The sequence below is a fragment of the Streptomyces sp. NPDC087901 genome, from assembly GCF_044742205.1.
Classification (GTDB): Bacteria; Actinomycetota; Actinomycetes; order Streptomycetales; family Streptomycetaceae; genus Streptomyces.
Map to the genome: position 1 here is coordinate 169,839 of NZ_JBIUUC010000016.1, position 44,678 is coordinate 214,516.

Consider the following 44,678-nt stretch of genomic DNA (forward strand, 5'->3'; position numbering starts at 1 on the left):
AAGGCAGGAAACAACCTATGCGACAGGTCACGCGTAAAGGCCTGATCACCATGGCGGCTGCGGGCGGCGTGCTCGCGCTCAGTGGCGGTTACGCGCACGCCGACGCGGGAGCGGCCGGCGGCGCATCGAATTCCCCGGGGGTGCTTTCAGGGAATTCGGTACAGATTCCGGTCGAGGTGCCGGTCAACGTCTGCGGCAACTCCGTGAGCGTCGTGGGACTGCTCAACCCGACGGCGGGCAACGCCTGCGGAAACGGTTCGGACGGTGCGGCCGCCGGCCATCACGGTTCGGCCGCCGGAACCTCGGGCAGCCACGCCTCGGACAACAGCCGGGCGTCGGACAGCCGCGGCCACGGGGTGCGGGCGGGTACCGGGAAGCACCGGGCCGTCAGCAGCGGCAACGGGGGCGGGGCCACCGCGGAGGGGATCGCGAAGGGCTCACCCGGTCTGCTCTCGGGCAACCAGATCCAGGTGCCCATCGACATCCCCGTCAACGCCTGCGGGAACAGCGTCACCATCGGTGGCCTGCTGAACCCCGCAACCGGCAACACGTGCGAGAACGACAGCACGCCGCCGGTCGTTCCGGTCACACCGGTCACCCACGAGGCACCGCCGGCGCCCGGACCGCGCACCATCCCGAACGCGCCCGAACCGCAGACCCTGCCGGCGAGCACGCCGCAGCTCGCGCACACCGGAGCGGGCGGGCTCGACCTGCTCATTCCGGCGAGCGCGGGTCTGCTGCTCGCAGGTGCGGGCACGGTGCTGTACCGACGTGCCAAGGCCGCTGCCTGACAGGCAGCAGGCAGCACGACGAAGGGAACGGGCCCCGCGGCAGCGGGGCCCGTTCCACGTTTCACCAGGTGGCGCGTAGCTGGCGAATGATCCGCCGCCGCAGCCGCACCCGGCGGCTGCCGTCCAGGCGCAGCGTCAGTCGGTCCAACTCCCAGTGCCCGTACTCGGCATGGTCGGTCAACAGGCGGGTCGTCTCCTTCCGGGACACCCCGCGCGGCACGTACACGTCGACAAATTCGTATTCCGGCATCGCATCTATTGTGCGGGCAGAGCCTGTGTACGGATAGCGTCTGCCCTATGTCTGATGCTGCGCAGCCCACCGCTGCCGAGGTACGCGCCGCCGCCGATGCGGTCAAAGCCGCGATCGACCACCACCTCGCGGCGGTCGAACGCCGGTCCGGGGACGACGACCCCGCTGTCTACGACGCGTTCAACGCACTGGCCGCTGCGGCCGAGGTCTATGACGAACTCCTCTACGACCGCCATGACGAGGTCACCCCGTTCGAGATTCCGGGGGTGGAGGACTCCCTGCCGCCGTACAGCGGCGCGGAGGAGCCGAACGCACTCAGCGTGCTGATCCGCCGCGACTACGCGGTGGTGGAGCCGCAGCGGCTGCTCGCACAGGCGCAGCGCGTCGCCGATGTGGACCCGGACGACCGCGACAGCGAGGCTGCGGCCGTGGTCGGCAGCAGCGTCCACGCGGCGCTGGGGGTGCTGTTCGGGGAGTACGAGGCGGACGAGATCGCCTCCCGGCACACGGAGTTCGGTCTGGAGGAGGGCGACTCCACGCTCTGGGTCGCGGCCGTGGACGAGCTGCCGGAGCCGGGGGAGTGGCTCGGCGCCCCGTTCGACGACGCGGATCCGCAGCTGGTGGTCTGCCGCTTCGACGTCAGCGCGGTCTTCGACGAGGACGACCTGGACGAGGAACTCGACGGTCTGACGAGGGACAGGACCTGATTCCTCCCTCCCGCCCCTGACGGAGCCGTAACGAAGGACGCCGGGCGGACGCGCGAAGCGCCCGCCCGGTCCTCAGGGGCCGTCGGGTGACCTCGGGCGGGGCGGCCACGCCCTCGCACGCACTTCGAGGCCACCCGGCAGCCCCGTCGGTCCGAGGCCACCCGGCAGCCCGTCGGTCTCAGTCGTCGGACGCCTCCAGCAGCGTGCGCAGCCGGGTGGTGCGGTCCTGGGCGGGGGACTGGGCCACGGCGCGGGGCAGGGCCTGGTCGACACCGTGCACCACGGACAGATGCCGTTCTCCCCGGCTGAAAGCGGTGTAGACCCAGGGGCGGCTCAGCCCCTGAGCCGCGTCACCCGGCAGCACGACGACGACCGCGGGCCACCGCATCCCCGCCGCCTGGTGGGCGCTCAGCGCCCAGGCGTGCCGCACGGAGGCGGCCACCCGCTCCTGCGGTACGACGACGGGGCTCCCCGCACAGTCCAGATGCAGGCCTTCGGGATCGGCCGAGACGACCACGCCGGGCACGGTCCTGCCCGGCGCGGGAACATGAGCCACCCTGTCCCCCGGATCGAAACCGCCGAAGCGGCCGGGGCCCGGGTTGAGCCGCTGCTTGAGCGCCTCGTTCAACGCGCGGGTGCCGGCCGAGCCGCCGTGGCCGACGGTGATGACCTGGGTGTCCGAGGACGGCACCCCGATGGCACGCGGCACGGAGTCGGCGACCAGCTGCACCGTGCGGTGCACGGCTTCGCCCGCGTCGCGCACGGGGACGATCACGACCTCCTTGCCCGGCGCCTCCACCTGGTTCAGCTCCCCGATGCCGATACCGGAGACCAGCTCGCCGATCGGACCGGGGTCCGGGGTGCGGGAGACGACCTGGGGGCAGGCGCGGGCGGCCAGGACATCGGCGAACACCCGCCCCGCACCGGCCGATCCCAGCACGCCCGGATCGCCGCTGAACACCAGACGGGTGCCGTCGGCGAGGGACTCCACCAGCATGGCGCCGGTCTCGACGTCCAGTTGCGGGGCGTCCAGCACGACGAGCAGGTCGAGGGCGAGCGCTCCCTCCTCGTCCCGCCCGGGGCCTTCCGTACCGGAGAGCAGACCGGCCAGCGTGACGGCCGGCGGCGACTGGCCGGGGTCGCCGACCGCCTCGGCCAGCCGCTGCCTGCCGTCCACGCTGTGCGTGGCGCCCAGGGCCCGCAGACCGAGACCGGCGGCGGCCGCGATCAGCGCCGCGGGTTCGGCCCTCGCCGCCTCGCCGCCCGTGTGCGCGACGAGGCCGTGCGCCGCGGCGGTGCGGATCAGCTCGGCGGCCGAGGGGGACGGGGCCGCGGCGGCGGCGTCCGACCAGTCGGCGTCCTTCTCGCAGGCGTTGACCAGGCGGGCGAGTCCGTCGGCGAGGCTCTCCTCCGCCAGCGCGTACCGGTCGAGGCCGAGGAGCACCTGGACCGGCTCCCGCTCGGCCGCCGGCTCCGCGCCTTCTTCGGTCCCGCCGCTCTCGTCGGTCTCCTCGTCCTCGTCGCTCTGCTCGTCCTCCGGGCCGTCCTGGAAGACCAGGACGACGCCCTCGGCGATGGCGTGCTGCACTGCCGCGTCGGGGTCGGTCACCGCCCGCCCGGCGAGCGCGGCGCGCACCTGTGCCGCGTCGAGCGCGGTGTGGCCCTGCAGTGCGGCGCGCTCCAGAAGCCAGCCGACGAGGGCGGCGGTGCGCCGCTCGTCATCCGGGCCGCAGCCGGCGCCGAGGAGCGCCCGGGCGAAGCCGTCGGCCTGTTCCGGGCCGACTCCGGGCAGGGACAGCAGCTGCCACGGGTCCTCGCGCAGGATCTCGCCTGCCTGCGCGCCCAGGGTGCCGGCTGCCGGGCCGGCCAGTGCCTCCGGAGCCCCTCCCTCGGCCAGCACGGCCGCCACGGCGGCCACGGCCTCGGGCGACGCGCCCAGGGACGCGTGGACGGGCGCGGGGGCTCGCTCGCGCACCGGTGCGGGCGCGGGGGTGCTCCGGCGGTCGGGGGAAGGGGCGGGGGAGTCGAAGAACGTGGTGCCGGGCTTCTCGCCGCTCTCCACGGCCCGTACGGCCGCAAGCAGATCGGCCGCCGGGCCGCTCAGCTTCGCACCGGCGGCGATGGGTCCGTCCTTCTCGGCCTTGCGCTTCTCGATCCGCTCCCGCAGCTCGCGCTGGGCGGCCAGCTCCGCCTCGGCCTCGGAGGGTGCCGCGGCAGCGCCGGCGTCTCCCTCGGCGGTCCCGTCCACGCCCGCGACGGTGTCATCCGAGGCGGAGGCCCCGTCCGTCCCTTCGGCAACCTCGGCCGTCTCCCCGTCATCGGCTCCGTCGTCGGCCCCCGCAGCGGCCTCCTCGGCGGGCGCGGGTGCGGGTGCGGTGGCGGGCTCGTCCGCGACGACGCTGTCGTCGTCGGCGGCCGAGGGGCCGGGGGATTCCCCCCGGGGAAGCGCAGTCACAGCGTGCTCCAGTCCTGGTCGGGATAGCGGTGCACGGGCGCCGACACATCGTCGAGCGCCTGGCAGATCTCGTCAGGAAGACTAAGCGCCTCCACTGACAATGCCTCCGTGAGCTGCTGCGCGTTGCGCGCGCCGATGATCGGGGCCACCACGCCCGGCCGGTCCCGCACCCAGGCCAGAGCCACCTGGAGCGCCGTGGTGGCCAGGCCGTCGGCCGCCGTCGCCACGGCGTGCACGATGCGGCTCGCAGGGTCGTCGAGATACGGCTCGACGAAGGGGGCCAGCAGCTCGGAGGCGCCGCGCGAGTCCGAGGGGGTGCCCGTGCGGTACTTCCCGGTCAGCACGCCACGGCCCAGCGGCGAGGACGGCAGCAGCCCCACGCCGAGGTCGAGCGCGGCGGGCAGGACTTCGCGTTCCACCCCCCGCTGCAGCAGCGAGTACTCCATCTGCGTACTCGCCAGCCGGGTCCGCACCCCGGGTGAGGCGAGCTGCCAGGTCGCGGCCTTCGCCAGCTGCCAGCCGCAGAAGTTGGACACCCCCGCGTAGCGGGCGCGTCCGCTGGAGACCGCGATGTCCAGTGCCTGGAGCGTCTCGTCCAGCGGGGTCATGGGGTCGAAGGCGTGGACCTGCCACAGATCCACGTAGTCCGTGCCGAGACGTTCCAGCGAGGCGTCCAGGGCCGCCAGCAGATGTCCGCGCGAGCCGTTGAACCTGCGGTACGGATCGGCCACGCTCCCGGCCTTGGTCGCGATGACGAGATCGCGCCGTGGCACCAGGCTTCCGGCGAGCTGTCCGAGCAGATACTCGGCCTCCCCGCCGCCGTACACATCCGCCGTGTCGACCAGGGTGCCGCCCACCTCCCAGAAGGCCTTCAGCTGCTCGGCAGCGTCGTGCTCGTCGGTGTCCCGGCCCCAGGTGAGGGTGCCGAGCCCGATCCGGGACACTCGAAGGCCGGTGCGGCCGAGATGCCTCTGCTCCATGGGCGCTGAGATTACTGGCCAGAGCTCCACGCGTCGCAGGCCTGTGGACAACCGGTGCGCGGGTCGCCCCCTGCCGTATCGCCTTCCCGCGCGCTAGAGTCCGGAGCACAGGGACGTTACTGATCAGTAAGGGGAGCGGCTATGCGGCTCGGCATCAATCTCGGTTACTGGGGCGCGGGGATGGACGGCGACAACCTCGCCGTCGCGCAGGAGGCCGACCGGCTCGGCTACGACGTCTGCTGGGCGGCCGAGGCCTACGGCTCCGACGCGCCGACCGTGCTGTCCTGGGTCGCCGCGCAGACCGAGTCCATCGACGTCGGCTCCGCGATCATGCAGATCCCGGCCCGTCAGCCCGCCATGACGGCGATGACCGCGGCCACCCTCGACTCCCTCTCCGGCGGCCGCTTCCGCCTCGGCCTCGGGGTGTCAGGGCCGCAGGTCTCCGAAGGCTGGTACGGCGTCAAGTTCGACAAGCCGCTCGCCCGCACCCGGGAGTACGTCGAGATCGTCCGCAAGGCGATGGCCCGGGAGCGGCTCTCGTACGAGGGGCAGCACTGGACGCTCCCGCTGCCCGGCGGTCCGGGCAAGCCGATCAAGCTGACCGTCCACCCGCAGCGCGAGCACATCCCGCTGTACATCGCCGCGATCGGGCCCAAGAACCTGGAGCAGACCGGCGAGATCGCCGACGGCGCCCTGCTGATCTTCCCGTCCGCGGACCACCTCGAGGACACCGCGATGCGGTACCTGCGGGCGGGGCGCGAGAAGGCCGGCAAGACCATGGACGGTTTCGACGTCTGTCCGACGCTGCCGCTCGCCGTGGGCGACGACGTCAAGGGCCTCGCCGACATGTTCCGGCCGTACACCGCGCTGTACGTCGGTGGCATGGGCAGCCCCAAGCAGAACTTCTACAACCAGCTCGCCCAGCGCATGGGGTACGAGAAGGAAGCCGCCGAGATCCAGGAGAAGTACCTGTCGGGCGACAAGGCCGGTGCGGCCGCGGCCGTGCCGCATCAGCTGATCGACCAGACCACGCTGCTGGGGTCGGTGGAGCGCATCGCCGACCGGATGCAGGCGTACGCGGCCGCGGGCGTCACGACCCTGACTCTGGCCCCCGCGGGCTTCACGCTCGACGAGCGGATCGCCGCGCTGCGGGCCGGCACTGATGCGCTGGAGCGGTCCGGGCTCGCATAGGTGGTCTGCGGCCGTGGTGGGGGCTCGGGGGGTCCTCCCCGCCACGGCCGTCACCGGGAACAACGCGGGTGGAACGGTTGGGGTTACGGGCCGTGCGGAAACGGTTCGCCAGGGGGGGTGCCCCTGAAGGGCGGGTAACCCGTTCGGCCCAGCGCGGGGGCGCTCCTGTTGCCCGTCGGGACCGGGCGCATTTGACTGTCGCTCGGCAGACGCCGGCACGGAGGTGGCAGTGATGCTCTCGGCAAAGAACCTGTTCCAGGAGATTCTCGACGACGACGAATCGTTCCGGCTGTTCTGTTCCATCGCCGCCAGCGGGGAGTCCCAGGGAGGCTGGGAGAACGGCCGCATCGCGGCACTCGTACCCGCGAGCCAGCGCGCGCTCGCCCCGAAGATCGCCCGGCACGGCGCCGACGAGGACAAGCACGGGCGGATCTTCAACGCCCTGCTGAGGAAGCGCGGTCTGACGGCGGTCCCGGTCCCGCACGAGACCGACTACACGATGCTGCTGGAGAAGCACGGCATCGGCCTCGCCCATGAGCAGCTGGGGCGCGAGGAGCGGCTCACCGAGCGCGACATCATCACGTACCTGGCCCACAGCCGGGTGACCGAACAGCGTGCGTCCGAGCAGATGCAGCTGCTGCGCAAGTACTTCACCGACCACCCCGACCTGGGCCGCGCGGTCAGGATGATCTCGAACGACGAGGACAACCACCTCGCGTACTGCCACGAGGAGCTCCTGCGTTTCGCCGCGGCCGGGCACGGCCGGACGATCCAGCACATCCTGCGCGAGTGCGCCCTCGTCGAGATCCGGGTGTACCGAGATGTCAGCCTCGCCGTGATGGACCACATGGGCCGCGTCCTCGGCTGGTCCCGGGCCAAGGCTGCGGTGCTGGCGGCGGGGATCCACGCAGTCCACGCCTACGAGCGGCTCTTCGGCTGGCGGCGCATGGTCAGCCTGACGCCTCCCGAGCGGCGCGACGCGCTGGGCGGGCCGGCCGTACCGGCACCCGAGTTCGCCTGAGCGGGGCCGTGCGGCGGCCCCGCCCGTCAGAGCCAGCCGCGGCGTTTGAACTGGCGGTACAGGCCGACGACGGCGCCCGCCATCAGCAGCACGACCGCCGGATAGGCCCAGACCCAGCGCAGCTCCGGCATGTGCTCGAAGTTCATGCCGTAGATCCCCGCGACCATCGTCGGCACGGCGGCCATCGCCGCCCACGCCGAGATCTTGCGCATGTCGTCGTTCTGCCGCACCCCCATCTGCGCGAGATGTGCGGACAGGATGTCGGAGAGCAGCCGGTCCAGCCCCTCGACCTGCTCGTTGGCGCGCGTCAGATGGTCCTGGACGTCACGGAAGAACGGCTGCGAGTGCTCGTGGACGAACGGCACCCCGGCGCTCGCCAGCCGGGCCATCGGCGCGGCCAGCGGGACCGTCGCCCGGCGGAACTCCAGCACCTGGCGCTTGAAGGTGTAGATACGGGCCGCGGTGTTCTTGGAGTCGCCGGTCCCGTTCGGCGCGAAGACCTGTGTCTCCAGCTCCTCCAGGTCGACCTGGAGCTCACCCGCGACATCGATGTAGTGGTCCACGATCGCGTCGCTGATCGCGTACAGCACCGCCGTGGGACCGTGCTTGAGCACATCGGCCTCGGCCTCCAGCCGGCGGCGGACCGCGGCCAGGGGCGCACCCTCGCCGTGCCGGACCGTCACCACGAACGAGTCACCTATGAACACCATCAACTCGTCCGCGCTGACCGTGTCGCTCTCGTGCTCGTACACGATGGGTTTGATCACCGCGAACAGCGAGTCGTCGTACACCTCCAGCTTCGGCCGCTGGTGCGCGGCCAGCGCGTCCTCCACGGCCAGCGGGTGCAGTCCGAACTCGCTGCTGACCAGTTCGAACTCCTTCTCCGTGGGCTCGTGCAGGCCGATCCACAGGAACGCGTCTCCGCTGGCCCGCGCCTCGTCGAGGGCGTCGGAGAAGTCGGCGGGGCCGTCGGTGCGGCGTCCGTCCTTGTAAATGGCGCAGTCCACGATCACGCGCGCATTCTTCCCTGCTCCGCTCCCCGGCGCACCTTTGCGGGGGCGGCGGCTCAGGGCCTCTCGTTCGGATCAGGCTGGGCTCGCGGGGCCCGGCACCGCACCTCGCCGCGTTGTCGTCGGTCGCCAGGACTCCGCCATGACTCCCTCCTCCGCCTTGCGATGCACGGCACCGGACCCCGCTCCCTGATCCAGCCTGATCCGAACGAGAGGCCCTACGCTGGCCGGTATGCCGACCCTGATCCTCGTACGCCACGGACGCTCCACCGCCAACACGGCCGGAGTGCTCGCCGGCCGCACCCCCGGTGTCGCGCTTGACGAGCGCGGCACCGAGCAGGCCGCCGCGCTCCCCGGACGGCTGGCCGCCCTGCCCCTCGTCGCCGCCGTCAGCAGCCCCCTGCAACGCTGCCGGGAGACACTCGGCCCGCTGCTCGGTGCCCGGCCGGAGCTGGCGCTGCACGCCGAGGAGCGGATCAGCGAGTGCGACTACGGCGACTGGTCGGGGCGCAAGCTCGCGGAGCTCACCGACGAGCCGCTGATGACGGTCGTGCAGCAGCACCCGTCCGCCGCGGCGTTCCCCGGCGGCGAGTCGATGCGGGCGATGCAGGCACGTGCTGTCGACGCGGTACGGGACTGGAACGCGAGGATCGAGGCGGAGCACGGCGAGAACGCCGTCTATCTGATGTGCTCCCACGGGGACATCATCAAGTCCCTTGTCGCCGACGCCCTCGGCATGCATCTGGACCTCTTCCAGCGCGTCCAGGCCGACCCGTGTTCCGTCACCGCGATCCGTTACACCAGGCTGCGCCCGTTCCTGCTGCGCCTCGGTGACACGGGCGACCTGGTGTCGCTGGCGCCCCGCGAACCGGCGCCGGACGCGAGCGCCGGGACGGGTGCGGCGGCCGGCGGCGAAGGGGAAGCGGCGGTCGGCGGCGGCGCTGGGGCGCCGTGATCGCTCCGCACAGTAGGGTGGACGCGCCGTAGGCGCCATTCCGGGAGACTCTCCCGGGCCGGCCCGGCCGACCCTCATATGCCGTCAATTTTCAAGGGAGACAGGACGTGTCCCGTCAGGTGTTCCTCTACGACCCCCCGGACCGTTTCGTGGCCGGTACGGTCGGGCTGCCTGGACGTCGTACCTTCTTCCTGCAGGCATCCTCAGGCGGACGTGTCACCAGCGTGGCCCTGGAGAAGACCCAGGTCGCCGCGCTCGCCGAGCGGGTGGACGAACTGCTCGACGAAGTGGTGCGGCGCACCGGAGGGAACTCACCCGTCCCGGCCGTGGCACCGATGGACGTCACCGACACCGCTCCGCTCGACGTCCCCGTCGAGGAGGAGTTCCGGGTCGGCACCATGGCCCTCGCCTGGGACGGCGAGGAACAGCGCATGATCGTCGAGGCGCAGGCCCTGGTCGAACTGGACGCGGAATCCGTCGAGGACCTCGCGGAGGCCGAGGAGCGGCTGCTCCAGGACGAGGAGAACGGCCCGCCGATGCTCCGGGTCCGGCTCAGCGGCGCGCAGGCCAGGGCCTTCGCCAAACGGGCCCTGGACGTCGTGAACGCCGGCCGTCCCCCGTGCCCCCTGTGCAGCCTCCCGCTCGATCCGGAAGGACACGTATGCCCGCGCCAGAACGGATACCGTCGCGGGGCCTGACCGACACCGAGCTGATCACCCTGCTCGGCAAGGGGCAGCTCACCGTCCTCGGACAGGTCCGCGGGGCCTCCAACGCGGTGCTCTACTGCTCAATCGCGTACGAGGGCGAAGAGGCGCACTGCGTCTACAAGCCGGTGTCGGGCGAGCAGCCGCTGTGGGACTTCCCCGACGGCACCCTCGCCCAGCGCGAGGTGGCCGCCTACGAGGTCTCCGAGGTGACGGGGTGGGGCCTGGTGCCTCCGACCGTGCTGCGCGACGGGCCGTACGGCCAGGGCATGTGCCAGCTCTGGATCGAGGCGGCGCCGCAGGAGGACGGCGCGCCCGGGCTGCTCGCGCTCGTCGAGGACGAGGAGCCGGGCGAGGGCTGGAAGCCCGTGGCCCTCGCCGAGGTGGGGGAGGGGAAGACGGCGCTGCTGGTGCACGCGGACGATCCCCGGCTGCGCCGGCTCGCGGTCCTCGACGCCGTGATCAACAACGGCGACCGCAAGGGCGGCCATCTGCTTCCGGCACCCGACGGCCGGCTGTACGGCATCGATCACGGTGTGACCTTCAACGCGGACGACAAACTGCGCACGCTGCTGTGGGGCTGGGCGGGCGAGCCGCTGCCGGCGGAGGCCGTCGAGGTGCTGGACCGGCTGGCCGCGGAACTGGCGCCGGGGGGCGTGCTGCTCACCCGGCTGGGGGAACTGATCACCGCCGCCGAGATCGAGGCCCTGCGGGCCCGGGTGGCGGGTCTGCGGTCCACAGGGCTGCACCGGGAGCCGAGCGGGGAATGGCCGGCCATCCCGTGGCCGCCGGTGTGATCAAGCCTGTGTGATCAGCCGGTGCGACCGCGCGGGGCCCTGGAGCCACCGGGGCAGGCACCTTCCGGGTCCGGGCGCAAGAGCGCCTCTTCGGACCGGATTCCCCCTCCGGTTCGTATCCGGAAGCTGCGTCCGGTTACGCTCGTGGCATGCATGCCTGGCCCGCTTCTGAGGTCCCCGCCCTTCCTGGCAGGGGCCGCGACCTTCGGATCCACGACACCGCGACCGGCGGACGGATCACCCTTGACCCCGGTCCCGTCGCCCGCATCTATGTCTGCGGCATCACGCCGTACGACGCGACCCATATGGGTCATGCGGCGACCTACAACGCGTTCGACCTCGTGCAGCGCGTGTGGCTCGACACCAAGCGGCAGGTTCACTATGTCCAGAACGTGACTGACGTGGACGACCCGTTGCTGGAGCGGGCCGTGCGCGACGGCAAGGACTGGACCGAGCTCGCCGAGAGCGAGACGGCCCTGTTCCGCGAGGACATGACTGCCCTGCGCATGCTCCCGCCGCAGCACTACATCGGAGCCGTCGAGGCGATACCCGGCATCGTGCCGCTCGTCGAACGGCTCCGGGACGCGGGCGCCGCCTACGAACTCAACGGCGATGTGTACTTCTCCGTCGACACCGACCCGCACTTCGGCCAGGTCTCCAATCTCGACGCCGAGGCGATGCGCCTGCTCTCCGCCGAACGCGGCGGCGACCCGGACCGCCCGGGCAAGAAGAACCCGCTCGACCCGATGCTCTGGATGGCCGCCCGTGAGGGCGAGCCGAGCTGGGACGGGGCCTCGCTCGGTGCCGGCCGGCCCGGCTGGCACATCGAGTGCGTCGCCATCGCCCTGGACCACCTCGGCATGGGCTTCGACGTCCAGGGAGGCGGCTCCGACCTCGCCTTCCCGCACCACGAGATGGGCGCCTCGCACGCCCAGGTGCTGACCGGCGAGCACCCGTTCGCCCAGGCGTACGTGCACGCGGGCATGGTCGGCCTGGACGGCGAGAAGATGTCCAAGTCCAGGGGCAACCTGGTCTTCGTCTCGGTGCTGCGCCGCGACGGCGTGGACCCGGCGGCCATCCGCCTCGCCCTGCTCTCGCACCACTACCGCTCCGACTGGGAGTGGACCGACCAGGTGCTCACCGACGCGGTGGAGCGGCTCGCGCGCTGGCGTGCCGCCGTCTCCCGGCCCGACGGGCTGTCCGCGGACGCCCTCGTCGAGGAGGTCCGCGCGGCCCTCGCCGACGACCTGGACGCCCCGGCGGCCCTGGCCGCCGTGGACCGCTGGGCCCAGCGGCAGACCGCCGAGGGCGGGACGGACGAGGGAGCGCCGGGACTCGTCTCGCGCACCGTCGATGCCCTGCTCGGTGTCGCGCTGTAACTGCCCGCTGTATTACGTCCGTTCACCGGCCCCGAACTTCTTGATGAAGTTCGGGGCCGGTTCCGTTTTGTCCATGGTCAAATGCTTGGTACTGCGCTAAAAGCGCTCTATGCAATCATCAACGCGCATCAGAGGGGCAGTAATTGCAGCGCTCCTGGGACTGCTCGCCGCGCTCTCGGGGCCGGGCAGCGCACAGGCCGCCGACCCGGCCGAACCCGCCGGCACGACGGTCGGCGATCTCACCGGCTTCACGGCCGACGGACCCGTCTACCGGCTGAGCGCGGGGGCCGCGAAGGCTCGCGTCAGCTTCGTGTCCGAGGAGACCTTCCGTATCGAACTCGCCCCGGACGGCACCTTCGAGGACCCCGCGGGCGATGCCATCGTCCTGCCGCAGGACACCCCGCCCCGCACCCGGTGGAAGGAGCGCAGCGACCGCTACGACCTCTCCACGGGCGACGTCACTCTGCGTGTCTACAAGTCGCCCCTGCGGTTCGCCCTGTACCGGGCCGACGGCAGCCAGGTCTGGTCCGAGGCGAAGGGGCTGAGCTGGGACGGCGAGAAGACCACTCAGACCCTGGCCCGCGGTGCCGACGAGCAGTTCTACGGCGCCGGCATGCAGAACGGCCGCGGCAACACCTCGCACCGGGACAAGACCGTCGAGGTCGGCGTCGACTACAACTGGGACGACGGAGGGCACCCCAACTCGGTGCCCTTCTACCTCTCGTCGGCCGGCTACGGCGTCTTCCGGAACACCTTCGCGCCGGGCACCTACGCCTTCACCGACCCGGTGACCACCACCGAGCAGGAACAGCGCTTCGACGCCTACTACTTCGCGGGCGACAGCGCCAAGGACGTCATCGGCCAGTACACGAAGCTCACCGGCAAGCCCTTCCTGCCTCCGGTGTACGGCATGGAGATCGGTGACGCCGACTGCTACCTGCACAATGCCAACCGCGGTGAACGCCGCACCCTGGACGCGCTGAAGGTCGCCGACGGCTACGTCGAGAACGACATGCCGAACGGCTGGATGCTCGTCAACGACGGCTACGGCTGCGGCTACGAGGACCTCGCCGAGACCGCCAAGGGCCTCCAGGACCGCGACATGCAGCTCGGCCTCTGGACCCAGGACGGCATCGAGAAGATCGCCGACCAGGTCAAGGCCGGCCAGCGCGTCGCCAAGCTCGACGTCGCTTGGATCGGCGAGGGCTACAAGTTCGCCCTGGACGGCTGCAAGGACGCGTACAAGGGCATCGAGGACAACAGCGACGCCCGCGGCTTCACCTACGCCCCCGAGAGCTGGTCGGGTGCGCAGCGCTGCGGTGTCCAGTGGTCCGGCGACCAGTACGGCACCTGGGACTACATCCGCTGGCAGATCCCGACCTATGCGGGCGCCACGATGTCCGGCCTCGCCTACACGACGGGCGACGTCGACGGCATCTTCGGCGGCAGCGCCAAGACGTACACCCGTGACCTCCAGTGGAAGATGTTCCTCGGGACCACGATGACCATGGACGGCTGGGCGGCCAGCGACAAGCAGCCCTTCCGCTACGGGGAGCCGTACACCTCCGTCAACCGTGACTACCTCAAGCTCAAGGAGTCGCTGCTGCCCTATCAGTACTCCTACGCGCACGAGGCCACGAAGACCGGTGTCGGCATGGTCCGCCCGCTGGTGCTGGAGTACCCGGACGACCCGAAGGCGGCGACGGACGCGGCCAAGTACGAGTTCATGTCCGGTGAGGACTTCCTCGTCGCTCCCGTCTACCAGGACAGCACCGAGCGCGACGGCATCTACCTGCCGAAGGGCACCTGGACCGACTACTGGAGCGGACGGACGTACGAGGGGCCGGTCACGCTCGACGACTACAGCGCCCCGCTCGACACCCTGCCGCTCTTCGTCAAGGGCGGTGCCAGTGTGCCGATGTGGCCGGGCATCCGCTCGTACAAGGACCGCACCGCCGGCTCCCCGCTCGCCTGGGACATCTACCCGCAGGGCAGTTCGTCGTTCACGCTGTACGAGGACGACGGCGTGACCCGGCAGCACCGTGACGGCGCGTACGCCACCCAGCAGGCCGATGTCCGGGCCCCGGCCAGGGGTGCGGGCGATGTCACCGTGAACATCGGCGCGAGCAAGGGGAAGTTCGAGGGCAAGCAGAGCAGGCGCCCGTATGAGTTCAGTGTGCACACCGGCTCAGCGCCGAGTGGCGTGAAGCTCGCCGGCAAGCTGCCGCGTCTGGACTCGGCTGCCGCCTACGCCTCGGCGAAGCAGGGCTGGTGGTACGACCGCGACGACCGCGGCGGCGTGGTGAAGATCAAGACCGCCCCGCTGTCCACGGGCAAGAAGTTCTCCGTGAAGCTGGAGAACACCAGCGCGGTCGGCGGTCGCGATGCCGCCGCGACCGCTGCCCTCTCCGCGCCGCAGGGGCAGGAGATCGGCGCAGGGGCCGCCGGCACCGTCGCCGTCGACGTCACCGCGGGCACGGCCGACGTCACGGACGCCGTGGTCTCGCTCGACGTCCCCGAGGGCTGGCAGGCCACTCCGGCCGCGGCCGTGGACCGGATCCCGGCGGGCACCACCCGGCGGGTCGAGGTGAAGGTCACCCCGGCGAAGGAGGCCAAGGCGGGCGAGGCCCGGATCACCGCGCTCACGCGCTACCGGTCGGCGGGCGAGTCCCGCACGGCCGTCCAGCGCCTCGCGACAGCCGTGATGCCGGCGCCGCCCACCGGTGAGGCATGGGCGAGCGACCTGGAGTGGCTGACCTCGTCCAACGGGTACGGACCGGCGGAGCGCGATCGCAGCAACGGCGAATCGGGCGCTGCCGACGGACACCCGCTGACCCTGGCCGGGAAGGTGTACGAGAAGGGGATCGGCACCCACGCCGACTCCGACATCGAGGTCTATCTCGGCGGGCACTGCTCGAAGTTCACCGCCGACGCCGGGATCGACGACGAGATCAACGGCTACGGCGAAGTGGCGTTCTCCGTCGAGGCGGACGGCAAGGTGCTGTGGACCTCGCCGAAGGTGACCGGGGCGTCGGCGACGGTGCCGGTCGATGTGCCGCTCGACGGTGCGCGCCATGTGCGTCTGAAGGTCACGGACACCAACGGGTCCAAGACCGGTGACCACGGGGACTGGGGCGCGGCGCGCTTCGTCTGTTCCTGAATGTCCGCAGCGACGCAGGGGAGCCGGGCGGGTACGCACCCGCCCGGCTCCACGCTGCCCGGATCAGTCCTCCGAGGCGTCGTCCGGGGAGTCCTCCGACGAATCCGGCGGGGGGCCGCTGCTCCCGGGACCGTCGGCCGGCCCGGAACCCTCCCCGGAGCCGGTCACCGGCCCGCTGCCGGACCCGCCCACCGGCCCGGGGCCGGAGGTGGCCTCCGGCTTGGGCGGCTTGGGCGGCTTGGGCGGCCTGGTCCGGCCGCTCGACGGGTCCCGCAGATACGGGCCCTCACCGCTCTCCGTCGCGTGCCCGCCCGGCGCCTGGCCGGGGCCGGGATCCCGGCGCCGCAGATAGCGCTCGAACTCCCGGGCGATGGCCTCACCGCTCGCCTCGGGCAGCTCCGCGGTGTCGCGGGCCTCCTCCAGCGTCTGTACGTACTCCGCCACCTCGCTGTCCTCGGCGGCCAGTTGGTCGACGCCGAGCTGCCAGGCGCGTGCGTCCTCGGGCAGCTCGCCCAGCGGGATGCGCAGCCCGATGAGGTCCTCCAGGCGGTTCAGCAGCGCCAGGGTGGCCTTCGGGTTGGGCGGCTGCGACACATAGTGCGGCACCGCCGCCCACAGGCTCACCGCGGGCACACCCGCGTGCGTGCACGCTTCCTGGAGGATGCCGACGATGCCGGTCGGCCCCTCGTACCTGGTCTCCTCCAGGTCCATGGTCCGCGCCAGGTCCGGGTCGGACGTGACGCCGCTGACCGGCACCGGCCGGGTGTGCGGGGTGTCGCCGAGCAGCGCACCGAGCACCACCACCATCTCGACGCCCAGCTCATGGGCGAAGCCCAGGATCTCGTTGCAGAACGAGCGCCAGCGCATCGACGGCTCGATGCCCCGGACCAGGACGAGATCGCGCGGTTTCTCGCCGCCGATACGGACCACGGAGAGCCGGGTGGTCGGCCAGGTGATCTTGCGCACCCCGCCGTCCAGCCAGACCGTCGGGCGGTTGACCTGGAAGTCGTAGTAGTCCTCGGCGTCCAGCGCCGCGAACACCTCGCCCTTCCACTCCCGGTCCAGGTGCGCCACCGCCGTGGAAGCGGCGTCACCTGCGTCGTTCCACCCCTCGAACGCGGCCACCATGACCGGGTCGATCAGCTCGGGAACTCCCTCGAGCTCGATCACCCAGGCCTCCTTCCGAAGTTCCCTTGCGTACGGAACAACCTTACGGCTTCCGGCCACTCCCTCCGCAGCCCTTGCGCACGGTGGGATGAACCCGGGCTGCCGGGCTGCGTCGCCGGCCGAGGCAGGGCGGCGATCGAGCAATACATCCGAGCTGTGTGGGGTCAGTTTCCGCTCAACTCTGGACGTTGGGGCCTTCAGGGCGCTATACATCGGATGACCAGAGCAGAGGTCCGATGTTATTTCCCCTGGGGGCGCACATGAGTCAGACCGTCACGGATTTCGAGGTCCATGACATCCGTTTTCCGACCTCGGAACAACTGGACGGCTCGGACGCCATGAACCCCGATCCCGACTACTCGGCTGCCTATGTCGTACTGCGTACCGACGCCGCGGACAGTGAGGGCGGCGATGGGGGTATCGAGGGACATGGTTTCTGTTTCACCATCGGGCGCGGCAACGAGGTGATGGCGGCCGCCATCGAGGCACTGCGGTCCTATCTGATCGGGCGCCCGGTGCCCCGTACCGCGGCCGATCTCGGCGCGCTGTACCGCGATCTCACCCACGATTCGCAACTGCGGTGGCTCGGGCCCGAGAAGGGCGTGATGCACATGGCGGCCGGCGCGGTCGTCAACGCCGCCTGGGACCTGGCCGCCAAGCACGCGGGAAGACCCGTCTGGCAGTTCCTGGCCGAGATGACGCCCGAGGAGCTCGTCTCCCTCGTCGACTTCCGCTATCTCACGGACGCCCTCACCCCCGACGAGGCGCTCGCGATCCTGCGCGCCGCCGAGCCCGGCAGGGCCGAGCGCGCGGAGCGGCTGCGCGCCGAGGGATACCCGGCCTACACCACTTCGCCCGGCTGGCTCGGTTACTCCGACGACAAGCTGGTGAGACTGGCGAAGGAGGCCGTCGCCGACGGCTTCACCCAGATCAAGCTGAAGGTCGGCGGCGACATCGGCGACGACGTCCGCAGGCTCGCTCTCGCCCGTGAGGCGGTCGGTTCCGACGTGCGGATCGCCGTCGACGCCAACCAGCGCTGGGACGTCGCCGCCGCGGTGGACTGGATGACCGCGCTCGCGCCCTACGACCCGCACTGGATCGAGGAGCCGACCAGCCCCGACGACATCCTCGGCCACGCCGCCGTGCGTGCCGGTCAGCCGGTCAAGGTCGCCACCGGCGAACACGTCGCCAACCGTGTGGTGTTCAAGCAGCTGCTCCAGGCCGGAGCCGTCGACTTCGTCCAGATCGACGCGGCTCGTGTCGCCGGCGTCAACGAGAACCTCGCGATCCTGCTGCTCGCCGCCAAGTTCGGCGTGCCGGTCTGCCCGCACGCGGGCGGCGTCGGACTGTGCGAACTGGTCCAGCACCTCTCGATGTTCGACTACGTGGCGGTCTCCGGCACCTGGGAGGACCGGGTGATCGAGTACGTCGACCACCTCCACGAACACTTCGTCGACCCCACCGTGATCGAGTCCGGGCGCTACACCGCTCCGGCCTCTCCGGGCTTCTCCGCCCGGATGCACCCCGAGTCGATCGCCGCACACCGCTATCCCGAGGGCCCTGTATGGCAGGCCCGCCGTACCGATGAGGAGGACGGCCGATGACCGGCACACACGACTTCGAGGGCATGAACGCACTGGTGACGGGGGGCGCCTCAGGCATCGGGGCCGCCGTCGCGACCATGCTGCTGGAGCGCGGGGCCCGCGTCGCCGTTCTCGACCGGGAGACCGCGGGCGCCCCCGAGGGAACCCTCGCCGTCAAGGCGGACGTCACCGACGACGCCGCCGTCCGTGAGGGCGTGGACCGCGCGGCCGCCGAACTGGGCTCCCTGCACACGCTCGTGTCCAACGCGGGCATCGGCTCCATCGGCAGCGTCGAGGACAACGACGACGACGAGTGGACCCGGGTCCTGGACATCAACGTCCTCGGCATGGTCCGCACCGCCCGGCACGCGCTGCCGCACCTGCGGCGGGCCGCGGCCGAGCGCCCCGGCGCCGTATCGATCACCCAGACCTGCTCGATCGCCGCGACCGCGGGGCTGCCCCAGCGCGCCCTGTACAGCGCGAGCAAGGGCGCCGTCCTCTCCCTGACGCTGGCCATGGCCGCCGACCACGTCCGCGAGGGCGTTCGCGTCAACTGCGTCAACCCCGGCACCGCGGACACCCCGTGGATCGGCCGGCTGCTCGGCCGGGCCGACGATCCGGCCGCCGAACGCGCGGCCCTCAACGCCCGGCAGCCGCTGGGCCGGCTGGTCTCCGCCGACGAGGTGGCCGCCGCGATCCTGTACCTCGCCAGCCCCGCCGCGGCCTCCGTGACGGGTACGGCACTGGCCGTCGACGGCGGAATGCAGGGCCTGCGCCTGCGCCCCGCCGAGAGCTGACCTGGGAGGCGCGGACCGGACCGGGACAGCCCGGACTACACCTCTCACCGCATCCGCACCACCTGCACCACGCACCTCCGTATTGCCATCAGATCCTTCAGATCCTTCAGATCCTTCAGATCCTTCAGATCCTTCGAGCCGGTACTTCACAAGGGAACGGGACACCAATGAGAGTGCGTACGACGAGTGCGGCGGCCTGCGCCGTACTGCTGGCCGTCACTGCCCTCGCGGGCTGCAACCGCGAATCATCGGACAAGGGCGAGGGCAGCGGGAAGGTCGGCATCGACCTGCCGCGTAGCGACAGCGACTTCTGGAACTCCTACCAGAACTACGTCGAGAAGGGGGTGAAGGACGGTGAGGTCAAGGCTCTGCCGCTGACCAACTCCCAGAACGACATCGGCAAGCTCGTCGCCAACGTCCAGACCTTCACCGACCAGGGCGCCAAGGCCGTGGTGATGGCCCCCCAGGACACCGGCGCGATAGCCGAGTCGCTCAACACGCTGAACGAGAAGAAGATCCCCGTCATCAGCGTCGACACCCGCCCCGACAAGGGCGACATCTACATGGTGGTGCGGGCCGACAACAAGGCGTACGGGACCAACGCCTGCAAGTACCTCGGCGAACAGCTGAAGGGCAAGGGCAAGGTCGTCGAGTTCCAGGGCGACCTGTCCTCGATCAACGGCCGCGACCGGTCCGAGGCCTTCAAGACCTGCATGGACAAGGACTTCCCGGACATCAAGGTGTTCGAGCTGGCCACCGACTGGAAGGGCGACGTCGCCTCCGCGAAGCTCCAGTCGACCCTGGCCGCGCACCCCGACATCAACGGCATCTACATGCAGGCCGGCGGCGTCTTCCTGCAGCCCACCCTGGCGCTGCTGGAGCAGAAGAAGCTGCTGAAGCCGGCCGGTTCGCCGGGCCACATCACGATCATCTCCAACGACGGCATCCCGGAGGAGTTCGACGCCATCAAGGCCGGGAAGATCGACGCGACGATCTCCCAGCCCGCCGACCTGTACGCGAAGTACGCGCTGTACTACGCCAAGGCGGCCCTGGACGGGAAGACCTTCAAGGAGGGCCCGACCGACCACGACTCCACCATCATCAAGATCCCGAACGGCTTCGAGGACCAGCTCCCCGCGCCCCTGGTGACGAAGGACAACGTCGACGACCCGAAGCTGTGGGCCAACCAGCTGGAGAAGAAGAGCTAGCCATGGACCAGGCACCACCACCTGCCGTACAGGCGGAAGGCGTCGTCAAACGCTTCGGGCCGACCGTCGCGCTCGACGGCGTGCAGCTCACCGTGCGGCCCGGCGAGTCGCACGCACTCGTCGGACGCAACGGCGCGGGCAAGTCGACGCTGGTCAGCGTGCTGACCGGACTCCACAAGGCGGACGCGGGCACGGTCACCTTCGGCGGGGAGCCCGCGCCCGCCTTCGGGGACACCACGGCCTGGCAGTCGAAGGTCGCCTGCGTCTACCAGAAGTCCATGGTCGTCCCCGACCTGACCGTCGCCGAGAACCTCTTCCTCAACCGGTTCGACGACAACGCCCGCTGGATCAGCTGGGGGCGGCTTCGCAAGCGAGCGGAGCAGCTCCTCGCCGAGTACGGCGTCCAGGTCGACCCGAACACCCGGGCACGCGATCTGGCGGTCGAACAGCGGCAGTTCGTCGAGATCGCCCGGGCGCTGTCCTTCGGCGCCCGCTTGATCATCCTCGACGAGCCGACCGCACAGCTCGACGCCCGCGGCATCGGCCGGCTCTTCGACAAGCTCCGTGAACTGCAGGACCAGGGAGTGGCGTTCCTCTTCATCTCCCACCATCTGCAGGAGGTGTACGAGCTGTGCACGGCGGTCACCGTCTACCGCGACGCCCGCCACGTGCTGACAGCCCCGGTCGCCGACGTCACGAAGACGGAACTGGTGGCGGCCATGACGGGCGAGAAGTCCGCCGGCGCCGTCGCCTGGCACGCGGCCGGCACCGCCACACCCCCCGACGCGTCGGCGGAGCCCGTCCTGCGTACCGAAGGGCTCACCCTGGAGGGCCGGTTCGAACCGCTGGACCTCCAGGTGCGCCCCGGTGAGGTGCTCGGTCTCGCCGGCTCCGCGGCCAGCGGCAACACCGCGCTGGGCGAGGTGCTGGCGGGCATGCGCAAGGCGGGCGGCGGCACGGTCCGGGTGCGCGGCCGGGCCGTCCGCTCGGGCAGCGTGCCGCACGCCCTGGCCGCCGGGATCGGCTACATCCCCGAGGACCGTCACGACCAGGGCCTCGTCCTGGAGCGCAGCGTCGCCGAGAACGCCACCCTCACGGTCACCGACCAGCTCGGCCCGTGGGGGACCGTACTGCCCTCCCGTACGCGGGAGTTCGCCCGGGGCATGATCGAATCGCTGGACATCAAGACGCAGGGACCCGAGCAGCCCGTCTCCGGTCTCTCGGGCGGCAACCAGCAGAAGGTGGTGGTCGCCCGCGCACTGGCCCGCAAGCCCAGCGTGCTGGTGGCGGTCCGGCCCACCGCGGGCGTGGACATCAAGTCCAAGGACTCGCTGCTCGGGGTGGTCCGGCGGGTCGCCGACGAGGGCAACGCCGCAGTCGTCGTCTCGGACGAGCTGGACGATCTGCGGGTCTGCGACCGCGTACTCGCCCTGTTCCACGGGCGGGTCGTCGCAACATTCGCAAGCGGGTGGTCCGACGGGGAACTCGTCGCCGCCATGGAAGGTGTGGGGGAAAGGGAATGACCGGCACGATACGGCCGTCCACGGCCGAGGACATCGACGGGGCACTGAAGGGCGGCGCGGGGGAGGGCAGCCCGCTGAGCCGGCTCAAGCTGATCCGGTGGAGCGACTTCTCCCTGGTGCCGGTGATCCTGGTGCTGATGCTGATCGGCTTCATCGTCTCGCCGGTCTTCCTCACCTCCGACAACCTGATCAGCGTCGTCCAGCAGTCCTCCGAGCTGAGCCTGCTGGTCCTGGGCCAGGCGCTGATCCTCATCTGCGGCCGGATGGACCTCTCGCTGGAGTCGACGATCGGCATCGCGCCCGTCGTCGCCATGTGGCTGGTGCTGGACTCCGAGGGCGGCCGCTTCGCAGGCCTCGGACTGTTTCCCAGCTGGTCGGCGATCCCGCTCTGTCTGCTGGTCGGGCTCGTCATCGGAGGCATCAACGGCTTCCTGATGCTGAAGCTCCGGGTCAACGGCTTCATCGCCACGCTGGGCATGCTGACGATGCTGCGCGGCCTCCACATCGGCATCACCGAGGGCAAGTCCATCACCGACGTCCCGGAGTCCTTCCGCTACCTCGGCAAGACCTCGTGGTTCGGTGCGCCGGCCGCGGTCTGGATCTGCCTGCTCCTCTTCGCGATCGGCGGGGCGGCCCTGGCATGGCTGCGCCACGGACGCTCGCTGTACGCGATCGGGGGCAACCCGGAAGCGGCACGCGCCGCCGGTATCCGCGTCGACCGGGTCACCTGGATCGTGCTCGCCATAGGCGGTCTGCTGGCCGCGTTCGCGGGCATCCTCTACACCGGCCACTACGGGGCGGTCGCCGCGACCCAGGGCAACGGCTGGATCTTCCAGGTGTTCGCCGCGGCCGTGATCGGCGGCATCAGCCTCAAGGGCGGACGCGGCACGCTGTTCGGTGCGCTGACCGGCGTACTGACACTGCAGCTGGTGGTCAACGTGATGACGCTCGGCGGCGTCCCGGCGCTGTGGAACCAGTTCCTCAACGGCGCCATCATCATCGTCGCCCTGGTCATCTCCCGCTTCGCGAGCGGCGAGAAGCAGGACTGAACCCTTCGGTCCTCGGACGCCGGACGGGCCGTTCAGGCCCGTCCGGCGTCCGAGAACCTGGGTCCGGGGCGGAGCCCCTGGGTCACAGCGTCGAGCGCAGCCACTGCTCCACGCTCGCCACATGCACCGTCGCCCACGCCCGCGCAGCCTCCGCGTCGCGGTCCCGCAGCGCCGAGACGATCGCCCGGTGCTCGTGGAGCGTGCGGCTCACCGCGTCCTCCTGGGTCAGCCCGCGCCAGACCCGCGCCCGGGTCGTCGGACCCGAAAGGCCGTCGAGCAGCGAGCAGAGCACCGAGTTGCCGGACGACTGCACGATGCCGCGGTGGAACTCCAGATCGCAGGCCACCAGCTCCTCGACCGAGGGGCGTTCGCCCAGCGCGTCCAGCTGGGCGCTCAGCACGTCCAGCTGCTCCTCACTGATCCGGCTCGCCGCCATCGCGGTCGCGGCCGGCTCCAGGATCCGGCGGACCGCCAGGAACTCCAGCACCGTGTCGTCGCGGTGGAAGTCCACGACGAAGCTCAGCGCCTCCAGCAGCAGCTGCGGGTCGAGACTGGTGACATACGTGCCGTCGCCCTGGCGCACATCGAGAATGCGGATCAGCGACAGTGCGCGTACCGCCTCCCGCAGCGAGTTGCGGGACAGGCCGAGCTCCGCGGCGAGTTCGCTCTCCTTGGGGAGACGATCGCCGGGCCGTAGCGCACCCGAGACGATCATTCCCTTGATCTTCTCGATGGCCTCGTCAGTGACAGCCATGGGCGACCTCCAGACATCCGATGTATCGCCCCATTATGCGTCCCCGGAGACGGCAGGTGCGCACTTCGGGCCGACCTGTGCGACGCCTGTACCGCAATGCCGCGCCGTTACGCCCGGATCCGTACGGCAGAGTCCGAAACGGCCCAGCGTGAACCGGCACACACGGACGGGGGCGGCGTCCCCCCGGACGCCGCCCCCGTCCTGCGTCAGTTCCTGCGGTCGCCGAGCACCGACTCGACACCGGCCCGGATCTCGTCCGTCGCCAGACCCCGGATCGTCAGCGTCGTCCGGCGCCGCAGCACGTCGTCCGCGGTCTCGGCCCACTCGTGGTCCCGCGCGTACGCGACCTGCGCCCAGATCTCCGGCGCGTCCGGGTGGATGCGCTTCGCGAGCTCCGGGTTCTCGTTGGCCAGCCGGGCGATGTCGAAGGACAGCGAACCGTAGTGCGTGGCCAGGTGCCGTGCCGTGTCGGCGGACATCCGCGGACCGGGCGTGCCGCCGTCGATCAGCAGGCGGTGGGCGACCGCGTTCGGGTTGGCGATCCCCGGCAGCGGCAGCTTCTTCGGCAGCCTGGCCATCGGCTCCATGTCCTCGGCAAGGGGGTGCCCGGGGAGCGCGGCCAGCTTGTTCATCACCGTACGGCCGATGTGGCGGAACGTCGTCCACTTGCCGCCCGCGACCGACAGCATCCCGCCGCGGCCCTCGGTCACCACCGTCTCGCGCTTGGCCTTGGAGGTGTCACCGGGCCCGCCCGGCAGCACCCGCAGCCCGGCGAAGGAGTACGTGATCAGATCCCGCGACAGCTGCTGGTCCTTGATCGAGAACGCCGCCTCGTCCAGGATCTGCGCGGTGTCCTGTTCGGTCACCGCGACGTCCGCCGGGTCGCCCTCGTACTCCTCGTCCGTCGTGCCGAGCAGCAGCATGTCCTCCCACGGCAGGGCGAACGTGATGCGGTACTTGTCGATCGGCGTGGCCAGCGCGGCCTTCCAGGGACGGGTGCGCTTGAGCACCAGGTGCGCGCCCTTGGACAGACGTATCGACGGGGCCGCGTTCGGGTCCTCCAGCTTCCGCAGGTGGTCGACCCACGGGCCCGTGGCGTTCAGCACCAGCCGGGCGGTGACGCCGAACTCGGTGCCGTCCTGACGGTCCTCCAGGTCGGCGCCCGTCACCCGGCCCCTGGTGAACCGCAGCCCGGTCACCGCCGCGTGGTTGAGGACGGTCGCCCCCGCCTCGACGGCCGCGCGGACCGTCATCAGCGCCATCCGCGCGTCGTTCATCTGGTCGTCGCCGTACACCGCGACGGCCTTCAGGTTGTCCGTACGCAGCTCGGGCACATCGCGCTGCGCCTTCGCCGGGCTGATCACATGGCCGACGCCGTCACCGAAGGCGGACAGTGCCGAGTACGCGAACACGCCCGCGCCGAGCTTGGCCGCGCCGTGCGGCCCGCCCTTGTAGACGGGCAGGTAGAAGGTGAGCGGGTTGGCCAGGTGCGGGGCCACCTGACGCGATACGGCACGGCGCTCGAAGTGGTTCTCCGCGACCAGCTTCACCGCGCCGGTCTGCAGGTAGCGCAGACCGCCGTGGAGCAGCTTGGAGGAGGCGGAGGAGGTGGCGCCGGCGAAGTCGCCGGCGTCCACCAGGGCCACCCGCAGCCCGGACTGCGCGGCGTGCCAGGCGGTGGAGATGCCCAGAATGCCGCCACCGATCACCAGGAGGTCGTACGTCGCCTTGGAGAGCTGCTCCCGTGTCTCGGCGCGGCTCGGAAGGGAGCCGGAGGCCGGGTGCGTCCCGAGGGCGGGGACGCTCTGCAGGGTGGTCATGTTGTCTACTCCTCGTCGTCGAGCCAGCCCATGGTCCGTTCCACGGCCTTGAGCCAGCTCTTGTACTCGCGGTCGCGGATGTCCGCGTCCATGCGGGGGGTCCACTCGGCGGCCCGGCGCCAGTTGGCGCGCAGCGCGTCGGTGTCGGGCCAGAAGCCGACGGCCAGGCCGGCGGCATAGGCGGCGCCGAGGCAGGTGGTCTCGGCGACCATGGGCCGCACCACGGGTGCGTCCAGGAAGTCGGCGAGCGTCTGCATCAGCAGGTTGTTGGAGGTCATTCCGCCGTCGACCTTGAGCGCGGTCAGCTCGACGCCGGAGTCCTTGGTCATGGCGTCGCTGATCTCGCGGGTCTGCCAGGCGGTCGCCTCCAGCACGGCACGGGCGATGTGCGCCTTGGTGACGTAGCGGGTGAGACCGGCGATGACACCGCGGGCGTCGGGACGCCAGTACGGGGCGAACAGGCCGGAGAAGGCCGGCACGAAGTACGCGCCGCCGTTGTCCTCGACCGACGAGGCCAGGGTCTCGATCTCGGCCGCGGACTGGATCAGGCCCATCTGGTCGCGCATCCACTGCACCAGCGAACCGGTGACGGCGATCGAGCCCTCCAGGGCGTAGACCGGCTTCTGGTCGCCGATCTGGTAGCCGACGGTGGTCAGCAGCCCGTTGTAGGAGTTGACGGGCGTCTCGCCGGTGTTCATCAGCATGAAGGTGCCGGTGCCGTACGTCGACTTGGCCTCGCCCTCGGCGAAACACGTCTGGCCGAACAGCGCGGCCTGCTGGTCACCGAGCGCGGAGGCGACCGGCACGCCGTCGAGCACGCCGCCCTTGGCGTTGCCGTAGACCTCGGCCGAGGACCGGATCTCGGGCAGCAGGGCCGCCGGGATGTCCATGGAGGCGAGGATCTTGTCGTCCCACGTCATGGTGTGCAGGTTCATCAGCAGTGTGCGCGAGGCGTTGGTGACGTCGGTGACGTGGACGCCGCCCTCGGTGCCACCGGTCAGGTTCCAGATGACCCAGGAGTCCATGGTGCCGAAGAGGATGTCGCCGCGCTCGGCGCGCTCGCGCAGCCCCTCGACGTTGTCGAGCAGCCAGCGGACCTTGGGACCGGCGAAGTACGAGGCGAGCGGCAGCCCGGTCTCGCGGCGGAACCGGTCCTGGCCCACGTTGCGGCCGAGCTCCTTGCAGAGCGCGTCGGTGCGGGTGTCCTGCCAGACGAGTGCGTTGTGGACGGGCTCACCGGTGTTCTTGTCCCAGAGCAGGGTGGTCTCGCGCTGGTTGGTGATGCCGATCGCCTTCACGTCGGCGGCGGTGATGCCGGCCTTGACGATGGCGCTCGCCACGACCTCCTGGACGTTCTCCCAGATCTCGCTCGCGTCGTGCTCGACCCAGCCCGGCTTCGGGAAGATCTGCTCGTGCTCCTTCTGGTCGACGGAGACGATCCGACCGTCCTTGTCGAAGACGATGCAGCGGCTGGAGGTGGTGCCCTGGTCGATGGCCGCGATGAACGGCCCCGTGCCGTGGGTGCCGGTGGTGTGTGCGTCGGTCACGGTGTGCTCCCGGAAGTCTGTGTGGTCTTGGGGGTGACGGCTCTGGGCCCTGTGGCTCACGCGAAGGCGAGGTTGTAGAGCCCGCCCGCGATCGCGCCGCCGACGAGCGGTCCTACGACCGGGATCCAGGCGTAACCCCAGTCGGATCCGCCCTTGTTCGGCAGCGGAAGCAGCGCGTGCACGATACGCGGACCGAGGTCGCGAACCGGGTTGATTGCGTAGCCCGTCGGGCCGCCGAGCGAGAGACCGATGGAGACGACCACCAGCGCGGTGATCAGCGCGCCCAGCGTGCCGAGGCCGTTGCCGTCGTCGTTGAGGCCCTGGGTGAGGATCGCCAGGACCAGCACGACCGTGGCGATGATCTCGGTGACGATGTTCTGCACGGCGTTGCGGATCTCGGGACCCGTGGAGAAGACACCGAGCACCGGCCCGGCCTTGGGGGCCGCGGCCTTGTCGACCATGCCCTCCTCACCCGTATGGGCGTTCAGGATCTCCGGATCGGTGAGATGGGCCCGGAACTGCCCGTAATAGGCCAGCCAGACCAACGCCGCGCCGATCATCGCGCCGAACAGCTGGGAGACGAGATAGAGCGGTACGTCGCTCCACTTGGTGCCGCCCTCGATCGCGAGACCGAGGGTGACGGCCGGGTTGAGATGCGCTCCGGAGACGCCGCCGACCATGTACGCGCCGGTCAGCACCGCGAAGCCCCACCCGAAGGTGACGGCGAGCCAGCCGGCGTCCCGTGCCTTCGAGCGCTTGAGCGTGACGGCGGCACAGACACCGGCGCCGAGCAGGATGAGTACGGCGGTACCGATGGTCTCGCCGATGAAGATGTCGGAGCTGGACACCCGCGACTCCTTTGTCCTTCGTCCAGGGAAGCCGAACCCCGGGTCCCTCCGGTGGTCCGCGCCCTCATGTGAGGGCGTTGCGGCCTTGGCACTGTTACACCCTAACGCGTATTTCCGTTAGGCGTTCGACAATGCCGACCGATGAACGGCAGTGTTTCCCCCAGGTGAATGAGGCGTCAAGGGTTGTGTGTTCTATAACTCGATCGTTACCGATGATCCCGCAGGGAACTCAGAAGCGCCTGGCGCCCAGATCCCGGGAGACCGCGCGGGCGCAGTCCCGTACCGCCGCCACCAGCTCGGGCCGCAGCTCGCCGTCCGCGCACACCCGCTCCACCGCACCGGTCACGGCCACGGCTCCCACCGGCATCCGGCGCCGGTCGTGGATCGGGGCGGCCACCGCGGCCACGCCCTCCCAGGTCTCCTCCACGTCGGCCGCCCAGCCCCGTGCGCGGACGAGTTCGAGCATCGACTCGAACTCCTCCGGATCGGTGACGGTGCGGGGTGTGAAGGACTCCCGCTCTGCCTCCAGGGCCTCCGTGTGGGCCACTGGGTCGTAGGCGGACAGGACCTTGCCCAGGGCCGTGGAGTGCAGCGGCTGCATGGCCCCTACCTCCAGGACCTGGCGGCTGTCGTCGGGCCGGAAGACGTGGTGGACGATCAGTACGCCCTGTTGGTGCAGGACGCCCAGGTGGGTGCTCTCGCCGCTGGAGCGGGCCAGGTCGTCCGTCCAGACCAGCGCCCGGGCCCGCAGCTCATGGACATCCAGATAGCTGTTGCCCAGACGCAGCAGCTCGGCCCCCAGCTGATAGCGGCCGGATGCCGCGTCCTGCTCGACGAAGCCCTCGTGCTGGAGCGTGCGGAGGATGCCGTGCGCGGTGCCCTTGGCCAGGCCCAGGGAGGAAGCGATGTCCGACAGCCCCAGCCGCCGCTCGCCGCCCGCCAGTAGTCGCAGCATCGCGGCCGCCCGCTCCAGCGACTGGATGTTCTTGGCCATCGCGCCGTACTCCTCCACCTTGGTTCGACAATGCTGAACACTATCGGTCGATGCCGACCCACGCTCGGTCGCAAGGGAATTCTGAGGCACTCCGACAGCCCGGACGACCGCCTGAACAGCATGCAGTCCGATTCGTGGGACAGAGTGACGGTCCGGGACGCCGCCCGGCTACCCTGGCCGGGTGCGCCTTCCGCCGAAGACGCAAAGCCGACAGCCGTCGCATCCCAGGGAGTACATCCATGGCCTCGTCGCCGACCCCTTCCGCCGACAGCCGGAACCGAGCCGCAGCCCTCCGTGAGGCGCTCGCCACCCGAGTCGTGGTGGCCGACGGTGCCATGGGCACCATGCTCCAGGCGCAGGACCCCACGCTGGAGGACTTCGAGAACCTCGAAGGCTGCAACGAGATCCTGAACCTCACGCGCCCCGACATCGTGCGCTCGGTGCACGAGGAGTACTTCGCGGTCGGCGTGGACTGCGTCGAGACGAACACCTTCGGCGCGAACCACTCGGCGGCGAACGAGTACGAGATCGCTGACCGGATCTTCGAACTGTCCGAGGCGGGCGCCCGCATCGCCCGCGAGGTCGCCGACGAGTTCGGAGCGAAGGACGGCCGCCAGCGCTGGGTCCTCGGCTCGGTGGGCCCCGGCACCAAGCTGCCGTCGCTCGGCCACATCGCGTACGACGTGCTGCGGGACGGCTACCAGCAGAACGCCGAGGGCCTGCTCGCCGGCGGCTCGGACGCCCTGATCGTGGAGACCACGCAGGACCTGCTGCAGACCAAGTCCAGCCTCATCGGCGCGCGCCGGGCGATGGACGCCCTGGGCATCGACGTGCCGCTGATCTGCTCGCTCGCCTTCGAGACGACCGGCGTCATGCTGCTCGGCTCCGAGATCGGCGCCGCGCTGACCGCCCTGGAGCCGCTGGGCATCGACCTGATCGGGCTGAACTGCTCGACGGGCCCGGCCGAGATGAGCGAGCACCTGCGCTATCTGGCCCGCCACTCGCGTACACCGCTGATGTGCATGCCGAACGCGGGCCTGCCCGTGCTGACCAAGGACGGCGCGCACTTCCCGCTCGGCCCCGAGGGGCTGGCGGACGCGCAGGAAGCCTTCGTGACCGACTACGGCCTGTCACTGATCGGCGGCTGCTGCGGTACGACGCCCGAGCATCTGCGCCAGGTCGTCGAGCGGGCCCGCGACCTCACCCCCGCTGTCCGCGACCCGCGCCCCGAGCCCGGCGCGGCCTCCCTCTACCAGACCGTGCCGTTCCGCCAGGACACCTCGTACCTCGCGATCGGCGAGCGCACGAACGCCAACGGGTCGAAGAAGTTCCGCGACGCCATGCTGGAGGCCCGCTGGGACGACTGCGTCGAGATGGCCCGCGACCAGATCCGCGAGGGCGCGCACATGCTCGACCTCTGCGTCGACTACGTCGGCCGCGACGGTGTCGCCGACATGAAGGAGCTGGCCGGAAGGTTCGCCACGGCCTCCACCCTGCCGATCGTGCTGGACTCCACCGAGCTGCCCGTGCTGCGTGCCGGGCTGGAGAAGCTCGGCGGGCGTGCGGTCCTCAACTCCGTGAACTACGAGGACGGCGACGGCCCCGAGTCGCGCTTCGTCAAGGTCACCCAGCTGGCCGCCGAGCACGGCGCCGCGCTGATCGCGCTGACCATCGACGAGGAGGGCCAGGCCCGTACCGTCGAGCACAAGGTCGCCATCGCGGAGCGGCTCATCGAGGACCTGACCGGCAACTGGGGCATCCAGGAGTCGGACATCCTCATCGACTGCCTCACCTTCACGATCTGTACCGGGCAGGAGGAGTCCCGCAAGGACGGCATCGCCACCATCGAGGCCATTCGCGAGCTGAAGAAGCGTCACCCCGACGTCCAGACCACGCTGGGCCTCTCCAACATCTCCTTCGGCCTGAACCCGGCGGCCCGCGTCGTCCTGAACTCCGTCTTCCTCGACGAGTGCGTCAAGGCCGGTCTCGACTCCGCGATCGTGCACGCGTCGAAGATCCTGCCGATCGCCCGGCTGGAGGAGGAGCAGGTCAAGGTCGCCCACGACCTGATCCACGACCGCCGCGCCGAAGGCTATGACCCGCTGCAGCGGCTCATGGAGCTCTTCGAGGGCGTCAACATGAAGTCGATGAAGGAGGGCAAGGCCGAGGAACTCCTCGCGCTGCCGCTCGACGAGCGCCTCCAGCGCCGGATCATCGACGGCGAGAAGAAGGGGCTGGAGGCCGACCTCGACGAGGCCCTGCAGACCCGTCCCGCTCTCGACATCGTCAACGACACCCTGCTGGAAGGCATGAAGGTCGTCGGCGAGCTATTCGGATCCGGCCAGATGCAGCTGCCGTTCGTGCTCCAGTCCGCCGAGGTCATGAAGACCGCGGTGGCCCATCTGGAGCCGCACATGGAGAAGTCCGACGCCGAGGGCAAGGGCACCATCGTCCTGGCCACCGTCCGCGGTGACGTCCACGACATCGGCAAGAACCTCGTCGACATCATCCTGTCCAACAACGGCTACAACGTCGTCAACATCGGCATCAAGCAGCCCGTCTCCGCGATCCTGGAAGCCGCCGACGAGCACAAGGCCGACGTCATCGGGATGTCCGGTCTCCTGGTCAAGTCCACCGTGATCATGAAGGAGAACCTCCAGGAGCTCAACCAGCGCAAACTGGCGGCCGAATACCCGGTCATCCTCGGCGGCGCGGCCCTCACCCGCGCCTACGTGGAGCAGGACCTGCACGAGATCTACGAGGGCGAGGTGCGCTACGCCCGCGACGCCTTCGAGGGGCTGCGCCTGATGGACGCCCTCATCGGGGTCAAGCGCGGTGTCCCGGGAGCCGCCCTCCCCGAGCTCAAGCAGCGCCGTGTGCCCAAGCGCGACACGGCCGTGCTGGAGGTCGAGGAGCCGGAGGAGGGAGTCCGCTCCGACGTCGCCGTCGACAACCCCGTCCCCACCCCGCCGTTCTGGGGGAGCCGGGTCGTCAAGGGCATCCAGCTCAAGGAGTACGCCTCCTGGCTCGACGAGGGCGCCCTCTTCAAGGGTCAGTGGGGCCTCAAGCAGGCCCGGGCCGGAGACGGACCGACGTACGAGGAACTGGTCGAGACCGAGGGCCGCCCGCACCTGCGCGGCTGGCTCGACAAGCTGCACACCGAGAACCTTCTCGAAGCCGCCGTCGTCTACGGCTACTACCCCTGCGTCTCCAAGGGCGACGACCTGATCCTGCTCCACGAGGACGGCTCCGAGCGCACCCGCTTCACCTTCCCCCGCCAGCGCCGCGGCCGCCGCCTGTGCCTCGCGGACTTCTTCCGCCCCGAGGAGTCCGGCGAGACGGACGTCATCGGCCTCCAGGTCGTCACCGTCGGCTCGCGGATCGGCGGCGAGACCGCCAAGCTCTTCGAGGCCAACTCCTACCGCGACTACCTGGAGTTGCACGGCCTGTCCGTCCAGCTCGCCGAGGCCCTCGCCGAGTACTGGCACGCCCGGGTCCGCTCCGAGCTCGGCTTCGCGGGCGACGACCCCGCCGACGTCGAGGACATGTTCGCGCTCAAGTACCGCGGCGCGCGCTTCTCCCTCGGCTACGGTGCGTGCCCTGATCTGGAGGACCGGGCGAAGATCGCCGACCTGCTCCAGCCGGAGCGGATCGGGGTCCACCTGTCGGAGGAGTTCCAGCTCCATCCCGAGCAGTCCACCGACGCGATCGTCATCCACCACCCCGAAGCGAAGTACTTCAACGCGCGGTAAGGCTCCGTTCAGCGCGCGGTAGCCGCATGAGTCGTAGACTGGTCGGTCCAGTGCAGGCCGGTCGCCCTCCCTCCGGGAAAGGCGGCCGGCCTTCTCGGCCCTCATGAAAGGTGTGCCGGATGACCAGTACGATCCCCGCGTCCCTGACCCGTACGGCCGAGGGTGCCGCCCTGCAGGCCGTCTTCCTCGACATGGACGGCACCCTGGTCGACACCGAGGGCTTCTGGTGGGACGCCGAGGTGTCGGTCTTCGCCGATCTGGGGTACCGGCTGGACGAGGCGTGGAAGGACGTGGTCGTCGGCGGACCGATGACGCGCAGCGCCGGGTACCTCATGGACGTCACCGGTGCGGACGTCGCCCTCGACGAACTGACCGTGCTGCTCAACGACCGCTTCGAAAAGCGCATTGCCGACGGAGTGCCGCTGATGCCGGGCGCCGCACGGCTGCTGGCAGAGCTGGCCAGACACGAGATCCCCACCGCCCTCGTCTCCGCCTCGCACCGGCGCATCATCGACCGGGTCCTGGAGTCGGTGGGCCGTCACCACTTCGCGCTGACCGTGGCGGGCGACGAGGTCACCCGCACGAAGCCCCACCCGGAGCCCTATCTCACGGCCGCGAGCGGCTTCGGGGTCGATCCCCGGCTCTGTGCAGTCATCGAGGACACCGCGACCGGCGTGGCCGCCGCGGAGGCCGCGGGGTGCCGGGTGGTCGCCGTACCGTCCGTGTCGCCGATCGCGCCGGCAGACGGCCGGGTGGTCGTCGGTTCGCTCGAAGAAGTCGATCTCGCATTCCTCAGGGGTCTGGTCACTGGAATGCGGTGATCTGCGTACCGAGAGTATTTCTGTGAATGAACGGAAAAGCTCTCGCGTGCGACCGTGCGTTTTGTGTCGCACCCCGGTGTCGATAAGGCGAGTGCATGTCAATTCGCAAATCCGTCCACCGCGTGACCTTCATCACTCATTCGGTGATCGAGGAGTCTCCGGAATCTGCCGCGGTGTTTGCCGGGTGTACCCAAGTGTCCCGATTGATGAATCCGTGTACGAATCATTCCGGGAGCAGGGAATCGACTCGTCGTTGACGTTCGGGTTGCTCCCATCGCGCGGGCTCGGTACTGGTCCGGCAATACCGACCGCGCCTACTAATGTCGTTTTCTCCATGACCGCATGAGGGAGAACGTCCACGATGAACCGCAAGACTCTGGTGCTGCCGGCCGTTGTCGGCCTGCTCGCCCCCGTACTCGCCGCCTGTGGCGTGTCGGACGGCGGGGACGATGGCAGCGGTGCCATCGTCGTCGGCACCACGGACCAGTTCGTCGCCTCCAAGGACGCCCCCGCGCCTCTCGACCCCGCCATCGGCTACGAGGCGGGCGTCTGGAACGTACTGCGGCAGACGGTGCAGACGCTGATGCACATCCCGCGCAGCGGCGGGCAGCCGGAGCCGGAGGCAGCCGAGAGCTGCCGCTTCACCGACACGGCGAACGAGAGCTACCGCTGCAAGCTGCGCAGCGGCCTGACGTTCGCGAACGGCAGCCCGGTCACCGCCGAGGACGTCAAGTACTCCATCGACCGCGTGATCCGGATCAAATCCACGAACGGTCCGGTGGCCCTGCTCAACAACATCGACACCGTGGAGACCAAGGGCGAACGCGAGATCATATTCCACCTCCGGACTTCGGACGCGACGTTCCCGTACAAACTCGCGACACCGCCCGCCGGAATAGTCCAGCGCGACAAATACCCGGCGCACACGCCGCGCAGCGGATTTCAGGTGGACGGATCGGGTCCCTACACCATGAAGCCGGAAGTGAGGAACGGCCGCGTGGAGAAGGTCGTCTTCACCAGGAACCCCCACTACAAGGGGGACCTCAAGGTGTTGAACGAGAAGGTCGAACTGGATTCCTTCCCCGATGCCACCGCCATGGGCAAGGCGCTCGACGACAAGAAGATCGACATGATGACGCGCACCATGGCGCCGAAGCAGGCCCAGCAGATGCTGGAGCACCCCAAGGACGGCATCAAGCTCACCGAGATGCCCGGCCTCGCCATCCGGTACCTCGGCTTCGACACCAAGGACCCCGCCGTGAAGAACAAGGCGGTCCGCCAGGCCATGGCCCAGATCGTCGATCGCGGTGAAATCGCGAGCGAGGTGTACGGCACCACGGCCGAACCGCTGTACTCACTGATCCCGTCCAGCATCACCGGACACACGAACTCGTTCTTCAACAAGTACGGCGAACCCAGCGCCGCCAAGGCTGCCGCGATCCTGCAGCGCGCCGGGATCGACACCCCGGTGAAGTTCACCCTGAACTACACGAGCGACTACTACGGCGAGGCCACCGCCGACGAGTTCGAGACGCTGAAGCGGCAGCTCAACGGCACCGGACTCTTCGACGTCACCGTCAAGGGCACCCCCTGGGCGAAGTACCGTCCCGCCGAGGTGCGCGGCGACTACGCCGTGTACGGCATGGGCTGGTTCCCCGACTTCCCGGACCCTGACAACTACACGGCGCCGTTCCTCGACAAGGACAACTTCCTCAACTCGCCCTACCGGTCGACCGCGGCCCAGAAGTCGCTCATCCCGGAATCCCGCCGCGAGGCCGACCGCAGCGTCACCGCCAAGACCTTCCAGCGGCTCCAGGACATCGTCGCCGAGGACGTCCCCGTCCTTCCCCTCTGGCAGGGCAAGCAGTACGTCGCCTCCCGCGAAGGCCTCACCGGTGTCGAATGGGCGGTCACCTCGTCCGCCGACATCCACCTCTGGGAACTCGGCAGCGGTGCCAGCTGAACCGCGGGTACGCCGCCCAGGCTCGCCCACCCCTCACCGGGTCACCGGGGCACTGGGCCACCGGGTCACTGGGCCACCGGGTCACTGGGCGCCGGGGCGCACCAGTCCGCTCTCGTACGCGTACACCGCGGCCTGCACCCGGTCGCGCAGCCCCAGCTTCGTCAGCACGTGCCCCACATGCGTCTTGACCGTGGTCTCGCTGACGAACAGATCGGCGGCGATCTCCGCGTTCGACAGGCCGCGTGCCACCAGCTTCAGGACCTCCACCTCACGGTCCGTGAGCGTGTGCAGGGTGTCCGGCACCTGCTCCTCGCCGGACGGCAGATGGTCCGCGTACTTGTCGAGCAGCCGGCGCGTGATGCTCGGGGCCAGCATCGCCTCGCCGCCGGCGACCACCCGGATCGCCTGCACCAGCTCATTGGCCGGGGCATCCTTCAGCAGGAAGCCACTGGCGCCGGCGCGGAGCGCCTCCACCACGTACTCGTCGAGATCGAACGTGGTCAGCACCAGCACCTTCGCCGGGCCGTCCCGGCCCGGACCGGTGATCTGACGCGTCGCTTCGACACCGTCCATCCGCGGCATCCGGATGTCCATCAGCACCACGTCGGGCTGCAGCGCGCGCACCTGATCGAGCGCCTGGAGACCGTCACCGGCCTCGCCCACCACCGCGAGATCGCCCTCCGCCTCCAGGATCATGCGGAAGCCGGTGCGCAGCAGTGGTTGGTCGTCGACCAGTAGGACGCGGATTGCCACGAGATCTCCTCAATGTCCTTCAAGGGCCTCAGGCCGGCCGGCCTCAGCCCGGACCGGGTCCATTCTGCCCTGGACATCCTGCGTCGACTCCGCCGGCCGCACCGACAGCGGATAGATCGGGGGAGTCCCGCCGAATTCGGGACAGAGTGCCTGGTGGTCGCACCAGCCGCACAGCTTCGTCGGCCGCGGCCGCCACTCACCCGTCTCCGTGGCCAGGCAGATCGCGTCCCACAGCGCCAGCAGCTTGCGCTCCACCCGCTCCAGGTCCGCCACCACCGGGTCGTACGTCATCACGTCGCCGCTGCCGAGATAGACCAGCTGGAGCCGGCGTGGCACCACACCCTTGAGCCGCCAGATCACCAGTGCGTAGAACTTCATCTGGAACAGCGCGCCCTCCGCGTACTCCGGACGCGGCGCCTTCCCCGTCTTGTAGTCCACGATGCGGACCTCGCCCGTGGGTGCCACGTCGATCCGGTCGATCACCCCGCGCAGCCGCAGCCCCGAATCCAGCTCGGTCTCGACGAACATCTCCCGCTCGGCCGGCTCCAGGCGCGTCGGATCCTCCAGTGAGAACCAGCGCTCCACCAGCCGCTCCGCCTCCGACAGCCACTGCGCGAGCCGCTCGCCCTCCGGATCCTCGGCGAACAGCTCCGAAAGCTCCGGCTTCGACTCCAGCAGCCGGTCCCACTGGCCCGGGATCAGCGACGTGGCCCGGTCCGGCGTGCGCTCCGGCGCAGGATTGTCGAAGAGCCGCTCCAGCACCGCATGCACCAGCGTGCCCCGGGTAGCCGCCTCACTGGGCTTCTGCGGCAGCTTGTCGATGACGCGGAAGCGGTACAGCAGGGGGCACTGCATGAAATCGCTCGCCCGCGACGGCGAAAGGGACGAGGGCGGCTGGGGCGGCCGCGGCACTGAGGTCATGACGAAGACCCTACGACCCGCCACTGACACCAATCGGCATACCATCGACCACAGACCCTCGAACACTGCATGATCGTGCCGAAACGGCACCGACCGAAGGGACCTCGTGGACGAGAGCGGCAACAGCGGGCGGCCGCAGCCCGGCGCCGGGGGCAAGGCCCCCGGCGACGGCCCCGACAAGGGCACACCGGGACGCAGGGAAGAGCCGGGAGGCGGCATCCTCATGGGCCGCCCCTTCGGAGTGCCGGTCTACGTAGCACCCAGCTGGTTCGTCGTGGCAGCCCTGATCACCTGGGTCTTCGGCGGCCAGCTCGACCGTGTGCTGCCCGAGCTGGGCGCGGCGCGCTACCTGGTCGCCCTCTTCTTCGCGATCGCGTTCTACGCCTCCGTGCTCGTCCACGAACTCGCGCACACGGTCGTCGCCCTGCGCTACAAACTCCCGGTCCGCCGCATCCAGCTCCAGTTCTTCGGCGGCGTCTCCGAGATCGAGAAGGAATCCGAGACCCCCGGCCGCGAATTCGTCCTCGCCTTCGTCGGCCCGCTGCTCTCCCTCGTCCTGGCGGGCGTCTTCTACGTACCGATGAAGTTCGTCGAAGCCGGCACCGTGCCCGGCGTGCTGCTCGGCGGACTGATGATCTCCAACCTCATCGTCGCCGCGTTCAACCTCCTGCCCGGTCTCCCGCTCGACGGCGGCCGGATGCTGCGCGCCGTCGTGTGGAAGATCACCGGCCGCCCGATGAGCGGCACCGTCGCCGCCGCCTGGGTCGGCCGCGCCCTCGCCGTCGTCACCCTCATCGGGCTGCCCCTCCTCACCCACACCGGGGCCCTCGGGAGCAGTGACCGCGACATCAGCGGCATGGACACCGTCACCGACGCCCTGCTCGCCGCGATCCTCGCCGCCATCATCTGGACCGGTGCGGGCAACAGCCTGCGCATGGCCAGGCTCCGCGAGCACCTCCCCGACCTGCAGGCCCGCACCCTCACCCGGCGAGCCGTCCCGGTCGAGGCCGACACCCCGCTCTCCGAGGCCCTGCGCCGGGCCAACGAGGCAGGCGCCCGCGCCCTCGTCGTCGTCGACGCGACCGGCGAACCCATGGCCGTCGTCCGGGAGACCGCCATCGTCGCGGTCCCCGAACACCGTCGCCCCTGGGTCGCCGTCAGCGGTCTCGCCCAGGACCTCACCGACGGCATGAAGGTCTCCGCCGAACTCGCGGGCGAGGCCCTCCTGGACCGGCTCAAGGCCAGCCCCGCCACCGAGTACCTCGTCGTCGAGGACACCGGTGAGATCTACGGTGTCCTGTCCACCGCCGACGTCGAGCGTGCGTTCGTCGCCGCCATGGCACGCCCCGCCGCCTGAGAGGTCGCCCGAGCCCGTCGGCCGTGCCCCTACAGGCGGTCGGAGCCCCCGGAAACACCGGTACGCTGGTCACATGTCTGAACCGACCGGTGCCGCCCGCCGACGTGGGCCCTTCAAGGTCGGGGACCAGGTCCAGCTCACGGATCCCAAGGGACGCCACTACACCTTCACGCTCGAAGCCGGAAAGAACTTCCACACCCACAAGGGTTCTTTCTCGCACGACGAGCTGATCGGTGCTCCCGAGGGCAGTGTTGTCCGTACCACGGGGAACGTCGTCTACCTTGCGCTGCGCCCCCTGCTCCCCGACTACGTCCTGTCCATGCCCCGCGGCGCCGCCGTGGTCTACCCCAAGGACGCGGGTCAGATCCTGGCCTTCGGCGACATCTTCCCCGGCGCACGCGTCGTGGAAGCCGGCGTCGGATCCGGCGCACTCTCCACGTTCCTGCTCCGCGCCATCGGCGAGCACGGCATGCTGCACTCCTACGAGCGCCGCGAGGACTTCGCCGAGATCGCCCAGCAGAACGTCGAGCGCTACTTCGGCAGCCCGCACCCCGCATGGCAGCTCACCGTCGGCGACCTCCAGGACAACCTCACGGAAACCGACGTGGACCGCGTCGTCCTGGACATGCTCGCGCCCTGGGAGTGCCTGGACGTCGTCTCCAAGGCGCTCGTCCCCGGCGGCATCCTCTGCGCGTACGTCGCGACCACCACCCAGCTCTCGCGGACGGTCGAGTCCATCCGCGAGATCGGCTGCTTCGCCGAGCCGCAGCCCTGGGAGTCGATGATCCGGAACTGGCACGTCGAGGGTCTCGCCGTCCGCCCGGACCACCGCATGATCGGCCACACCGGATTCCTCGTCACCGCCCGTCGGCTGGCTGACGGAGTCCAGGCCCCGCCGCGCCGCCGCCGCCCCTCCAAGGGCGCCTACGGCGAGGACTACACCGGCCCGGGCAGCCAGAGCGGCTCCGCCCGCGACTGAACCAGGGGCGCGGCCTTCGCCGCGCGCCCCGCATGCCGGCGCCGCCGCCGAGTTCCCGGACCGACCCGGAACTCGGCGGCGGCGCCATTCCGTTGCCCGGGTGCGGAGGACGGACAGGGAACGGGATCCGTAGCGACCCCACCGTTCCACTGCCGTGTGAGGTGTGGCACGATGCTGGCCACCCCCACCCGGCCGCCGACGTCCTGCCGAGGGCACCGCCATTTCCGGCATTCCGCACCACAGGAACCACAGGAGACATCCCGCGTGCAGACCTCCGCGCTCCCGGACCTCGCGCACACCGGCACCAGGCCGATGCACTGGCTCGCCACCGCGGCAGCCATGGCCGCCGTCGTCGCGGCAGCCGGTCTGCTCCAGCCCGACGCGAACGCCTCGGCCTCCACCACCCCGCACCGCACCGCGGCGCAGCACGCGGCGGCGCCCGTCGCCGCCCCCGACCCGGCTCGTGCCGACTTCCCCCTGGAATGCGGCGGGGCAGGCCACACCGTGGCCAAAGAGGCCCCCGGCGACCTGGACGGCGACGGCCGTCCGGAGACCGTCGCGGTGGTCCGCTGCGCGGCCGGGTCAGGCACCCCGCCCAGCGGCGTCTACGTCCTCACACAGGGAAGCGGGGCCGCACCACGGATCGTCGCGACCCTGGTGGACCCCGTCCAGAAGCTCAGCGTCGGCGACTTCGCGGTGCGTGACGGCATCGTCTCCGCCACGCTTCTCGGCTACTCCTCGGCCTCGGTTCCCTCCTGCTGCCCCGACGAGCAGGAGAAGGTCACCTGGCAGTGGCGGAACGGGGCCTTCGCGCGGAGCAGTCAGCCGGAGGACCCTGCCGGCGCCGGCGTCTGACCGTCACCCGGCGTGTCCCTGTTCCGTCCGGGACCGCGGTCAGGCGGCCTCGGGCCCGAATACCTCGACCCTGTCCGAAACGCGCCGTACGTGGATGCAGTCGCCCGGGCACTCCTTGGCCGAGTCGACCACGTCCTGAAGGATCGGCAGCGGGACGGGCGTGGTGGCGCCCTTGTCCTGGAGCAGCTCGTCCTGATCGCTCTTCACATACGCGAGACCGTCGATGTCGAGCTCGAAGACCTCCGGGGCGTACTGCACACAGATGCCGTCCCCCGTGCAGAGGTCCTGGTCGATCCAGACCTCCAGGTCCTGCGTCTCGCCATCGGTGGGAGCGTCCTGCTGCACGGTCATTTCTCCTGCCGTTTCCTGCGTATCCGAACCAAAAAATGCCAGCCCTGGCGGGTGTTGAACAGTTCGACGATACAACCGGCCGCTTTCCGATGTTGAAGGGTGGGTATTCCCCTGACACGAGGGAGAGCGCAAGGGTGAAGATCGGACACACCTCAGAGTCTTTGTGATCTAGGGGTTTCAATCATCACCCACCCAGGTAGGGTCAGGAAGCGTCCAGCTCCCCTTGGAGGAGGTGAGGACCGTGGCAGCCCACGACGACGACATCAACCGCGGCATCCGGCCCGGGCGAGGGTCCGATGACCCAGCCGGCCAGGTCGCCTATCTTGAGCAGGAAATCGCCGTCCTGCGACGTAAGCTCGCCGACTCTCCGCGGCATACGAGGATTCTCGAAGAGCGGATCGTCGAGTTCCAGACCAACCTTGCAGGCGTGTCCGCACAGAACGAGCGGCTCGCTGCCACACTCCGCGAGGCCCGCGACCAGATCGTGGCCCTCAAGGAAGAGGTCGACCGGCTCGCACAGCCACCGGCCGGCTTCGGTGTGTTCCTGCAGGCCAACGAGGACGGCACCTGTGACATCTTCACCGGGGGCCGCAAGCTCCGGGTGAACGTCAGCCCCAGCGTCGAGCTCGGGGACCTCCGGCGCGGCCAGGAGGTCATGCTCAACGAAGCGCTCAACGTGGTCGACGCCATGGAATTCGAGCGGGCCGGGGACATCGTCACCCTCAAGGAGATCCTTGAGGACGGCGAGCGCGCCCTGGTGGTCGGGCACACCGACGAGGAACGGGTGGTGCGGCTCGCCGAGCCGTTGCTGGACATCACCATCCGCCCCGGCGACGCCCTGCTGCTCGAACCCAGGTCCGGCTACGTCTACGAAGTCGTCCCCAAGAGCGAGGTCGAAGAGCTCGTCCTCGAAGAAGTCCCGGACATCGACTACAACAAGATCGGTGGACTGGGCGACCAGATCGAGCTCATCCGGGACGCGGTCGAGCTCCCCTACCTTCACCCGGACCTCTTCAAGGAGCACGAGCTGCGGCCACCGAAGGGCATCCTGCTCTACGGTCCGCCCGGCTGCGGCAAGACACTCATTGCCAAGGCCGTCGCCAACTCCCTTGCCAAGAAGGTCGCCGAAGTCACCGGTCAGCCGGCCGGGAAGAGCTACTTCCTCAACATCAAGGGTCCGGAGCTCCTCAACAAGTACGTCGGCGAGACCGAGCGGCATATCCGCCTGGTCTTCCAGCGTGCCCGTGAGAAGGCGAGTGAGGGTACCCCCGTCATCGTCTTCTTCGACGAGATGGAGTCCCTCTTCCGCACCCGGGGATCGGGCGTCAGCTCGGACGTGGAGAACACCATCGTCCCCCAGCTGCTCGCCGAGATCGATGGAGTCGAGGGCCTGGAGAACGTCATCGTCATCGGCGCCTCCAACCGCGAGGACATGATCGACCCCGCGATCCTGCGACCCGGCCGACTCGATGTGAAGATCAAGATCGAGCGTCCGGACGCAGAGGCCGCGAAGGACATCTTCGCGAAGTACCTCACGCCCTCACTGCCCCTGCACGCGGACGATCTGGCCGAGCACACCGGCTCCAAGGAGGCCGCGGCTCACGCCATGATCCAGTCGGTCGTCGAGCGGATGTACACCGAGTCCGAGGAGAACCGCTTCCTCGAGGTCACGTACGCCAACGGCGACAAGGAAGTCCTTTACTTCAAGGACTTCAACTCCGGCGCGATGATCCAGAACATCGTCGACCGGGCCAAGAAGATGGCCATCAAGGCATTCCTCGAGCAGGGCCAGAAGGGCCTGCGCGTCTCCCACCTCCTCCAGGCCTGCGTGGACGAGTTCAAGGAGAACGAGGACCTGCCGAACACCACCAACCCGGACGACTGGGCCAGGATCTCCGGCAAGAAGGGCGAGCGGATCGTCTTCATCCGCACACTCGTCACCGGAAAACAGGGCGCGGACACCGGTCGTTCCATCGACACGGTGGCGAATACCGGGCAGTACCTCTAGAACGCAGACCGGCTGCGGATGCCCGGCCGGGCATCCGCAGCCGGTTGCTTTCCGGACAGCTCCCACGACACCGCAGTAATGACGTAATTGATCTCCCCACCGGCACAGAGGCGCTCTAGGCTCTGGCGTACCGCCCGGTCGCGCAGTGCGGGAACGGGCTAACCGCGCACGCACCGGAAAAGCAGCGGTACTTGAGCGCCGCCCCGGAAGGGAGCGTCGCCGGGCAAGGAGGGCCGCATGACCGTACGGCGAGTAATGGGCATCGAGACCGAGTACGGGATCTCCGTGCCAGGTCACCCCAACGCCAATGCCATGCTCACCTCGTCCCAGATCGTCAACGCCTACGCGGCGGCGATGCACCGGGCGCGCCGCGCCCGCTGGGACTTCGAGGAGGAGAACCCGCTGCGCGACGCGCGAGGCTTCGACCTCGCCCGCGAGACCGCCGACTCCAGCCAGCTCACCGATGAGGACATCGGCCTGGCCAATGTCATTCTCACCAACGGCGCACGGCTCTACGTCGACCACGCGCACCCCGAGTACAGCTCGCCGGAGATCACCAATCCCAGGGACGCGGTCCTGTGGGACAAGGCCGGCGAACGCATCATGGCCGAGGCCGCCGAGCGCGCGGCCCAGCTCCCGGGCGCCCAGCCGATCCATCTGTACAAGAACAACACCGACAACAAGGGCGCCTCGTACGGCACGCACGAGAACTACCTGATGAAGCGCGAGACCCCGTTCTCGGACATCGTGCGCCATCTGACGCCGTTCTTCGTCTCGCGCCAGGTCGTCACCGGTGCCGGACGGGTCGGCATCGGCCAGGACGGGCACGAGCACGGCTTCCAGATCAGCCAGCGCGCCGACTACTTCGAGGTCGAGGTCGGCCTGGAGACCACCCTCAAGCGCCCGATCATCAACACACGCGACGAGCCCCACTCCGACGCCGAGAAGTACCGCCGGCTCCACGTGATCATCGGCGACGCGAACCTCTCGGAGATCTCCACCTACCTCAAGCTGGGCACCACCTCGCTGGTCCTCTCCATGATCGAGGACGGCTTCATCAACGTCGACCTGGCCGTCGACCAGCCGGTGCGCACCCTGCACCAGGTCTCGCACGACCCGGACCTCCGACAGCTGATCACTCTGCGCAGCGGCCGGACACTCACCGCTGTGCAGCTTCAGATGGAGTACTTCGAGCTGGGCCGGAAGTACGTCGAGGAGCGGTACGGCGCAGATGCCGACGAGCAGACCAAGGACATCCTGATCCGCTGGGAGGACACGCTCAACCGGCTGGAGAACGACCCGATGAGTCTGTCCCGCGAGCTGGACTGGATCGCCAAGCGGGAGCTCATGGAGGGCTACCGCCGCCGCGACAGCCTGGACTGGGACGCGCCCCGCCTGCATCTGGTGGACCTGCAGTACGCCGACGTACGGGCCGAGAAGGGCCTCTACAACCGTCTGGTGGCCCGCGGCAGGATGAAGCGCCTGCTGGACGAGAACGACGTCGAGAAGGCCCGTACAGCGCCTCCGGAGGACACCAGAGCGTATTTCCGCGGTCGCTGCCTGGAGCAGTACGCGGACGACGTCGCCGCGGCCTCCTGGGACTCGGTCATCTTCGACCTGCCGGGCCATGACTCCCTGCAGCGGGTACCCACGATGGAGCCGCTGCGGGGCACCCGCGACCACGTCAAGGCGCTCCTGGACCGCTGCCGTACGGCGGAAGAGCTGGTCCGGGTGCTGCAGGGCGGCTGAAAGGGCCGCCGGCTGGGAATCATTCCGATGACCTCCGGACGTTGAGACAAGTACCGGGCCAATGTCGGACCCCGTAGGTAGGGTCTGATCAAGTGCTTCGAACCGAGCGGGGTGAGCTATATGGCGACCAAGGACACCGGCGGCGGACAGCAGAAGGCGACGCGCTCCACCGAAGAGGTCGAGGAGCAGGCGCAGGATGCGCAGGGCTCCGAGGACCTCAAGGAGCGACAGGAGAAGCTGAGCGACGACGTCGACGACGTCCTCGACGAGATCGACGATGTCCTGGAGGCGAACGCCGAGGACTTCGTTCGCTCATTTGTGCAAAAGGGCGGGGAGTAACCGGCCCGGCACCCTGGCCGGTGACCGGCCGTGGGGGGGGGGGGGGGCGCCCGCGCCCCCCCCCCCCCCGGGGGGCCCCCGGACGGCACGCGAACGCCCCACACCAACAACGAGCGACCCAACCGCACCGCGGGCGGCGG

The 44,678-nt window shown here is 69.9% G+C and carries 36 protein-coding genes; 23 read left to right on the forward strand and 13 right to left on the reverse strand.

The window, feature by feature from the left end; genetic code table 11:
- Positions 1 to 17 precede the first annotated feature (17 nt).
- Positions 18 to 791: a chaplin gene (locus ACIOEW_RS34885; RefSeq protein ID WP_401968947.1), complete on the forward strand. Its 774-nt coding sequence runs from the start codon at positions 18 to 20 to the stop codon at positions 789 to 791.
- 61 nt (positions 792 to 852) lie between these two features.
- Here ACIOEW_RS34885 and ACIOEW_RS34890 read toward each other — a convergent pair whose 3' ends face one another.
- Positions 853 to 1,041: a DUF5703 family protein gene (locus ACIOEW_RS34890; protein WP_123528133.1), complete on the reverse strand. Its 189-nt coding sequence runs from the start codon at positions 1,039 to 1,041 to the stop codon at positions 853 to 855.
- Between the two features lie 47 nt (positions 1,042 to 1,088).
- On the opposite strand from ACIOEW_RS34890, the gene ACIOEW_RS34895 reads away from it, so the two are divergent.
- Complete coding sequence (locus ACIOEW_RS34895; protein WP_401968950.1) at positions 1,089 to 1,748, forward strand: hypothetical protein; 660 nt, start codon at positions 1,089 to 1,091, stop codon at positions 1,746 to 1,748.
- Positions 1,749 to 1,926: 178 nt separating this feature from the next.
- Here ACIOEW_RS34895 and ACIOEW_RS34900 read toward each other — a convergent pair whose 3' ends face one another.
- Positions 1,927 to 4,203: a helix-hairpin-helix domain-containing protein gene (locus ACIOEW_RS34900; protein WP_401968952.1), complete on the reverse strand. Its 2,277-nt coding sequence runs from the start codon at positions 4,201 to 4,203 to the stop codon at positions 1,927 to 1,929.
- Positions 4,200 to 5,183 carry an aldo/keto reductase gene (locus ACIOEW_RS34905; protein WP_362548489.1) on the reverse strand — a complete coding sequence of 328 codons (984 nt, stop codon included), beginning with the start codon at positions 5,181 to 5,183 and terminating at the stop codon, positions 4,200 to 4,202. Before ACIOEW_RS34905 ends, ACIOEW_RS34900 begins: the two co-directional genes overlap by 4 nt.
- A gap of 141 nt (positions 5,184 to 5,324) precedes the next feature.
- Between ACIOEW_RS34905 and ACIOEW_RS34910 the strand changes: the two genes are divergently transcribed.
- Together ACIOEW_RS34910 and ACIOEW_RS34915 are read left to right on the forward strand one after the other, a co-directional pair.
- Entirely contained in the window at positions 5,325 to 6,374 is a 1,050-nt protein-coding gene (locus ACIOEW_RS34910; RefSeq protein WP_350992535.1) for an LLM class F420-dependent oxidoreductase, read from the forward strand.
- Between the two features lie 232 nt (positions 6,375 to 6,606).
- Entirely contained in the window at positions 6,607 to 7,395 is a 789-nt protein-coding gene (locus tag ACIOEW_RS34915; protein ID WP_401968955.1) for a ferritin-like domain-containing protein, read from the forward strand.
- Between the two features lie 26 nt (positions 7,396 to 7,421).
- Here ACIOEW_RS34915 and corA read toward each other — a convergent pair whose 3' ends face one another.
- Entirely contained in the window at positions 7,422 to 8,408 is a 987-nt protein-coding gene (gene corA / locus ACIOEW_RS34920; RefSeq protein WP_362548483.1) for a magnesium/cobalt transporter CorA, read from the reverse strand.
- A gap of 229 nt (positions 8,409 to 8,637) precedes the next feature.
- On the opposite strand from corA, the gene ACIOEW_RS34925 reads away from it, so the two are divergent.
- The 5 genes from ACIOEW_RS34925 to ACIOEW_RS34945 all read left to right on the forward strand — a co-directional run bounded on the left by ACIOEW_RS34925 (position 8,638) and on the right by ACIOEW_RS34945 (position 15,400).
- Positions 8,638 to 9,360 (forward strand): histidine phosphatase family protein, encoded by a 723-nt coding sequence (locus ACIOEW_RS34925; protein WP_362548480.1) that lies wholly within the window; start codon positions 8,638 to 8,640, stop codon positions 9,358 to 9,360.
- Positions 9,361 to 9,467: 107 nt separating this feature from the next.
- The gene (locus tag ACIOEW_RS34930; protein WP_123528141.1) at positions 9,468 to 10,058 is read left to right on the forward strand and encodes a DUF3090 domain-containing protein; all 591 of its coding nucleotides are present in this window, start codon (positions 9,468 to 9,470) and stop codon (positions 10,056 to 10,058) included.
- Complete coding sequence (locus tag ACIOEW_RS34935) at positions 10,022 to 10,861, forward strand: SCO1664 family protein (RefSeq protein ID WP_401968958.1); 840 nt, start codon at positions 10,022 to 10,024, stop codon at positions 10,859 to 10,861. The genes ACIOEW_RS34930 and ACIOEW_RS34935 overlap by 37 nt, the downstream gene beginning before the upstream one ends.
- Positions 10,862 to 11,010: 149 nt before the next feature.
- Complete coding sequence (mshC, locus tag ACIOEW_RS34940; RefSeq protein ID WP_362548471.1) at positions 11,011 to 12,240, forward strand: cysteine--1-D-myo-inosityl 2-amino-2-deoxy-alpha-D-glucopyranoside ligase; 1,230 nt, start codon at positions 11,011 to 11,013, stop codon at positions 12,238 to 12,240.
- A 109-nt stretch (positions 12,241 to 12,349) separates the two neighbouring features.
- The gene (locus ACIOEW_RS34945) at positions 12,350 to 15,400 is read left to right on the forward strand and encodes an NPCBM/NEW2 domain-containing protein (RefSeq protein WP_401968961.1); all 3,051 of its coding nucleotides are present in this window, start codon (positions 12,350 to 12,352) and stop codon (positions 15,398 to 15,400) included.
- Between the two features lie 63 nt (positions 15,401 to 15,463).
- On the opposite strand, the gene ACIOEW_RS34950 is transcribed toward ACIOEW_RS34945, so the two are convergent.
- A complete protein-coding gene (locus ACIOEW_RS34950) occupies positions 15,464 to 16,570 on the reverse strand; it encodes a PAC2 family protein (RefSeq protein WP_401968963.1) in 1,107 nt (368 codons plus the stop codon).
- Positions 16,571 to 16,827: 257 nt separating this feature from the next.
- Between ACIOEW_RS34950 and ACIOEW_RS34955 the strand changes: the two genes are divergently transcribed.
- The 5 genes from ACIOEW_RS34955 to ACIOEW_RS34975 all read left to right on the forward strand — a co-directional run bounded on the left by ACIOEW_RS34955 (position 16,828) and on the right by ACIOEW_RS34975 (position 22,727).
- On the forward strand, positions 16,828 to 18,171 hold the full coding sequence (locus tag ACIOEW_RS34955; protein ID WP_401968965.1) for an enolase C-terminal domain-like protein: 1,344 nt from the start codon (positions 16,828 to 16,830) through the stop codon (positions 18,169 to 18,171).
- A complete protein-coding gene (locus tag ACIOEW_RS34960; protein ID WP_362548459.1) occupies positions 18,168 to 18,947 on the forward strand; it encodes an SDR family oxidoreductase in 780 nt (259 codons plus the stop codon). Before ACIOEW_RS34955 ends, ACIOEW_RS34960 begins: the two co-directional genes overlap by 4 nt.
- Before the next feature lie 167 nt (positions 18,948 to 19,114).
- Positions 19,115 to 20,155 carry a sugar ABC transporter substrate-binding protein gene (locus ACIOEW_RS34965; RefSeq protein WP_401968967.1) on the forward strand — a complete coding sequence of 347 codons (1,041 nt, stop codon included), beginning with the start codon at positions 19,115 to 19,117 and terminating at the stop codon, positions 20,153 to 20,155.
- Positions 20,156 to 20,157: 2 nt separating this feature from the next.
- The gene (locus tag ACIOEW_RS34970) at positions 20,158 to 21,678 is read left to right on the forward strand and encodes a sugar ABC transporter ATP-binding protein (RefSeq protein WP_362548453.1); all 1,521 of its coding nucleotides are present in this window, start codon (positions 20,158 to 20,160) and stop codon (positions 21,676 to 21,678) included.
- Positions 21,675 to 22,727 (forward strand): ABC transporter permease, encoded by a 1,053-nt coding sequence (locus ACIOEW_RS34975; protein WP_362548450.1) that lies wholly within the window; start codon positions 21,675 to 21,677, stop codon positions 22,725 to 22,727. The genes ACIOEW_RS34970 and ACIOEW_RS34975 overlap by 4 nt, the downstream gene beginning before the upstream one ends.
- 82 nt (positions 22,728 to 22,809) lie before the next feature.
- On the opposite strand, the gene ACIOEW_RS34980 is transcribed toward ACIOEW_RS34975, so the two are convergent.
- From ACIOEW_RS34980 to ACIOEW_RS35000, 5 genes are all read right to left on the reverse strand, one after another.
- Complete coding sequence (locus ACIOEW_RS34980) at positions 22,810 to 23,481, reverse strand: FadR/GntR family transcriptional regulator (protein WP_350992564.1); 672 nt, start codon at positions 23,479 to 23,481, stop codon at positions 22,810 to 22,812.
- 206 nt (positions 23,482 to 23,687) lie between these two features.
- The gene (locus tag ACIOEW_RS34985; RefSeq protein ID WP_362548447.1) at positions 23,688 to 25,301 is read right to left on the reverse strand and encodes a glycerol-3-phosphate dehydrogenase/oxidase; all 1,614 of its coding nucleotides are present in this window, start codon (positions 25,299 to 25,301) and stop codon (positions 23,688 to 23,690) included.
- 5 nt (positions 25,302 to 25,306) lie between these two features.
- Positions 25,307 to 26,848 carry a glycerol kinase GlpK gene (gene glpK / locus ACIOEW_RS34990; RefSeq protein WP_362548444.1) on the reverse strand — a complete coding sequence of 514 codons (1,542 nt, stop codon included), beginning with the start codon at positions 26,846 to 26,848 and terminating at the stop codon, positions 25,307 to 25,309.
- Positions 26,849 to 26,904: 56 nt separating this feature from the next.
- A complete protein-coding gene (locus ACIOEW_RS34995; protein WP_401968972.1) occupies positions 26,905 to 27,696 on the reverse strand; it encodes an MIP/aquaporin family protein in 792 nt (263 codons plus the stop codon).
- 229 nt (positions 27,697 to 27,925) lie between these two features.
- Positions 27,926 to 28,690: an IclR family transcriptional regulator gene (locus ACIOEW_RS35000; protein WP_401968974.1), complete on the reverse strand. Its 765-nt coding sequence runs from the start codon at positions 28,688 to 28,690 to the stop codon at positions 27,926 to 27,928.
- 239 nt (positions 28,691 to 28,929) lie between these two features.
- Here ACIOEW_RS35000 and metH point away from each other — a divergent pair, with 239 nt between their 5' ends.
- From metH to ACIOEW_RS35015, 3 genes are all read left to right on the forward strand, one after another.
- On the forward strand, positions 28,930 to 32,442 hold the full coding sequence (gene metH, locus ACIOEW_RS35005) for a methionine synthase (RefSeq protein ID WP_362548435.1): 3,513 nt from the start codon (positions 28,930 to 28,932) through the stop codon (positions 32,440 to 32,442).
- Between the two features lie 119 nt (positions 32,443 to 32,561).
- A complete protein-coding gene (locus ACIOEW_RS35010; protein WP_362548432.1) occupies positions 32,562 to 33,263 on the forward strand; it encodes an HAD family phosphatase in 702 nt (233 codons plus the stop codon).
- A 361-nt stretch (positions 33,264 to 33,624) separates the two neighbouring features.
- A complete protein-coding gene (locus tag ACIOEW_RS35015; RefSeq protein WP_401968978.1) occupies positions 33,625 to 35,226 on the forward strand; it encodes an ABC transporter substrate-binding protein in 1,602 nt (533 codons plus the stop codon).
- 81 nt (positions 35,227 to 35,307) lie between these two features.
- Here ACIOEW_RS35015 and ACIOEW_RS35020 read toward each other — a convergent pair whose 3' ends face one another.
- Positions 35,308 to 35,979, reverse strand: a complete 672-nt coding sequence (locus ACIOEW_RS35020) for a response regulator transcription factor (RefSeq protein WP_350992581.1) — start codon at positions 35,977 to 35,979, stop codon at positions 35,308 to 35,310.
- Between the two features lie 9 nt (positions 35,980 to 35,988).
- On the reverse strand, positions 35,989 to 36,834 hold the full coding sequence (locus ACIOEW_RS35025) for a RecB family exonuclease (protein ID WP_401969004.1): 846 nt from the start codon (positions 36,832 to 36,834) through the stop codon (positions 35,989 to 35,991).
- Between the two features lie 172 nt (positions 36,835 to 37,006).
- Here ACIOEW_RS35025 and ACIOEW_RS35030 point away from each other — a divergent pair, with 172 nt between their 5' ends.
- The 3 genes from ACIOEW_RS35030 (at position 37,007) to ACIOEW_RS35040 (ending at position 40,091) form a co-directional block, all read left to right on the forward strand.
- Complete coding sequence (locus ACIOEW_RS35030; protein ID WP_362548426.1) at positions 37,007 to 38,257, forward strand: site-2 protease family protein; 1,251 nt, start codon at positions 37,007 to 37,009, stop codon at positions 38,255 to 38,257.
- 73 nt (positions 38,258 to 38,330) lie between these two features.
- The gene (locus ACIOEW_RS35035) at positions 38,331 to 39,236 is read left to right on the forward strand and encodes a tRNA (adenine-N1)-methyltransferase (protein WP_350992585.1); all 906 of its coding nucleotides are present in this window, start codon (positions 38,331 to 38,333) and stop codon (positions 39,234 to 39,236) included.
- A 264-nt stretch (positions 39,237 to 39,500) separates the two neighbouring features.
- Positions 39,501 to 40,091, forward strand: coding sequence for a hypothetical protein (locus ACIOEW_RS35040; RefSeq protein ID WP_362548423.1), 591 nt, complete (start codon positions 39,501 to 39,503; stop codon positions 40,089 to 40,091).
- A 39-nt stretch (positions 40,092 to 40,130) separates the two neighbouring features.
- On the opposite strand, the gene ACIOEW_RS35045 is transcribed toward ACIOEW_RS35040, so the two are convergent.
- On the reverse strand, positions 40,131 to 40,442 hold the full coding sequence (locus ACIOEW_RS35045; protein WP_393056131.1) for a ferredoxin: 312 nt from the start codon (positions 40,440 to 40,442) through the stop codon (positions 40,131 to 40,133).
- A gap of 241 nt (positions 40,443 to 40,683) precedes the next feature.
- On the opposite strand from ACIOEW_RS35045, the gene arc reads away from it, so the two are divergent.
- The 3 genes from arc to ACIOEW_RS35060 all read left to right on the forward strand — a co-directional run bounded on the left by arc (position 40,684) and on the right by ACIOEW_RS35060 (position 44,538).
- Entirely contained in the window at positions 40,684 to 42,450 is a 1,767-nt protein-coding gene (gene arc, locus ACIOEW_RS35050) for a proteasome ATPase (RefSeq protein ID WP_350992591.1), read from the forward strand.
- Positions 42,451 to 42,687: 237 nt separating this feature from the next.
- Complete coding sequence (gene dop, locus ACIOEW_RS35055; RefSeq protein ID WP_401968983.1) at positions 42,688 to 44,199, forward strand: depupylase/deamidase Dop; 1,512 nt, start codon at positions 42,688 to 42,690, stop codon at positions 44,197 to 44,199.
- Between the two features lie 120 nt (positions 44,200 to 44,319).
- Positions 44,320 to 44,538 (forward strand): ubiquitin-like protein Pup, encoded by a 219-nt coding sequence (locus ACIOEW_RS35060; RefSeq protein ID WP_326735254.1) that lies wholly within the window; start codon positions 44,320 to 44,322, stop codon positions 44,536 to 44,538.
- The last annotated feature ends 140 nt before the right edge of the window (positions 44,539 to 44,678 follow it).

What these genes read in the sequence shown, in the direction of transcription:
- ACIOEW_RS34885 (WP_401968947.1), top strand. Translation starts at nt 18, where the DNA reads ATGCGACAGGTCACGCGTAAAGGCCTGATCACCATGGCGGCTGCGGGC.
- ACIOEW_RS34890 (WP_123528133.1), bottom strand. Translation starts at nt 1,041, where the DNA reads ATGCCGGAATACGAATTTGTCGACGTGTACGTGCCGCGCGGGGTGTCC.
- ACIOEW_RS34895 (WP_401968950.1), top strand. Translation starts at nt 1,089, where the DNA reads ATGTCTGATGCTGCGCAGCCCACCGCTGCCGAGGTACGCGCCGCCGCC.
- ACIOEW_RS34905 (WP_362548489.1), bottom strand. Translation starts at nt 5,183, where the DNA reads ATGGAGCAGAGGCATCTCGGCCGCACCGGCCTTCGAGTGTCCCGGATC.
- ACIOEW_RS34910 (WP_350992535.1), top strand. Translation starts at nt 5,325, where the DNA reads ATGCGGCTCGGCATCAATCTCGGTTACTGGGGCGCGGGGATGGACGGC.
- ACIOEW_RS34915 (WP_401968955.1), top strand. Translation starts at nt 6,607, where the DNA reads ATGCTCTCGGCAAAGAACCTGTTCCAGGAGATTCTCGACGACGACGAA.
- ACIOEW_RS34925 (WP_362548480.1), top strand. Translation starts at nt 8,638, where the DNA reads ATGCCGACCCTGATCCTCGTACGCCACGGACGCTCCACCGCCAACACG.
- ACIOEW_RS34935 (WP_401968958.1), top strand. Translation starts at nt 10,022, where the DNA reads ATGCCCGCGCCAGAACGGATACCGTCGCGGGGCCTGACCGACACCGAG.
- mshC (WP_362548471.1), top strand. Translation starts at nt 11,011, where the DNA reads ATGCATGCCTGGCCCGCTTCTGAGGTCCCCGCCCTTCCTGGCAGGGGC.
- ACIOEW_RS34945 (WP_401968961.1), top strand. Translation starts at nt 12,350, where the DNA reads ATGCAATCATCAACGCGCATCAGAGGGGCAGTAATTGCAGCGCTCCTG.
- ACIOEW_RS34955 (WP_401968965.1), top strand. Translation starts at nt 16,828, where the DNA reads ATGAGTCAGACCGTCACGGATTTCGAGGTCCATGACATCCGTTTTCCG.
- ACIOEW_RS34960 (WP_362548459.1), top strand. Translation starts at nt 18,168, where the DNA reads ATGACCGGCACACACGACTTCGAGGGCATGAACGCACTGGTGACGGGG.
- ACIOEW_RS34965 (WP_401968967.1), top strand. Translation starts at nt 19,115, where the DNA reads ATGAGAGTGCGTACGACGAGTGCGGCGGCCTGCGCCGTACTGCTGGCC.
- ACIOEW_RS34970 (WP_362548453.1), top strand. Translation starts at nt 20,158, where the DNA reads ATGGACCAGGCACCACCACCTGCCGTACAGGCGGAAGGCGTCGTCAAA.
- ACIOEW_RS34975 (WP_362548450.1), top strand. Translation starts at nt 21,675, where the DNA reads ATGACCGGCACGATACGGCCGTCCACGGCCGAGGACATCGACGGGGCA.
- ACIOEW_RS34980 (WP_350992564.1), bottom strand. Translation starts at nt 23,481, where the DNA reads ATGGCTGTCACTGACGAGGCCATCGAGAAGATCAAGGGAATGATCGTC.
- ACIOEW_RS34985 (WP_362548447.1), bottom strand. Translation starts at nt 25,301, where the DNA reads ATGACCACCCTGCAGAGCGTCCCCGCCCTCGGGACGCACCCGGCCTCC.
- ACIOEW_RS35000 (WP_401968974.1), bottom strand. Translation starts at nt 28,690, where the DNA reads ATGGCCAAGAACATCCAGTCGCTGGAGCGGGCGGCCGCGATGCTGCGA.
- metH (WP_362548435.1), top strand. Translation starts at nt 28,930, where the DNA reads ATGGCCTCGTCGCCGACCCCTTCCGCCGACAGCCGGAACCGAGCCGCA.
- ACIOEW_RS35010 (WP_362548432.1), top strand. Translation starts at nt 32,562, where the DNA reads ATGACCAGTACGATCCCCGCGTCCCTGACCCGTACGGCCGAGGGTGCC.
- ACIOEW_RS35015 (WP_401968978.1), top strand. Translation starts at nt 33,625, where the DNA reads ATGAACCGCAAGACTCTGGTGCTGCCGGCCGTTGTCGGCCTGCTCGCC.
- ACIOEW_RS35025 (WP_401969004.1), bottom strand. Translation starts at nt 36,834, where the DNA reads ATGCAGTGCCCCCTGCTGTACCGCTTCCGCGTCATCGACAAGCTGCCG.
- ACIOEW_RS35035 (WP_350992585.1), top strand. Translation starts at nt 38,331, where the DNA reads ATGTCTGAACCGACCGGTGCCGCCCGCCGACGTGGGCCCTTCAAGGTC.
- ACIOEW_RS35045 (WP_393056131.1), bottom strand. Translation starts at nt 40,442, where the DNA reads ATGACCGTGCAGCAGGACGCTCCCACCGATGGCGAGACGCAGGACCTG.
- dop (WP_401968983.1), top strand. Translation starts at nt 42,688, where the DNA reads ATGACCGTACGGCGAGTAATGGGCATCGAGACCGAGTACGGGATCTCC.
- ACIOEW_RS35060 (WP_326735254.1), top strand. Translation starts at nt 44,320, where the DNA reads ATGGCGACCAAGGACACCGGCGGCGGACAGCAGAAGGCGACGCGCTCC.